Here is a 57,671-nt window from a genome sequence, read left to right as displayed (position 1 = left end):
TTGCTCGACCAGATCATTGCCCGGATCGCTGAAATTCAGCTGACAATTCCCGGTCTGGTTTTGGCGCTTCTTGCACTGGCATTATTTGGTTCAAGGCTTGAGAACCTGATCCTTATTCTGGCGCTTGAAAGCTGGCCTCTGCATTTCCGCGTCGCGCGTTCCTATACGCTAAATGCGCGCAATCAGGGCTATATGGAAGCCGCATGGCTTGCAGGTGTTCCGCTGTGGAAGTCCGTTCTGCGCCATATCGTGCCAGGCCTGTTGCCGCTGCTGATTGCAACGTCCACGATAAGTGCCGCCTTCATCATCATGACAGAAGCCGGTCTCAGCTTCATTGGTTTGGGTATTCAGCCGCCAACTGCCGATTGGGGTCTGATGATCGCCCAGGGAAAATCGCAGCTAGGCGCCGCCTGGTGGCTGTCGCTTATGCCAGCTCTCGCTCTGCTCAGCCTTCTCTTTGGTGTGCAGCTTTTGGGTGATGCCCTTTCAAGCAGGCTTTCCGCGCGCGAAACAGGAGAGCCAGCATGACAATTATCAACACGCTTCTGTCCGTTGAAGGGCTGGTTGTCAGGTCAAATGAAACGGCACTTGCAGGTCCGGTGTCATTCACGCTGAAACAAGGCGAAACGCTTGGGATTGTTGGTGAATCCGGTTCCGGTAAAACCCTCACGGCAATGGCTATTGCCGGGCTTCTGCCGCAGAGCCTTCATGCCGATGGACAGAGTTATCTCGATGGGGCACCACTCGCGCTTGGCATATCTGATCGTGGTCGTGACTTTAGAACGTCACAGATTGGTGTGGTTTTTCAAAACCCGACAACGGCTCTTAATCCGCGGCTGAGCGTTGGCGCTCAGCTGTTTGAAGCCCTGTCGCCTGCCATGCGCGGCGATAAGGCCAAGGCTGCGACTATCTGCCTGCACCTTTTGGAAGAGGTGGGCATCAGCGAGCCGGTGAAGAAGCTCACCGCTTGGCCACATGAACTTTCGGGCGGGCTGGCGCAGCGCGTTGTCATTGCGATGGCTTTGGCGCGGCAGCCGAAACTGCTTATCGCGGATGAGCCGACGACAGCACTTGATGTAACGGTGCAGGCGCAAATTCTTGATCTCATTGCCCGACTGCAAAAACGTCATGGGTTCGGTGTTCTGCTGATTACCCACGACATGGGCGTGATCCGGGATCGAGCGGATAGTGTTGCTGTCATGGATGGCGGGGCGATCGTTGAAAGCGGCGCTACGCTCAATCTTTTTACAAATCCCAAGAGCCGCGCTGCGCGATCACTTCTGAAGGCAAGCGAGCTGGTTTTTGCGACCGCGAGTGGTGTGCTTCATGATGCTGCTTCCCAACCTCCACTTGTTGAAGTGAAGGCTCTTCAAAAGACATTCCGCAATGGCCCGCGCGCGCTTGGTGGTGTCGATATTTTGGTGAAGTCTGGAACGACACTGGGGATTGTCGGCGAGAGTGGTTCGGGTAAAACCACGCTGGCGCGGATTATTGCTGGACTGGAGCGCGCAGATGACGGCCATATCCTGATTGATGGCAATGTTCGACCTCCGCGGACACGCTCAGACCACGTACAATATGTGTTTCAGGACCCGTATTCGTCTCTCGATCCACGCATAAGCATCGTGAACACAGTGGCGGAACCCTTGCTTGCCAAGGGGCTTCGCAAAGCTGAAGCTTTGAGAATTGCGCAAGGCTTGCTTGAAGAAGTCGGTATCCATCCCGCTTTGTGGCATCGCTTGCCGGGACGTTTATCGGGAGGACAGCGCCAGCGCGTAGGTTTCGCGCGGGCGATTGCACCCAGCCCCAAACTTCTCATCGCCGATGAGCCAGTTGCTGCACTCGACTCCACATCGCGGGAGCGCGTGCTTGCCTTGATGGAAGACATGCAGCGTCGGCATGGCACTGCGCAAATGCTCATTTCTCACGATCTATCGGTCATTGCACGGCTTTGTCGCGAGGTCGTGGTGATGCGCGGCGGTGAAATCGTTGAGCGCGGCGAAACCCGCCGGATCTTTGAGGCTCCGGCTCATCCTTACACTCGACAGTTGCTTGCGGCCATTCCCGGCAGAAAGCCGCTTGTCGCTCCCAAGTTCTGAATCTGAACACAAAAACTGGAAAAAGACACATGATTGTAAAACGATCATTGCACGCATTGAGACTGATGGGAGCAAGCCTGCTTCTCATGTCTGCAACGCTATCGGCGACCCACGCGCAGGCACCTGCGGACTATGGCAAGACCCATGAATTGGTGGTGGCGCTGCCTTATGCCTTGCAGACCCTTGATCCAGCCGTTGGGGGCAATTTGCGCGGCGATCTGAGCATCATCGCCTCAATCTATTCGCCACTGACGCGCCTTGATGGTGAAGGCAAACTGGTGGGTGTTCTGGCCAAGGACTGGAAACAGGAGTCGGATACGCGTTGGGTGTTCGATCTGCGCGACGACGTAGTTTTCTCCAACAATGTGCCATTTGATGCTCAAGTCGTTAAGTGGAACATCGAGCGCATCCTGTCGTCAGAAAAGCCAAGCTGGATCGTCTCGTCGATGAAGGCGGTTGATAAGGTTGAAGTCCTTTCACCGCATCAGGTTGCCTTTACGCTGAAAGCGCCCGACATTGAGTTTCCCAAACGGCTGGCAGGCATTTTCTATCTGGAACCTGAATGGGCCAAGTCACACAACCCAGCGATTGAGGCTCTTGGCACCGGCCCCTATAAGCTGGTGAGCTATAATCCAGAGGGCGAAGTTCGCCTTGAAGCCAATGAACATTACTTCGGCAAGGCAGCACCCTTCACCAAGGCGCAGTTCCGAGTTGTGGTCGATGCTGCAGCCAAGATTAACGGCCTGAAATCCGGCGAGATTGATGCCGCAGCGGTTATCGCTCCGCAGGATCTCGCACAGCTCGAAAGCAATGGTAATCTGGTGGCAGGTGCGCGCCCAAGTACGCGCGTACAGATCATCCGTTTCAACACCAATATCAAGCCGCTTGATGATGCGCGTGTGCGGCAGGCTTTGAACTACGCCATTGATAAGGAAGCTATTACAAAGGCGCTGTTCAAGGGATTGGTAAGCCCTGCCAACAGCCAGATCATCACCAGCTTCCATGAGGGCTACAACACAGACCTGAAGCCGTGGCCTTATGATCCCGAGAAGGCCAAAGCGCTGCTTGCGGAAGCGGGGTATCCGGATGGCTTTGATGTCGAGATGGTGTTTGGCAAAGGCACCTATGTCGGTGGAGAGCAGGCAGCGCAGATTATCGCGGCCCAGCTTGCAGCGGTTGGAGTACGTGCGCAGCTCAATATTCTGCCTGCCTCGTCCCATGCCGAGCGCGCGGCGTCTGACAAAGCCGCTGGCCTGACGTGGTTTGGTTACGCCGATACGGCAAGCATTGCTGCTGAAACACTGACCTATCTCGGCAGCACGCATTTTCAGACAATTGGACCCGTCCCAGCCGCCTTTGACGAAGCAGTGAAGCAGGCAAAAGGCGCACTCACCAAGGACGCCGAGCTTGCATCAGTCAAACGCGCGACCGAAGTGGCATCTGACGAAGCGCTTGCCGTCTTCCTTTGGGATCTGCCGCAAACCTATGCCTACAGCAACAAAGTCGTATGGGACATCCGCCGGGATGACTGGACGCTGCCATACGAAATCAAACCTGCTGAGTAAGCCTCTCTTCCAACATACCGAATACAGGAAATACCTATGACCAGTGGTCTGACGAAATATATCCGACACAAGAGAAAGCTGTACGACGCACGAAAGGGACAGCCAGCAGGCACCGGCCAGCTTTCCGCCCGCGTTGTTGCTGAAGGACGCAGCGGTATCCGTCGTCTTTTCATTCGTGATTTTCAGATTATCACCGATGGATCGCCCGCCGGCGGTGGCTTTGATCTTGGTCCGGCCCCGGGTGAATTGCTGATCGGCGCTGTTGCTGGTTGCCTCAATCATGGCTTTCTTATTCAGGCATCCCTGCTCGATATCGAGATCGATGCGCTGGAAGTTGTCGCTGAAGCTGTGAGCAAGCCGGGACAAATCGGAACAGGCTCAAGCGAGCCAGTCGATCTGGAACTTCGCTACACCGCGAAAATCCAGTCTCCCGCATCTGACGCTGAGCTGGAAGACCTGCGCCAGCGTGTTGAGCTTAACAGCTTTGTTTATAACGTCGTTACCCGAGGCGCTTCGATTGCAGGACATCTGGAAAGGATCACCGCATGACCATTCGAGTTATCGAAACAGATAAGGCAACGTCCGGCGGTCTGCGTTTCGCCACACGAGCGACCCCTGAGCCGGGTTATGGGGAAGTGCTTATCGATGTCACACACACCTCGCTGAATTTCGGTGAAACCCGGCGTGGTGCGCGCGGTCTTGAGGCTGATGGTACGGTTCTTGGATGGGATGCGTCCGGTGTGATTGTAGCCGTTGGTCCACAAACCAAAGCGCCTCCCATTGGAACAGTGGTTGTCACACGCGCCCCACTTGGTGCCTGGGCAGAAAAGCGCATTGCACATGTTGAGGATATCGCGGTCATTCCGGAGGGTGTCGATCCGGCAGAAGCTGCAACCCTGCCAACGGCAGCTGTTACGGCGCTGGCGACCTTGCAGCTTGGTGGGCCAATTCTCGGCAAGACAGTTCTCATCACCGGTGCTTCTGGCGGTGTAGGCCGCTTTGCAATTCAGCTTGCACGACTGGGTGGTGCGCGTGTTATCGCTTCTGTGGGATCGGAAGCCAGTGCAGCGGGTCTGACAAAACTTGGTGCAGACCTTGTTGTGACCAGCCTTGATGATGTGAAGGAAGGTATTGATCTGGTGATCGAGAGTGTTGGCGGGGCGCAGCTCGTGCAATCCTTCAAGCTTCTTAACCGGCATGGCAATGTGCAGAGCCTCGGCTGGGCTTCAGGCGAAGACGCCGTTTTTGGTCATCTAGGCACGGTTGGTCCGGTTGGGCGTCACATTCATGGCTTCCTGATTTCCGAGTATCGGGTGGGCTCTTATCTCACGGCACTGCTGCGATGGCTGGCCGAGGGCAAGCTCAAGACAGAAGTGAAATGGCGTGGCGACTGGAACCAATTTGACCAGGCTGTCGCGGCCCTTCTTGACCGGCGTTTGCATGGTAAGGCCGTTCTGGATGTGAAACCATGAATGCACATGCCCAATCCTCCCGGCATACGCAATGGTTTGATCCGCCAATCGAGGCGGACATCCGGGCGCGTGTCGAGCAGGTGAAAACTGAGCTTGCGCCGCATGTGGTAGGGCGGGACCGTAAAGGTTCCGCCCCCGTTGAGGAAGCATCGCTTCTTCGGCAGTCCGGTCTGGCTGCACTAACGATTGATAATGGTCTGGCGCTGTTTCGTAAAGCTGACGACCGCCGGGCAGCGATAGGCGCACGCTGGCAACATGCCCTTTTTGCGATCCGGGAAATTTCACGCATCGATTTATCGAGTGCAGCACTTCTCGGTTATAATTACATGCATTTGCTGCGTATTGAGATTGCCGGGCGTGGGCCGGTGTTCTCAAAAGCCGTGGCAGATTCGTTGCAGACGCCGACGCTTTGGGGTGGTGCCAACAATCCAGGTGGTCCTGCCGCAGACCTCAAGCGGGTTGATGGTGGATATATTGCCAATGGCAGGAAAAGCTTCGCAACCGCTGCACAAACAGCTGACCGTTTGGTCGTCGGCGAAAGCTATCGCGCGCCCGATGGCCATGAGAAACGTTTGACGTTCGTTCTTGATGCGTCAACACCGGGCATTGTCCATGCTAATGACTGGGATGGCATTGGTGCGCGTCGCTCCGCTTCAGGCAGTCTGGTATTTGAAAATGTATTTATACCGGATGATGCGATTTTCAGCACATCGGCAGCCGATCCAACAAAGCGTCCCCTCAATGAATCGATAGGCTCGCTGGCCTTTCAGATCATGTTCGTCAATTTTCTCAATGGAACGGCGTTAGGGGCAATTGATACTGCATTGTCGCAATTGCACTTGCGCAAAAACGGCCAGAACACATCAGTGCCGGACTATATCGCCGATACAATTGGCAATTCTATCACCACAGCCAATGCATCTTTTGCGCTTTCAACTGTCGCCAACAAGGCGTTTGGCGAACTGGTTGCAGACATTGATGAGAACCGTCTGACACCGGAACGCCGTGGCGAGATTGCTGATCTCATATCACAGGCCAAGGTTGCTTCGGACGCAGCAGCGCTCTCAGTAACATCGCGCATTTTTGAAGCCGTTGGCGCGCGTTCCGCGACTTTGAAACAAGGGCTGGATCGCTATTGGCGTGATGCTCGCATCTACACGCTGCATGATCCTGTGGCTGTAAAAATACAGGAAATTGGCAGATATGCCGTTGATCTTGAGTTGGCGACGCCTTCGGCGAACAGTTGATTTTGTCAGCACTTATCTCATAAGTATCGTCCAGCTTTCAAAGCTGGACGGGCCTGTCAAGCAAAGAGCGAACTGATGGACATAACTGACGCAAAATCCACGCATCCGAAAGAACGCCGGAAAAAGGGAAGCTGGCGCTTCCTGTTCCGCTCGGACAGTGTTGCGCTCAATCTTGTTGCGACCGTCGCTGCTTCAAAAGACAGGGCCAAGGGGATTGACCGCTTTTCAGAGCCTTCACTGCTGGACAGATGGCTTTGTGAAGCGGAGTTACCACCGCTTGCCGGTTCTGTGACGGACGAGGAACTTGCAAAGACAAAGTCTTTGCGAGAGGCAATATTCAGGCTGGCGGATAATCGCATCAATCAAGGTGAGATATCGGTATCGGATATTGCTTTGATCAACGCTCATGCCCGTTCAGGTATGCCGGTTTTGCGTATCGCCTGTGATGGCTGCAGTACCGAGCCGCCTGATGCAGCCGAAATGAACGAAATTCTTGGCTTGATCGCGCGTGATGCGATCGACGTTTTCACCGGGCCATATCGCACGCGTATCAAGCAATGCGCGTCGCCACGTTGTCATGTCATGTTCGTTGATAAATCACGGGCAGGTAATCGGGTTTGGTGTGCCATGTCTCCCTGTGGAGATCAGGCAAGTGCGCGCGCTTATCGAAAGCGAAAAGCGAAAGAGAGTGCATAGAGGCTGGGTCGAGATGAGCGATAAGCATGTTATCGCTGAGAAGCGGACGATTGTGGCTGCACCCAATTGTCTCGAAACGTTTAACCCTTAGTGTTTCTGTTTTCGCATTCTCATGCCGCGCGGACAAAACATGCGAGATGCCGGTTGGTGTTTCGCTCGACAAGCGATGGCGGGGCTTCACGACATTCTGCGACAGCGAGAGGACATCTTGTCGAGAAGCCGCAGCCCTTCGGCGGGTTGGCCGGACTTGGCAGATCACCGCGCAATACAATTCGCTTGCGTTGCCGTTGGGCGATTGGGTCAGGCAATGGAATGGCTGATATCAGTGCTTCAGTATAGGGATGTTCTGGACGATCAAAAACATCGGAGGTTTCGCCGGTTTCAACGATGCGCCCCAGATACATGACAGCTACGCGATCCGCGAAATGCCTTACAACTGAAAGATCGTGACTGATGAACAGATAGGACAGTCCAAATTGGCGCTGAAGATCGAGAAGCAGGTTGAGTATTTGCGAGCGGATGGAAACATCAAGCGCTGAAACAGGCTCATCCAAAATCATTAGTTTTGGGTTGAGCGCAAGCGCTCTGGCAATCACGATGCGCTGCCTTTGTCCGCCCGAAAAAGCGCCGGGTTTTCTCATTGCATGTTCCGGATGCAGCCCGACCAGCTTGAGCAGCTCGGCGACACGAGCGCGTTGCTCCGCCGCTGTCCCGATATTATGGATTGCAAGCGGTTCGGCAATGCTTTCGCCTATTGTGAGCTTTGGGTTCAGTGCCGATGCCGGATCCTGAAAGACGATCTGAATGTCGCGTGAAAGTCCGCGGATTGTTTCTGACAAGCCATGAGCAACCGGCTTTCCATCAAAACTGATATTGCCCGATGTCGCTTTCGTCATGCCGAGGATTGCAGTGCCGAGCGTGGACTTGCCACAGCCTGACTCACCAACAAGTGCAACGCTTTCCCCGCGTGCGATATTGAGACTGACCCCATCGACAGCTTTGACGAAGTTGACGGTGCGCCCTAGCAAGCCACCACGAATAGGATAATGAACTTTAAGATTGTCGACCGAAAGCAGTGTCTCGCTCATAGCAGCGCTCCCACTTGTTGCGAACGCCAGCAGGCAGCAGCACCAACATCAATTCGTGTTGAAAGCTTTGGAGCGACCTCATGACATTGATCTTCTGCAATGGGGCAACGCGGTGCAAAGCGACAGCCTTCAGGCCATGAACCGATTTTGGGTACGATACCTTCAATCGTTCGCAAATGCGTTTTAGGTTCACCATCGAGACGCGGAATGGTCGAAAGCAAAAGCTTCGTATAAGGATGCTCTTGTCGTGCGAAGATCGCTTCGACCGGAGCTTGTTCGATGATGCGCCCCGCATACATCACTGCCACACGGTCTGCCATGTCCGCAACAACGCCCATATCGTGGGTGATGAGCAGTATCGCCGTTCCGGTCTCATCGCGGAGTTTTTTCATAAGGTCAAGGATCTGCGCCTGAATGGTAACGTCAAGCGCTGTCGTCGGCTCGTCGGCGATTAGAAGACGGGGGCGGCAGATCAAAGCCATAGCAATCATGGCACGCTGGCACATGCCGCCGGACAGCTCGAACGGATATTGCCCGAAACGAATTTCCGGCTCCGGAATGCCCACTTCTTCGAGCATGGCAATAGCAGCATGGCGGGCTGCTTTGCCGCTCAAGTTGCGATGCACGACGAGGCTTTCCTCTATCTGCCTGCCAATTTTCATCAGCGGGTTAAGTGAAGCAACGGGTTCCTGAAAAATGATCGCAAGATCATTGCCACGCAGGCCTCGCCGCGCTTTATCGGAGATGCTGACCAGATCACTTTCGCCGAACCAAATGCTGCCGGATGCAATTTTAGCCACTTTGGGGAGCAAGCCCATCACGGAAAACGCAGTCAGGGATTTTCCGCAACCGGACTCGCCTACAACGGACAGGATCTCTCCTTCGTTGACTTGAAAACTGACGCCATCCACGACCGGCTGATCCGCAATGTGAACGACAAGTTCATCAACTTTGAGCACAGGTTTTGTCATTCCGCCTCCGTACCCACGGCTGCCCAAGGACTGTAAGGATGCGCCATACCAATATTGTGGCCGTCTTCACGCATGACAACAGAAGGGATGGAGAAGTTCACCGGATAGAGTGTGTCTTCGATGATCTCGACAGGAAATTCCTCGCTCAGCCGCGTGGCAACATCCGCCCGTGCGCGCTCGCTGACGCGAAGCTTTACGCCGCTGGCATCTATCCGTGGCGCGTGCAGCGCTGCCTCCGGCGAAATGCCGAATACATCGATATATGACAATATCTGTGCCACAGCGGGCATAATCTGCCGCCCACCTGCACCGCCGAGCGCCAAATGAGGTATGCCATCTTTACTGGCAATAATGGGGCACATATTGGCAAGGGGCTTCACGCCAGCTGCAATTGAGTTTGGCTGGCCGGGACGAGGGTCGAACCACATCATGCCATTGTTCATGAGAAGATCGAGCGACGGCGCGACGGCCTTCGAACCAAAGCGCGATAATAACGTGTTGGTGAGTGAAACCATGGTGCCATCACGATCAACAACACTGATATGTGTCGTGCAGCTTTCCCCACTGCTGCCATGACCGAGAGTGCGAAGCCGGTCTTCGGATGCGCGCCGAATGGCTCTTGCAAAGGCGAGCGCAGTTTTTCCCGAAAATGCATTTTCCTGCGGCAATGTCCTGTCGAGTTCTTCAAGAACGCGTGCCAGTGTCGGTCCGCCGGAAAGCCCAGGCATGGCGTGGACGGAGGAGTTGCGATAATCAATCGTCAGCGGCTTCTTCCACTCCGGCTGGAAGTCGCGCAGATCGTCGCTTTCAATGCGACTGCCACCAGCACGTAAATCGGTAATGAGAGTTTCGGCGATTTGACCTTCGTAGAAATCGCGTGCGCCTGCTTGTGCCAGCCGTTCCAGCATTGCAGCCTTTCTCGGCATGGGAATACTGCGCGGCGAGCCTGTTTCCGGCACACGAGGCGCACGGCCATTATCGAGAAAGAGCGCACTTGATGCAGGAAAACGGTTTAAGCCTTCGCTATCGATAGCCAGACAAAGCGTGGTGAACCAGTCGATTTGCAATCCCCGTCGGGCATGGTCGATTGCTGGCTGCAGCGCATCGGCGAAGCTGATGGAACCAAAGCGTTCCAGCGCAGATGCGAGGCCCGCGATGGCGCCCGGCACACATATGGAGCTGTAACCTATAAGGTTCCGGTCTTCGACAACTTTGGGCCAGTTAAACCAATCGCCGTCACTGCCGGCTGCTACCGGATAATCGTTGGGGTCAAGACGGCTCGCGGACACCACGTTGAAATCAAGCGCGTCAACACTTCCGTCTTTGCCATCCGCACGCAGCAAAAAGCCGCCTCCACCAACACCGGAAAGCCATGGCTCAACAACACTCAAGGTAAGTGCTGTGGTTACTGCGGCATCCATGGCATTGCCGCCACGGCGTAAAACGGCGGCACCTGCTTCGGCGGCGAGCCAGTTCTGGCAGGCGACCATGCCGCCTTCGCTGCGGATTTGCTTTTTCTGGATTTCCCAGTTCTCAGCCATGCGTCTGTCCAAATCTGCGGTTTCCGATAGCGTCGGGTATTTTCGCCCCGACAGCAAAGCGCCCTGCATTGGCGGACGAAGCATGGTGCGCTGCGATCTCTTTCGCCGTGGCAACCCACGCGTCTGACTGGCCGGCGATATTATCCAGCAGTTCTTCCAGAAGAGCGATGCGTTGCGCCCGACCCGAAATCCAGTCATGCACGGTCAGCGTAAACAATCCGCCAAAGCGGTGCAGTGTGCGCCATTCGGAAATCCAGTCTTGCAATATTGCCTGTCCGGATTGAAACGGCCACTTGTCGCGTCCGCCACCTTCAAACTTGAAGAAAATGGCGTCATCGGTTGCCCACTGCACCGGAATTTCCGTAACACCATCGATCTCATAGGGATGGTCAAAGCCGGAGAGCGAGGAGTCATAAGCCAATCCCATACGCTTGATTTCACGCAGCATATGCGGTGTAATTTCCCATGCGGGCGAACGAAAGCCGACCGGGTTCTTGCCGGTTTGTTTGAAGAATAGTTCTATGCTTGCTTCCAGCGCGCCGGTGAATTCCGCATCTGATGCGTCGGCAACGATTTCATGAAAATAGCCATGCAGACCAACCTCGTGCCCGGCTTCAACGAGGGCTGGCAGGATTTCCGGATTGGTTTCTGCGGTCAGCCCAGGAACGTAGAAGCTCGCTTTGACGTTATAACGAGCAAAAAGGTCAATCAGTCGATAAAGCCCTGTGCGTGGTCCGAAGTTACGGATTTCGAGCGTCGCAAGTCGATCAGGAAGGCCGTCGCGGTGCGCCCACATGAACGGCACCTGCGCATCCACATCAACTGACAGAAGCGTTGCAGATTGCTTTCCGGCTGGCCATTGATAGCTGGGCCAAGGTGATTTGATGTTTAGCCCTTCGGTCATAGCGCATTCTTCTTTTGCTGGAAAACGGCAAGTGAGCCGATGGAGTTGCCGCCATCGACCGTCAATGTAGCGCCGGTGACATAGGCGGCGGCCGACGATGTGACATAAAGAACAGCGGATGCCACATCAGGAGCGGACGATGCGCGTCCAAGCGGGATCGATGCAGTGACGGTCTTCACATGCTCATCGGATAAGGAGCTGACATCACTTCCGGCTGCAAAGCCCGGTTCCACCGCATTGACGCGGATGCCATATTCAGCAAGCTCAAGAGCGAAACCTTTTGTGAGGCGGTCGAGAGCGGTTTTAGAGGTGCAATAAGGAACGGCTGTAGTCCGCATTTTGCGAGCGGCACCCGACGAGATGTTAACGATGGAACCGGTGGTTTGTGTAGCAACCATCTGTTTTGCGAAAAGCTGTGACAGCAGAAATGGCGCGCGCAGATTGACGCCCATGATGCGGTCCCAGTCTTCCACCGAAATATCGAGCAGGAAGCCTGACGGATATATGCCTGCGTTGTTGACGAGAATGTCCGGTGCGCCCCAGCGTGCCGCAACTGCGTCTGCAAAGCTGGTGATCGAGGCCGCATCGGTGAGGTCTGAGACAATACCGAAATGGCCTTCGCCGGGAAGTTCCGCGACGCGTGAATCAAGTTTTGACTGATCCTGATCGGTAAGGCAGAGGATTGCGCCTTCCTTTGCAAAAGCTTTGGCAATCCATCCGCCAATTATGCCTCCAGCGCCGGTTACGATAACTTTTTTGCCTTGGAATTCATTCTCAAAATTCACGGATAAAACTCCTATCTGCCGCGCGGATCGAGCCGGTCGCGGACATGATCGCCGATAAGGTTGATGGAAAGGACGAGCAGGAACAGAGCGAGGCCTGGAAATGTCGCTATCCACCACGCAGAGGCGACATAGTTGCGCCCCGTTGAAAGCATCGCGCCCCAGCTTGCGGTTGGTGGCTGTACGCCTAATCCAAGAAAGGATAGTCCGGCTTCAAACAGCACCATCAGCCCGAACTCGAGTGTAGCAACGACAATAAGCGCGCCTGCAATATTGGGCAGAATGTGCCGCCACAAGAGACGAAACCAGCCCGCGCCCATGAAACGAGACAGGCGGACATAAGGCATGTTTGCAATTGAAAGCGTCTGCCCATAGGCAACACGCGCATAACGCGGCCAGCGTGTGAGCGCGAGTACGATAACGACATTGGCAAGGCTCGGCCCTAGAATGGCCACGGTGATGATTGCCAGAAGAATGGCGGGAACTGACAGAACCATGTCCACCAGCCGCATAATGATGGTTTCAGTCCAGCCACGATAAAATGCAGCCAGCATACCCAGAATACTTCCCAGAATGCCCGAAAGCACGACTGAGGAAACAGCAACCAGTAGCGAAATACGCGCGCCATAAATCAGGCGGCTTAAAACATCGCGGCCCAGTTCATCGGAGCCAAGATAATAAACGATACCACGGCTTTCAAAACCCGGCGCCTTGAGGCGAGCCAGGAGGTTCTGCTTGTTTGGATCCATGGGAGCAAACAAGGGCGCAAAAATTGCGATCAGGAGCAAGAGAACCAAGATCGCGAGAAAAGGGGAAACCGTGAGCGGTAGCTTTTTCGACCATTTGGCAAATGTACCGGATGATGAAGTGAGGGACGTCATGCCTGACCTCCCATCCGAATGCGCGGGTCGATGATACTGTAAAGCACATCGGCAACAAGATTGAGTGCAATTGCGGTGACCGCGCCCAGCAGAACAACCCCTTGAACAAGCATGAAATCCCGCGCGGCGATTGCCTGTACGGTCAATTGTCCGAGACCCGGCCAGGCGAAAACAGTTTCGACAATCACAGCTCCGGCCAGAAGATTGGCAATTTCGAGTGCTGCGACAGTCACGACTGGAATGGAAGCGTTGCGCAACAAATGACGAATAACGATGCGCGTTATTGGAACGCCCTTGGCATGAGCGGTGCGCACATAATCTTTTTCCAGTTCATCGAGAACTGCTGTACGCGCTACGCGAGCAAATGTTGCCATCGACAAAAGCCCAAGCGCAATGGACGGCATAATCAGGCTTGGCCAGTCACGGGCACCTGAAGGCGGCAACCATCCAAGCCAGACCGCGAAGACCATGATCATCAGGATCGCGCTCCAGAATGTCGGCATGGATTGCCCGGCCAACACAAAGCCCATAATGGCTTTTGATTCAGCCCGTCCCCGACGTACAGCCATGATAACGCCAAGCGGAATACCGAGGCCAATCGCCACGAGAAGAGCGCCTCCGGCAAGCATGAGAGTGTAGGGCAGGCGGCTTGCTATAAGTGTCCAGACCGACACATTTTGCACGTAGGAACGACCAAGATCGAAAGTCAGCAGACCGCGCAAATATTCGAGGTATTGAATGGCGAGCGGGCGATCAAAGCCAAGTGCCGAGCGCATAGCTTCAATATCGGCCTGTGTCGCATTCTGTGGAACAAGCAGCAGAACGGGATCGCCTGCGAGACGTTGTAGAAAGAAAATGAGCGTCATGACGCCGAGAATGGCGATCAAAGCCTGCACAATGCGGGTCACAAAAAAGGCTGGCACGCGTCTATAGTTCCCTTGTTATTTTTATTTAGAGCCGGCGCATGACTGCGCCGGCCTTTGGCTTTTTAGTCCTGCCAGCTCATGCGGTTCAGGAAGAGGCTTTCATTTGCGGTTGGTTTCCACTGAAGCTGCTTTGCCGCGCCATAAATAATCGCAGCCTGATAAAGCGGCACGAGTGGGACTTCCTGGGCAACAAACGTGCTGACGGTCTTGTAGTTTTCAAGGCGGGTCTTTTCGTCCAGAGTGCCGCGTGCGGCTTCCAGTGCCTTGTTGATCTCAGGATTGTTCGTCGACGACCATGAACTTGAAGAATGCAGCAACGGGAAAAGCACGCCGTCTGCATCCTGACAGGCACAGGACCAACGGCCAAAAGCGATAGCGGGCTGGCTTTTAGGTTCACTCTGCGCGCTTTTCAGATAGGTCGCCATATCGGTCATTTCGATGTTAACGGTAAGCCCCGTTTCGCCGACCATCTGTGCCACTGCCTGCACAATGCGCTGGTCGAAAGTGGGGGCTGTGGCGAAGCTTACTGCCTTGCCGGGTGCACCTGCATCCTTGATGAGTTGTTTTGCTTTATCGAGATCGTAGGCATAGCCTTCAATGCCTTCGACATAGCCGAAATGCGATGGCGTCACCATCTGGGCAACAGGTTGATCGACACCACCCAGAAGACCTTCAGTAATTGCTTCCTTATCGATTGCGCGCGCTACGGCCTCGCGGACGCGTTTATCATCGAAAGGCGGAAGATTTGGATTAAGCTTCACATAGCCGACGCGTTCGGTCAAAACAGAGAGCGGTTTGGCGTTTGCGGAGCCTTCGATCTGTGCTGCGAGATCGGCATCAAGACCAACTGCCAAATCGGTAGTGCCGGATTGCAGATTGGCAATTCGGGTTGCAGCATCGGGGACCGCGCGGAATTCGGCGGTTTTGAATGCGCCCTTGTCGCCCCAGTAATCGTCATTGCGTTCCAGTGCAACGGATACGCCACGTTGCCAATTTACAAATTTATATGGGCCGGAGCCAACGGGGGCGGCATTGAAAGCATCGTCGCCTTTGGCTTCCACGATTTTTTCCGGAACGATGGAAAGTTTAACGAGCTGGGCGAGGAGCGCCGGATAAGCACCGTCGGTTTTGACGGTTACCTCATGCTCACCTGTTGCTTCTGCCGATACGATCTTGTTGAACTGGCCGAGCTGCGGGCTGGCAAAAGCCGGGTTGATGATACGATTGATGCTGAAGGCAACATCGTTCGCTGTCAGCGGAGAGCCATCGTGAAACTTCACATCATCGCGTAGCTTGAAGACAATTTCCGTATCGGAATTGTATTTCCATTCGGTAGCAATCTGCGGAGCGATTTCACCCGCATCGCTGCGTGTCACCAGATTGTCGAAAATGTTGCGATAAACGTAGTAGCTGTCCGGATTCCATTGCTTGTGTGGATCAAGTGATGACGGTTCGTTCACAAGGTCAATAACTAGCTGATCCTTGGCAAAAGCCGTGGTCATTGCAAGCGGTGAACAGGCCAGAATGAGGCCTGCAATGGCGGAACGGATCGAACGGCTGACTACTTTCATATTTATAATGCCCCTGGTTTGTCCAAATGCGGTTCTGGACGAGATTGCTTCTCGGTTTTGTTTTTGCTCGCGTTGCGGCGGGCAGGTTTTGCGCCGACCATTGCTTCTGATTCAAGAAAGCGGTCGAGGAGATATGTTTCGAGTGCCGTGTTGGCAGCGCCAAACAGTTCCAGAGCTTCACTTTTTCGCCCTTCGATAATTGCACTGATTAACAGTGATCGATTGGCGGGGATTAGTTTCACTCGGCCTGTCTTTTCAAAGAAATTGACCAGTCGTACCGCACGATCCCAAAGATCGGTCAGCCAGCCGGAAACGATCGGCATGTTGAGACGGGTAGCAAGAAGCTCCAATATTTCACGTTCGTAGCGGCGGATTGTCGGAAGAATGTCGCCGCCAAGTTCATTGCGTTGCGTTAGCGCAAGATGCATTTCACCGAGCGCATTCAGCCGCTGGATGGAGGTCTCATCCAACACTGCCGCGAAAAGGAGTGGCTCCAAATGCCGTCTTGCTGCGCTTAGTTCACGGATTTCACCTGCAGAAATTGGTGTGACGACCCAACCGCTGCGCGCTGAGGACGATACCAATCCACTTGCTTTAAGACGTGCGAGCGCTGCGCGAAGTGCTCCGCGTCCAAGCGCAAATTCGGTTGCAAGTGCAGATTCCGACAGCCGTTCACCCGGTGCCAGAACACAGTTCACAATCGCACTTCGCAGCGCCTTTTCCGCCAAATCTCCCTTGCCTTCAAGCGATACGGGAGACGTATAGGCATCATTATCCAACATTTATAACTGACCTCTCAGTTTCATATTTTGAAATCTCTTTTATCTATTTTAAAGGGCATATTTTCTGTTCCTGATCGCTTAAGTGAAGAAATTATCTCCATATCGCGCTCCGAAAGAAACAGTGTCATGTTGCCTTCACTGTTCCTATAAATCAACCATTTCTCTTTAAGGTGAAAAAATGAAATGACATTTTTCTATTGCGCGCAGTTTTAGAAAATACACCGGTTGCGGCAATTTCTATAAGGTGACAGTATCAATTATTAATATTGCAAATAATAAAACTGAGATGTCAAAATGACTCTTTGATTTGCAATTTGTTTTCCGCAGTCATGATAATCGGGGAAACCTTAGGGGAGATAATTTGATGCGCTTTAGAAACGCACTCTTCGCCGCACTGCTTGCCGCGACAGCTCTGGCGGCTTTGCCGCAAAATGCTGGCGCCAAGGATTTGTTGGCGGTGGATTTCATAGCAGAGCCAAGCTCGCTTGACCCGCATGTGCAGTGGAACACCGATAGCTTTAATGTTTATCGCAATATCTTCGATAACCTTCTCACCCGTGATGACAAGGGGGAAATTGCCCCGCAAATCGCAACGGAGTGGAAATATTTATCCGATTCAGAAATAGAGTTTAAAATCCGCAATGATGTAAAATTTCATGACGGAAAGCCGCTAACTGCTGATGACGTTGCCTTCAGCATCAAGCGCATTATTGATCCGGCCTTCGCAAGTCCGCAGATTGGTCAGTTCAACCAGATCAATGACGCTGTAGCTAAAGATGGTACGACCGTTGTCGTCACCACAAAGGGTCCTTATCCGGTACTGCTTGCACAATTGACCAAGCTTTCCATCGTGCCAAAGCATGTGGTTGAAACAGTCAGCAAGGATGAGTTTAACATCAAGCCCGTGGGCTCCGGTCCTTATAAGCTTGCAAACTGGAATCGCGGTGTCGAAGTACTGCTTGCGCGCAATGATGATTATTGGGGCAAGAAGGGTGAATTTCCTAAAGTTGCATTTCGTGCCGTGCCGGATGGTTCAACCCGTATCGCAAACTTGCAGGCCGGAACGACCGATCTTGTCAGTAATCTCGATAATGATCTAGCGGCACAGCTCGAAGCCTCTGGCCAGGGGAACGTTCTGCCAGTTCGCGGTGAACGCATTGCCTTTTTCTCGCTCAACATCAATAAAGCGCCGCTTAATGATCCGCGTATTCGCCTGGCTATCGCTCATGCGATTGATAAACAGGGCATCGTTGAAGGTATTCTCGGTGGCTATGACGCACCACTTGATGAGTTGACCTCTCCGGTTTCATTCGGCTTTGTCGAAGGCATCAAAGCGCCGGACTACAATCCAGAAAAGGCCAAAGAGCTTGTGGCTGAAGTGGGTGATGAGGCAAAAACTGAGATCACACTACTCACGACACCAACATACGATCAGCGTGTGGTGCAGGCAATTCAGCAGATGCTTAACGAGGTCGGTTTGAATGTAAAAATCGTTACCACCGATATGGGCAACTGGATGCAACAGATGCAATCAGGCGCCGATACAATTCCATCCGCCGCGTTTGGTCGGTGGAGCTGTGGTTGTCAGGATGCTGATGGTACGCTTTATCCGCTCTTGCACTCGTCCAGCAGCTGGTCGACCATCAAAGATGACCGTTTGGACAAGGCACTTGATGAAGCAAGAAACGTCATCAATCCTGAACGGCGCCTTGAACTTTATAAGTCTGTGCATGAGATTGTCGCTGCAGAAAACTATATTATTCCGCTCTATCAGGCATCAGTGATTTATGGTGCAGCCAAGAGTGTGGAGTTTACCCCGCTACCAAATGAGAACCTCTTCCTCAACCGCGTTGGCTGGTCGGAAAAATAAGTCGGATTAAGAAACCAGAAAGCCGGGCACATATGTAGTCCGGCTTTTACCGTTTCCAAGTTTCACCTCAGGAACACAATGCAGTGATTACAATTCTCGAAAATGCTAATGTCGTTGACGTTGAAAACGGTATTATTCTCGCCGACCAGAACCTCGTTCTGGAAAACGGTTTTATTCGCGAACTTAGCGAAGCCAAACCTTCGCATTCAGATGCCAACCGGATCGATCTCAAAGGCTCTTACGTTATTCCGGGTCTCATTGATGCCCATGTTCATGTTACAGCCTACACTGCCAATCTGGGTGAACTGCCTCGTCAGTCTCCAATGTATGTGGCTGCGCGTGCAGCGAAGGTGCTTGATGGAATGCTTTCGCGTGGTTTTACGACTGTACGGGATGTCGGGGGGGCAGAATTTGGTCTTGCGCAATCTGTTGAAGAAAGACTGATTTCAGGGCCAAGGCTTCTTTATGGTGGTAAGGCGCTTTCCGCGAGTGGTGGTCATGGCGACCATCGATCCGTGGGTGTAGATCGGTCCGATGAAACCTATGCTCAAGTGAGCCTTGGTCGACGTTGCGATGGAGTTGATGACGTTCGCCGAGCCGCGCGAGATGAAATTAGACGCGGCGCCCACCATATCAAAATCATGGCAAATGGAGGCATATCTTCGCCAACTGACCGCATCACATCAGATCAGTTTTCAGAAGAAGAGATTGCGGCCATTGTCGATGAGGCCAACATGGCCAATCTCTACGTGGTGTCGCATACCTATACCGCTCGTTCTGTTGCGCGTGCTGTGCGCAATGGCGTCCGCTCAATTGAGCATGGCAATCTTTTGGACGAAGAGACGGTCGCACTTATGAAAGGAGCCGGAAGTTATCTGACACCGACGCTTTCCTGCTTTCGTGCGCTTGCCGAAGTGGGTGCGGAGAGTGGCTTTCCAAAAGACCGAATGGACAAGATCAAGCTGGTGCTCGATTCTGGGCTTCATGCAGTCGAACTTGCTTACCGCGCGGGCGTGCCCATGGCTTATGGTACAGATCTCATCGGCCCGATGCATTCTCGACAGCTGCACGAGTTTGAATTGCGTGCTGACGTAGTCCCGCCGCTCGATCTGTTGCGGGCTGCAACAAGCACTGCAGCAGAACTCGTGCGCCTCGAACATGAAATCGGACACGTTAAGGAAAATTACCGCGCCGACCTCAATATTCTCTCAGCCAATCCGCTTGATAAGGGGGTTCTGGAGAGTTTTGCCGATCATCTGCAGCTCGTCATCCAAGGTGGCGCAGTCGTCAAAAGCTACCTTTCATAGCTTTCGAAATGCTATCTCGCATTCTTCTGTAACCTGACTATCCCATTCGTTTTTATCGAGTGGGGTGAGTGGAAGAATGCGGGTCGCCCGTTTGGTGAAAGGAAACTTGGTGGCATCTGTCGAAGCAAAGCCGCCACTATCGACCACAAATACACCTTGCTCAGCCAGTGGAGTAAAGGATGTGCGGAAATGGTTGCTCGATTTGACGTGAATAATCGCCTTGCTTTCGAGATTGATGCTCATACTACGGAAAGCCTGGGTATCATATGCCTGAATGCGTTCTGTAACGATTACGATATGGCCGCCATCGCGAATACGAAGGACTGCTCCTAAACCGCCTTCCAGCAGTTCACCATGCAGATTTGCGCCTTCATTGCGGTAGCGAACCTCGGTAACGCGCTCCACAAATGCATCCACGATAAATGGTTCGCCGTTCTGCAAACGCCCCATGGCAACCCTGCCGCGATTGCCTTCGCCAATCATCTGAGCATCCAGAACCGCCTTGCCATCAACCATGAAACCTGCAGCAAAGGGCAGATCCTGCGCTGCTAGACTGGCGAAAACATCGGCGACATTAGCTACCCCACCCGACCCAGGATTATCGCCTGCGTCGCCAATGACGACGCGGCCTTTGACTGCACACGCATAGATCTCTGCTGCTGCTTCTTCAAATGAAGGTGCCGGGCGAGTGATTGCTTCTCGCTGTTGCCATATGACTTCGGCCATGTCGCGATAGGCCTTTTTCATAGCTTCTTCGTTGTTGCCTGTGACGAGAACCGAGCTTCCAACATCATCGGAATCCACATAAGGGAAACCTCCCATCACGACGACATCGGCCAGCCCGTCTCGAAGCTCGATTTCGTTGGAAAGCGCAACGAGGCTTTTGAAGGGCTCCGCGTCGCTGGTTTGAGCGCTCATGGGGGCCGCTACTGGTAAACGGAAGCGTCGCGTGCGCCAGGCGGTGGGATCAAGTGTCAACTGCATCAATTTTTTTCCGCGCGCATGTGTGTCGGCGTGCGGATAGAGCTTGCCGCCGATAACGACGTCAACAACCTGTGGCAACATTGGCTCGACATTGGCATGAAAATCGAGCGGAACCGCTATGCGGACATCAGGCCCGACGATTTTACGTACTTTGCGTGCAAGATCAGTTTCAGGTGTGGCTAGACCTTCAACGACCAAAGCCCCATGCAGCAACAGTGCTACAACATCGATCGGACCATTGGCGGCAATATGTTCCAGCGACCGAATGATTTCAGCCACGATCCGATGGTAACTTTCTGCTTCAAGCGTTCCGCCGGGCAGGCACCCTGTACATACGCCATAAGCAATCTCGTAACCGGCTTCATCAAGCGCTTCAGTTACTCCGCCGAGCCAATTGCTGGTCGAGCCGAATTCACGCCTTACATCTTCGCCCTGAAAATATTGCGCTGATAGGAAGCCGTCATAGTTTGCTTTGACAGGTGTGAATGCATTGGCTTCGTGAAAGAGTTGTATAACGGCAGCACGGGGCATCGACTTTCCTTTAGTTACGATCAGACTTCACGACTGTCCTGCCATCGCAGATAGGGCAGAATGAAGCGCGCCGTTCGGCTAACAATTGGGTGAAATGCTACTTGTGGGATTGGTGTCGGGCGTAGGGCAAGTTGATTGTCAGCGACACCACACACCGCGTCTGCGATTACATCCGCCATGGCACAAGCAAGTGCCAGTCCGCGACCGTTACAGCCAATCCAGCTGTAAAGACCGTCTTCGCGTCTGTGTAGATGCGGTAAACGATCAACCGTCATGGCGATACGGCCACCCCAGAAGGCTTTCACTGTGTTGCGCGGCAGGCAAGGGAAAAGTTCGTGCAAACGACGGTCGACCATCTTGGGCAGCCGATATGCTGCACCGGCCTGAATGGCAAGCGCGCCGCCAGAAACCAGTCGTCCCTCACGATCCTTACGGAAGTAACGGAGGTCAAAGCGGGTGTCCGACGATGCTTCATTGCCCGGCAGGATTGTATGAGCCAAGTCACCTAGAGGCTCAGTAGCTACTTGGTAAGAGGTAACGGGGACAATGGAACGCTGAAGCTCTGGCCAGAGATTACCAGTGTGTGCTGCGGTTGCGAGCACGACTTTTTCAGCGTGAATTTCGCCGTTTGGAGTCTTGATCTGCCAGCCTGTATGCGTTCGCTTCAGATTAAGTGCTGGGCTTTGCTCGTATATTGCAACACCTTCTGAAGCTGCACCACGCGCAAGCCCAACTGTAAATGCATATGGGTTGATGTGACCGCCGCCACGATGTTCCCAACCCCCATCATAGGCTTTGGTGCCTAGCCGTTCAGTCATCTCATCATGAGAAATAGTTCCAGTTGGTGCGCCTACTTCTGCCCATTGTGCTGCGAGCGCTGAAACGCGTTTGAAACGGCCAGGACTGTGCGCTGGTTGCAGCCATCCAGCACGGCTTAAATCGCAATCAATGCTGTAACGGTCGGCCAAGGCATAAAGTTTGTCGGCCGCACCTTTTACGAGCTCGATAAATTTTTCGGCTTGTTCTCCCGGCCAAATATTCCGCAACGCGTTTGGACCGTGGCGTGTTAGCGCTGAGATAACCTGTCCATTGGCGCGACCAGAAGCACCATGACCCACTTTGGCAGCTTCGAGCACCGTGACCTTTCGACCGCGTCTCGCAAGCTCGATAGCTGCGGCCAGACCAGCAATTCCGCCGCCGATGATAGCGATCTCGGTGTGAGCCGCCCCTTCAAGTGGGTTGCTCTCAAATGTCTCGCGTGAAAGTGTCATCCATAGTGGTGACGGCTTATCTGATGGCCAGGATTTCATGCGCGTACCATCGCTATTTCCAATCCACAACTCGCGCGCAAATCAAAAAGAGCATCACTGTTTCCCGTAAGGGTCAGGCGATCCTGCCCTGTTGAGACAATTGTGTCCGAAGAGTTGGTACTCGATAGCGCACCAAGTTCGGATGCGTTTGGTGTGGAAACCGATAGCAGACGTCGCGCTCCATTTGAGTGTTTTAAAGCGTCGGATAACCAAAGCAGCTCGGGGGTGTGATGCTGACAGAGTAAGCATTGATAGGAGGGCGTGACACTATCTTTGAAGCGACTTATCGAAAACCGTAACTCTCCAATATCTGTTTGCCGCGAAAAGTGCCGAACTGTTTCCATTCCGATCGAATTCTGTTCAAAGGTTTGAGCGTCGTTATCAATGTCTTTGCTCCGCAGAGCAACGCCGCCCAAACCTGATCCCTTATCGAGAAGCCTGCGCCACCTGGCATTGGCTTCTGTTGGCTCCACTATTGCGAGGATTTCAATATAGGAACCATCCAGCATAACACAGCGATTTGCGGTGCCCATGACAGCACTATGCTTTGCGATTGGCGTTACGGAGAACCCGATATTCTCGAAAGCTTTTCCAGCTTGAGCGAGATCACTTGCCAGAATGATAACGTGGTCGATGGGGAGATTGAAGCTCATGCTGCCACCGTCATTTTGCGAATGCCATAAATGCGGTCGACAATGACTAGCGTGATGATTGCCATAAGCAGTTGCAACGAACTTAATGCCGCGATTGTCGGGTCAAATTGATGTTCGAGATAGCTCAGCATAACGACAGGTAATGTGTTGGTTTTGGCGCTGGCGAAGAAATAGCTGACCGGCAGATTGTCGAAAGATGTGAGGAAGGAAAATAGCGATCCAGCCATAACGCCTGGACGGATTAGTGGCAGCGTGACGTGCCAGAAAACCTGTAAGGGATTGGCACCGAGGATGGCTGCAGCTTCTTCATAACGACGCGGTAAGTTGCCATAAACACCCGCAACCGTTCGCACAACGTAAGGCAGACAGACCACGGTGTGGGTAATGAGCAGCGCGGTGAAAGAAATGCCGAGCCCAAGCCAACTCATGAAGAAAAGCGATGCAAAACCGATCACGATCATGGGCATAGACAACGGCGATAGCAGAAAGGTCATGATCGCGCTCGCCCATCCAGCACGAGAACGCGCAAGATACAGGCAAGCTGGAATCCCGATGAGACTGGAGAGAATGGTTGCACCCAGACCGATCTTTAGGCTCACGATCATCGCATCGACAAAAGGCTGATAAGCGAAAATGTTCGCAAACCATTTTAGGGACCAACCGGGGATTGGAAAAGCGACATAACCGGCTGAGGTGAAGGAGACCACGACGACCACCAGAATTGGTGCCAGCATAAAAATGAAGAAGACCACAACGAAAATGGTTAGCGCTAAACCGGTCCAGTCTTTGTCAAATGGCTTCATCATTTCACGCTCCCCGCTGTCGCACGAGGCGAAGTTGCAGGAAGAGACACGCGACTGCGATTATCAGAAGGATTGTGCTCATCGCACTTGCCATGCCGAAATCGCGCGTGGTGTTGAATTGCTGATAGATCATCAATGGTAAGGTCTGCAAACCACCACCCAGCATTACGAGTGTCACGAAGCTACCATTAGCGATCATGAATACCAGAATTGCTCCGGTACCGATGCCGTCGAGTGAAAGTGGTAGTGTCACTTCCCAGAATGTTCGGAGGCGGCTTGCGCCCAGAATTTTTGCAGATTCTTCAAGGCGACGATCAATCCCTTGCAGAACCGTGCTGATAGACAGCACCATGAATGGAACCAAAACATGCACTAGCGCAGCGATGGTAATTTCAGGTGAATTGGTAAAACGCAAAGGCACTGAAAGAATACCAAGCTGGTCCACCAGCAGATTGTTGATGAGGCCGCGTCTCGCAAACAGAACCTGCCAACCGAAGGTACGCATAATGATGGATGTCAGGAGTGGTGCGATTAGCAAAAAAACGATCAGGCTTGCCCACCGGCCAGCCTTGCGCACCAGAAAATAAGCGACAGGATATCCAATCACCACGCATATCAGTGTCACGCCACCGGAAAGCAGAAGCGTTTCACCAATAATGCGCAAGTAGAACGGGTCGCTGAGCAGCGTGAGGTAGCGAGTGACCGTCAGATCACCTTCAGCATCGACAAAACTGCGGATGCTGTTGTCAAAAAGTGGAAGTACGAAGAATGCCAGCAGAAAGGCCAAAGCGGGCAGGGCAAGTAGCCAACCCGGCAGGGCCAGCCCCTTTGCTGAAATTGTGTCTGATGTTTCCGTCTGGCTCATATTTCCACTCCAAGAAGTGCCAAAGCACTGTCTTACTGGCCGATTTCCCGGTTCCAGCGATCAACCCATTCATTGCGAACCTGTGCAATCTGTTCATAGGGTGGGAAAGCGGTTTTCTGCCATGGTGTAATGCGCGGCTTCAGCTTCTCACTGTAGACCACGTCCACATTGGTAACGCCGTAATTCATGATATCAGCAAACTTAGTCTGGTTGGCTGCATCAAGCACTTCGTTAATGTAGTCCCAAGCGAGCGGATTGGCATTTTTTGGCTTTTGCACAGCAAGTCCGTTGAGCGAACCGCCTTCTTCAGGGTTGATGAAGTCGATCCAGGTTGCACCCGCATCATAATGGTTCCAGGTGCGACCATCGAAATAGATACCGATATCAGCTTCACCCGAGGACAGATGATTGAAAAAGTCGTTGGGGCTAGCCCAGTAGATGAGATTATCCTTCATCTTCTCAACAGCCTTGAAAAATGGGTCAACATTGTCAGCGCCGCCGCCGAGCGCTTTCGCCATCGCCCAGATGAGCATGATAGGGGTCACCGCGTAGCTAATCGATGGGATCGAGGCGACGAACTCTCCACTGGCAACACGGTCTACAAATTCGGCAAATGATTTTGGTGGGTTTTTCACCCGATCCTTATTGTAGGTAATGCCGGCTACACCATAATCGAACAGTGTGCCTTTGCCTTCGACGGAATCCGTTAATTCTTGTGGGGTTTTTGCAAGGTTCGGTAGTTTTTCGTGTGTAAATTCATCAACGAGCCCGGCTTTCGCGGCAGTTAAGGCGAGATCCGGTGTCATGATGAGCACGTCAAGTGGTGGCTTCTGAGGGGCTGCTTCTATCTGTGCCAGCCATTGTGGTGGGCCGCCGAGGGCAACGCTCGCTTTGGCTCCTGACTTGGCTTCAAATGGTGTGACGAAGCAGGTGCGAACCGCTTCTTCCCACACACCTCCAAATGCAGTGACGGTAATTTCTTTTGCACTCTGTGCTTGAGCAAAGCGGGGCAGATTACCAGCCGCGAACCCCAGTCCAAGCAGGGCACCGGAGCCGAGGAAGTTGCGTCTTGTCAAAATAGGCATTTCGGTTCTCCGATCAAAAGGGTCAGGTGTTTTCGAGCAGGTTTTCTACAGCCGATGCGAGAGCCGCATGTGCTGTTGATGTGGCGACTGCTGTTGCATCAATACGGGGAAATTCATCCGGCAATTTACTTAGAACGAAATCGAAGATGTCTTTGCGACGCCGCTGCCGTACGGTTGCAGGTAATGCAACCAATGCTTGGTTAAGTTGGTCCATCAGAGCTGGTTCAAAGACTTCATCCCACCGTCGACGCTCAGGTCCTTGGCTATCTGTTGACTTGCCTTTGGATGGGTTTAAACGGCACTGCCTGGTGGTTGTCGGATCGAGTTCTCCGTCTTTGATTGCTACGCCATAGTCGGCGAGGGCTGCGTCGACAGAGACGAAGCCGTCTTGAACATCCCGCATCACAGCTGCCGGGTCACGGTCATACGGATTGCCCCAGCCACCAGCACCCGGCGTTAGAAATGTAACTGTGTCGCCTGCATTGACGATTAAAACGTCTATCTTACCCAATCTGCGCTCATCGGGTTTACCGCGATTAACGATCAGCTCACCGGGTAATCCCGCTTTGCCGCCGTGGGCGCCCCATGGGCGAAACAGCAGACGCTCCATGCCACGTCCAAGCACATTGCTATCATCCGTCAGCACGCGGAAAGTCAGTTCCATGCCGCAACCGCCACGCCATTGACCTGCGCCACCTGAATTCGGGCGCAAAGCATAGCGCATAATCTCAATGCCGAGTTCTGCTTCAACCGTCTCGACGGGATTGTTTGCGAGGTTTGAGATGCCGCTGTCGCGACCATCAACACCATCTTGCCCTGAACGCGCACCGGTGCCACCGATCATTGGTTCAATCACCTGCACGCGGCGGCCACCCTTGCCATCGGGTTCAGCCATCACCACCGGAATAACGGTTCCGGATGAAGCTGCAGGCATGATCGCTGGCAGAGCTTGACCAAAAGCACCATTGAGTACGTCATTGACGCGAATGGCCGCTGCATGACGAACGCCCGTTGCAGCAGGTTCCTGCGGATTGACCAAAGTTCCTTCGGGCGCGGTGATGCGAACCGGATCAAGCAAACCAACATTGAGTGGGACTGTTGAATCAAGTGTGTTGACCAATGCAAGGACACGAAGCGTCAGCCATGCGTGCGGCCGTCCGCGCGATGGAATGTTCATCGCTGTCGCCACTTGTGGGTCGGTGCCAGTGAAATCGAGATGTACTCTGCCGTCGTCGAACGTCACCTTCAAGGCTATGCGGACGGGCAGTTTTCCTGCTGCATCGTCATCAAGATAATCCGAGAACTTATAGGTCCCGGCTGGGACTTTACTCAGTACCGAGCGGGCTTTTTCAGCAGCATAGGAAACAAGATCGATACTTGCGGTGGAAACTGCGTCGACACCGTGCTGCGTGATTGCCTGCTCGAAGCGACGGCGACCGGCAGCAAGAGCTGCGAGCATGGCGCGAATGTCGCCCATATTGGCTTCCGGTGTGCGGCTGTTTGCATCGAGAAACAGCTTCACTTCCGGCGACATTTCCCCTCGCTTCATCAGCTTGACGGGTGGAATGCGCAGGCCTTCCTGAAAGATTTCTGTATTGACCGGTGAGATGCTTGAAGGCACACGTCCGCCGACATCCGAGCAATGTACGAAGCACCATCCGTAAGCGACGATGCGGCCCTCATGGAAATAGGGTTCGATCATATGCAGGTCAGGCAAATGGGTCGCAAGACCCTCAGAACGGTACGGGTCGTTGGTTAGAATAACATCGCCGGGCTCAAGTTTACCGACTGCTTCAATAGTCGGACCGCATTCAAGCCCGACAAATCCTGAAACGCCAATAGAGCGAGGATAGGCGAAGAAACGACCATCGAGCCCTGCCAGCGCGCAAGCAAAATCGGCTGTTTCTTTGACGTAGAGCGTGCGTCCTGTACGCTGGAGCGTAAGACACATCTCTTCGCTGATGGCTGCAAGCTTGTTGCCTAGAATGGCAAGTGTGACCGGATCGAGTTTCATTTGGCCAGCCTTTCAAGATGCAAATTTCCGGATTTGTCGCAACGCGCAGTCCAGTTGGGCAGGACAACTGTGGTGGTGTCATCCTGTTCAATGATTGCAGGGCCAGTGATTAGATCACCATTCCCAAAAGAGCTGCGATTGAGCACTGCCGCATCAAGCCACGCGCCCTTATGGAATAGCGGGCGCATGCCTTTGGTTGCAGGAACACCGGTGCCCGCAGCAAAGTCAGGCGGGGCAATATTGGGGGTGACGCCGATCACTGCGAGACGGGCTGTGCCAAGCTCCACCTCGGCCTGTGTGTCACGAAAACCATAAATGCGTTCGTGTTCGCGATGAAAAGCCTCTGCAAGTGAAACAGGATCAGTTGCAACGTCGTTGAGGGTGACGCGGAGCTCATAGGCCTGGCCGACATAGCGCATGTCGGCGGCTTTTTCGAACAGGCGCCCTGTGCTCTGTTCTCCTTCCTTATCCAGCCATTCAATGCCTTCCGATTGAAGCAGCTTGAATGTTTCGTTCAGCAAGGCAGCACTTGCTTTGTCGAGTGGACGACGCAGGCTGCGAACGAAGTCGCGGCGTAGGTCCGCCGCAGCTGCACCCAGCGCACAGAACGTGCCTGCTGCAGGTGGAATGATAATATGGGCGATCCCAACTTCTTCAGCCAGAAGATTGGCGTGGGTTGGGCCTGCGCCACCGAAAGGCACGAGGGCAAAGGTCGCCGGATCAAGACCACGCGATGCGAGTGTCTTATATAGTTCAGTGGCCATGCCAGCTGTCGTTACAGCAAGCGCGCCTTCTGCGGCTTTTGCAGCTGCATTATCATCATCAAAACCAATACGATTACCGATGATCGTCAGCGCGTCTTTGGCGGCCCGACTGTCAAGCTGCATACGCCCACCGAGGAAGCCCATTGGGTCAATATAACCCAGTGCGAGGTAGCAGTCGGTGACGGCAGGCTCCACGCCTCCACGTCCATATGAAACGGGGCCTGGTGAGGCACCTGCGCTGCGAGGTCCGACTTTCAAAACACCATGATCGTCAACCCAGATGATTGAACCGCCGCCTGCGCCAATTGCGGAAACATCCACGACCGGCAGAACTAGCGGCAAGCCACCAATGTCGGTCTTGGTCGCCAATTGTGCGGCACCATCTTGGGCTACCGCTATATCTGAGGAGGTCCCCCCCATGTCGAATGTAATGATCGATCGCGCGCCGGATATTTCGGCAAGGCGGGCTGCTGCCATGACGCCGGAGGCAGGTCCGGAAAGAATGGTTTCAACCGGACGCTCTTGCGCAGATGAGAGGCTGAGTGAACCGCCATTGGATGCAGTGACAAGGATGGGGGCAGTCACCCCATCGCGGGCAAGTCCGGCTTTCAGTCCGTCGAAATAGCGTCCCATCAGTGGTTGGATATAGGCGTTGAGGCAGGCAACAAGTGTGCGCTCATATTCACGAATTTCAGGCCAAATGACAGCGGCGGAAGTAACTGAAAGACCATTTGATTTGGCAGAAATCTTCGCTGCAAGCTCTTGCTCGATAGCGGGGTTGGTATAGCCATTGATAAGCACAAGAGCTGCGGCCTCAACATCAAGCGCTTTCAGTTTTTCAGCAACATCTTCTAGAGCTACATCGTCCGGAAACTGTGAGGTTGCACCATGCGCGGAAAGCCTGGCGCCAATTTCGATGATACGATGGCGCGGGACGAGGGGCTCTTCCTTGCTGGCATGAAAATCGAAGGAGGAGGGCATGCGGCTGCGCGCGATTTCAAGAATATCGCGATAGCCTTCGCTGACGATCAAGGCGATTTTTGCGCCTCGACGCTGAATGATCGCGTTGAGGCCAATCGTTGTGCCATGCATCAGCGTATCGATTTGATCCGCCTTGCGATCGGCTTTTTTCAAAAGCGCCTGCAGCCCGACGATCAAAGCACGCGATGGCTCGTCAGGTGTCGACGGTTCTTTATAGTGGATCAGGCTTTTTTGGTCAGGATCGAACAGAACAAAATCTGTAAATGTTCCACCTACATCGATGCCAATACGGGCGCCATTCTTCTGCATATGCCAAGCTTTCAGTTTATTCCGGTGTTACGACGACGGCATCTTCTGATTTCCAACCGAGCGTAATTTCTTGATTAAGGTGATAGGCAAGCTCACCGAGGCTGCTTTCGGCTTGCCGATAGATGAAAACCTCACGACCCAGCGCGGGAATTTCGATCTGATATGCGGCGTAATTGCCACGGAAAACAGCGCCAACGACACGCCCGTCCAAGAATCCTTCGCCCTTCGCGACAGGCACGATGCGTTCTGGACGAATGGATAGCGTCAGTGGTTTCTCTGTTGGCTGCAGGGTTGCGAGCGGGATAGCTATTGAGCTCTGGGGGCCGGGTATGTGAAGTGCTGTGCCATCGCCAGATGTCGTGCCTTCAAAAATGTTTGAGGCGCCGAGAAATTCGGCAACAAAACGGCTTTGCGGTCTGTCGTAAATATCGCTCGGCGTGCCGAGCTGGAGGATGCGTCCGCTTTTCATCACAGCCACCTGATCGGCCATGGAAAGCGCTTCCTCCTGATCGTGCGTGACAAGCAAAGTCGTAATGCCAAGACGCGCCTGCACGGCCCGAATTTCGAACTGCATGCTTTCACGTAATGATTTGTCGAGTGCGCTCAGGGGCTCATCCAGCAACAGAATCTTTGGGTTGACCACAAGCGAGCGGGCAAGGGCAACGCGCTGTTGTTGACCACCAGAAAGCTTAGCGGGGTAGGTGTCTCCGCGACCGGACAATTGAATAAGATCGAGCATGGATTTGACACGCTCATCACGAGCACCGCGGCCAAGACCTTGCATCTTCAGGCCAAAGCCAATGTTCTCGGCCACTGTGCGATGTGGAAACAGGCTGTAATTTTGAAAGACCATGCCGAGTTGGCGCTGGTGCGGGGGAAGGGCGGTTACGTTGGTTGCACCGATTTGAATTATTCCGGCATCAGGACGCTCAAAGCCTGCAACCATGCGCAAGGTGGTCGTCTTACCACACCCCGAAGGCCCAAGTAGCGAGACAAGCTTGCCTGCTTCGATGGTCAGATCAAGATTGTCGACAGCAAGGCTTGAGCCGTAACGTTTCGTCAGAGTGCGCAGCACTAGCGTACTGGCTGTATCGCCTGGAAAAGAATTCATGAGGGCATCTCGCAATCTGCCCCTTTATTAACGCTAAAGACCATGTGCATTTCCAAAACTTACAATATATTGTAGCGCTACAATCGGTCTTTAGGCTGTTTTCGTCAAGGATAGGTTTTTTGCGATATAGCTTTTTATGAGTACAAAAAACCTTGAGAAGAGTGTCTCGTGAGAATAATTTGTGCAATAAGCCATGAATAACTTAGTCCGCAGCAAAAACGTTATAACGATGCAGTCAGTAGCGAAAGCCGCTGGCGTGTCGCCCATGACTGTATCAAACGCCTTTCGCTACCCTGAGCGGGTGCTGGAAGAAACGCGGCTTCGTGTGTTTCAAATCGCCGCTGAACTTGGCTATGTGCCTAATCACTCTGCGGGCATTTTGTCCTCGGGACAAAGCCGGGTTATCGGTGCTGTTATTCCCTCAATGAAGAATTCAAGCTTTTATAAATATGTGCGCGGAATGCAGGATCGCGCCGGTGAAAGCGGCTATGAACTGATCTTGAAACTTGCCGAAACTAGACAGGACGAGACGGCCGCTATTCAGACCTTTATCGGTTTGCGTGTTGCGGGAATTTCGTTGGTTGGTAATCAGCATTCCGAAGAGGCAATAGACCTTATCCGCAAGACGGAAACGCCGGTTGTAGAAGGTTGGGTCACGGACAATGTGCTTGATATGGCCGTCGGCTATTCAATGACCGATGCCACGCGTGCCATGGCGCTGTTACTTATTGAACGGGGTTGTCAACGTATCGGGTTTGTCGGTTATGGCGGCATCTCTGCCCGACGATATAGCGACCGTTTGCCAGCATTCCAAGCGACGATGGCAGAAGCTGGGCTAGAACATCATCGTGTCTGTTTTATAGATGAGGCAGATGGGTTTGGAGCGGGTCCGAAGGCGCTCGACGCATTGCGTCTTATTGATCCTGAGGTCGATGGAGTCATCTGCCCCACCGACATTGTTGCTGCTGGCGTAATTTTTGAATGCACCCGCTTGGGTTGGCGTGTGCCTGAACGGTTGGCGGTGACTGGCTGGGGTGATTATGAAATCGCATCCGAAATAACACCTGGTCTTTCGACCATACAGCCAAATGCCTATGAGATGGGTGCGAAGAGCATGGAGATGATCCTCGACCGTGTATCAGAAATTAAGGCATACGAACCCGTGCTTGATATTGGTTATGATGTCGTAAAGCGTGAGAGTGCCTAAAGCGCGTCTTTCTTTCTGAAAGATGATGCATCGATACCGAGCTTTTGCAAGCGCGCATAAAGGCTGCGTCGTGGGAGCTGCAGAATTTTCGCAGCCTCACCGACATCGCCGTTCAAGCGCTCCAGTGTTTCGCGCAAGACTTTCGCCTCAAACTGATCCATTTGTTCGGCAAGCGGCAACTGGTTTGCCTCTTTTGCCGGACTGCTCCCAAGCCCAAGAACAACCTGTTTGGCAAAATTGCGTAATTCACGCACATTTCCCGGCCAGTCATCCGAGTTCAGACGTGTTTCAACTGCTGCATCTATTGTTGGGCGCGGCTGGCCAAATTGGGCAGCAGCTTCATCAAGGAAATAGGAGAAAAGCAGTCCGATGTCCTTGCGACGTTCTCGCAAAGGGGGAACACGCAGCCTGACTGTTTCCAGCCGATACAGGAGGTCCGAACGGAAGCGGCCAGCTTTTACCGCATCTTCCAGATCGCCCTTCGCAGCAGCAATGATCCGCAGGTTCACTGCTCTCGGCTCACCAGTTGTGCTGGGCAATTCGCGCTCTTCAACAACACGCAGAAGCTTGCCCTGTAAAGAAGAGGACATGCTGTCGATTTCATCGAGAAAAAGCGTGCCGCGATCAGCATCGGCGATCCTCCCGCGCTGAATGCGATTGCCGAACAGCACATCATCCGCAATGGCATCGGGCAATGCCGCGCAGTCAATTGCAACGAAGCCGCGTGCATGACGTGAACTCCAGCGGTGAAGCAGCCGCGCCACGAGTTCTTTGCCGGTTCCCGTCTCGCCCTCAATCAAGACATCAACGTCGACACTCGCAAGCTGTCGGATTGTTTCACGCAGCCTTACCATGACCGGGGTTTCGCCAAAGAGCGGGAAGTCCTGCTCGGCTTCTGCTGCAGCCTTTCGCAGTCTCCGGTTTTCCAGCACGAGCCGCCGCATTTCTAACGCACGCCGGACGCTTGAGATCATGTGATCGGCCGCAAAAGGCTTTGCGATAAAATCAAACGCGCCTTTTTTGAGAGCCGCCACGGCCATGCCGATGTCTCCGTGCCCGGTCATCAGAATGACCGGCAGTTCAGGATCGCGCGCCAGCAACGCTTCCATCACTGCATGGCCGTCGATTTTCGGCATCCGAATATCGGTAACGACTATGCCCGGAAAGTCAGCGCTCAGATTGGCGAGGGCGGATTGTCCGTCCCCATAGGTTTCGATGTCGAGCCCGGCTATTTCAAAGGAATCCGCCAATGCTGTGCGAAAGGCCATGTCGTCATCGACCAACACTACGCGGAGTGGTTCTATGCCTGTCATGCTTGTTTTGCTCGCTTCACAATGGCTGCGAAGGCGGCACCTCCCAAAGGTGAAGGCACAATACGCAGGGTGCCTTCAAGTTCTGTCATAATATCGCGTGCAATGCCCAGACCGAGACCCAGTCCTTCAGGCTTGCCGGTCACAAAAGGGCTGAACACTTCATCGCCCAATGCGGGATCGATGCCAGGACCGTTATCGGCGACAGTCAGCGTTACGTGCTGGTCTTCTTCTGAGATGAATAAGGCGATGCGCGGTTTTGGTTGGTTTGCTACCGCATCAAGAGCGTTCTGAAACAGATTGACCAGCACCTGTTCGAGACGAACGCGATTTGCAAAGACCTGAAAATCGCACCCGTTCGGCGTTTCGAGCGTCACGCCTGCACTCCGGAAACGATCACCCATGATAAGAAGCGTGCCTTCCAGCAATTCATCCAGCCGGGTAGGGGCAAGTTCGCGATGTCCGCGCCGTGCAAAGCGCCGCATTTCCTGCGTGATGAAACCGATGCGAGCTGTTAGCTCCACGGTCGTTGAAAGATTGGCTGCAACTTTCTCGAGTTTGCCTTTGCCAAGATGATGTTGTGCGTTTTCCGCCAGTGTCTGAATGGTAGCCACTGGCTGGTTGATCTCATGGACGAGGCCGGCGGTAATCGAGCCCAGCGACGCGAGCCTGTTGGCTTGCGCAAGTTCTTCTCGCGCTTCGCGAAAGCGTTTATCCGCGCGTTCGCGCCGCACCATTTCCGCGCTCAGTTCTGCTGTGCGTTCGCTAACAGCTGTTTCCAGTGCCGCACGATCCGCAGCCAGACGTGCCGCACGGGTGATGCGCCAGTAAATCGCGCCAACAAGCGTCATGGCAATCAGAAGCACTGCAACGGTGATGAGGCGGGCCAGATCATGGGCAGCACGCATGGAAGGTGCGACTGCTTCGATATGCATGAGTTTAAGTTCGGTCCCGGCTATTGGCTCATCAACGGCGAGGAACTTGGAGCCAGATGGACCACGCATCATGTTTTCAGGTTCGAATGCGTAGTGGCTTGGCTGAAGGTCTGCGACGCTGAATTGTCCGCTCTGGCTGATTTTCGTACGTTCTTCGGCTGAAATGGGCTGGAATGACCGCAAATCCTCCGCCTTATCGGTCGAGGCGAGAATAATGCCGCGCGGATCGATAACGAATGTCTGGCCGGGATCGTTCGACCAGGTTCGCACCAGTCGGTGAAATTCAAACTTAACGACCACAACACCGACTGGATTAGCCTCATCGCCGATCCGTCTGGAAAGAAACAGACCGAAACGTCCGCTAAGATCACCAATGGCATAATATTCGGCGGCACCCGCCGACATTGCGCCCTGAAAATATGGTCGATAGCCGTAATTACGACCGACAAAACTCTCAGGCGTGTTTGCATTCGAGGAGGCTATCACCATGCCGTCGCGCTTGATCACATAGATGATCGGAGAGCCGATCTGTTCTGCAAGGAATTCGAGCTTTTCGTTCAATCGCGCTGTTGCGTCCCGCGAGCCTCCATCCAGAACATCGTGCAAATCGCTATATTCTTTAAGCACCACCGGTAGCAGGCGAAACTTGGCCAGCTCGCTGTCAATCAGCCTCGTCTGCTGTCGCGCAACAAGGGTCGCGTCCTCGCTCAACCGATCAAGCGCATCCGTCTCTGTCCAAAGTTTTGCGGCTGTCCAGAATATCGTTGCCAAAAGCACTGCCAAAGCAACGAGAAGGATTCTGGTCGCGTTCCACGATATCCTCATTTGTGCAGGATTATGCACTAATATTGAAAAAGTCACGCAGAATTTTACACAAAATCCTTTTCCGATTGTGTCAAAATTGAGATTAATTGAGTTAATTCAACAAACTAAACTTTTTAATCCCCGGCTATAGCGGTCGCAAATCTTGTCCCGCATTTTAGCGCCACTTCGAAAATGGGAGTTTCGTAGGGAGGAGCTAATCCGTGCAACCGCAAGAATATGATCTTTTTGGCGCTCAGTTTTCTGAAATTCAGGCGTGCGTATTTTTCTATGCGCAAACGAGCGAAGACCGAACCGGTCGAGGGGCACGGATTTAGAAACCCCACCATTTAGCAATCGCTTCGGGGAGGGTTCGGTTTCAAAGCATCTGAAAGATGCGCAGCGGACCACCCTGAAAGCAGTCAAAACACCCGGAACAAGCGCGGCTTCGCGCTCATACAACGGGTGAACCTCAAAGATCGAGAGATTTGAAGGAGCAACCGCATGGTCTCAATAACATCCGAACGGAGTGATGCGCAAAGCACCAATAGCCGGCTCAAATCCATCATCGGCGGATCGACCGGTAATCTTGTCGAATGGTTCGACTGGTATGTTTATGCAGCTTTTACTCTTTATTTTGCGCCGCATTTCTTTCCGTCGGAAAGTCAGACTGCGCAGCTTCTGAGTGCTGCCGCAGTTTTTGCCGTTGGCTTCATCATGCGCCCGATTGGTGCGTGGATCATGGGTATTTATGCCGATCGCAAGGGTCGTAAAGCGGGTCTGGCTCTATCCGTTACGCTGATGTGCGCGGGTTCGCTCATTATTGCAGTGACCCCCGGTTACGAAACCATCGGTCTTGTCGCTCCGGCTCTTCTGGTACTTGCACGTTTGATGCAGGGCCTGTCGGTTGGCGGTGAATATGGTGCGAGCGCGACTTATCTGTCCGAAATGGCTGGCAAGAGCCGCCGTGGTTTCTTCTCGTCTTTCCAGTATGTGACGCTTATTTCCGGTCAGCTTCTGGCAATTCTGTTGTTGATCGTGCTTCAGAGCACGATGGAAACGTCGGCGCTCGAATCCTGGGGCTGGCGTATTCCTTTCTTCATTGGTGCACTGCTTGCAGTTGTCGTTTTCTGGCTGCGTCGCGGCCTTGCTGAAACCGAAAGCTTCAAGAACGCAAAAACCAAGGATGCACCAAAGTCGGGCTTCTGGACGCTGATCAAGTATCACCCGAAGGAAACCGCGCTGGTCATGCTTCTGACCGCCGGTGGCACGCTCGCTTTCTATGCGTACTCGATCTACATGCAGAAGTTTCTCGTCAACACGTCCGGTTTCAGCCGTGAAATCGCCAGCCAGATCAACGCAATCACACTGTTCATCTTCATGTGCCTGCAACCGATCGCGGGTGCTCTTTCCGACAAGATTGGCCGTAAGCCGCTGATGGTTGCTTTTGGTGCAGCGGGTGTGTTGTTCACATATCCGATCTTCTCGACGCTTGAGCAGACGCGTGATCCGATCATCGCTGGTTTGCTGGTCATGGGCGCGTTGATCATTGTTACGGGTTACACCTCGATCAATGCGGTGGTGAAAGCTGAACTCTTCCCGGCTCATATCCGCGCACTTGGCGTGGCGCTGCCTTATGCTCTCGCCAACACATTGTTTGGCGGAACGGCTGAATATGTTGCGCTGAGCTTTAAGAATGGCGGCTGGGAACGCGGCTTTTACTGGTACGTCACTGTCATGATCGGTATTTCGCTGATCGTTTATCTTCGGATGCGCGATACCAGCAAAGACAGCCTGATCAAGGAAGACTAATAGATGAAAATGCCGGGCTAAAAGCCCGGCATTTTTGTTCGGTAAAGCTTTCAATCAGCGTCGATGCGTCACTTACCGGAGGGAGACGATTTCTCCGAAATTGTCTGCGCAGCATTTTGGATCAGTGGCCCAAAACTATCGCTAAAGCCTTCAGCAGTCCATTCTTGAAGGCTTCCCGCCACATGGATTGCACCAACGGGCGTGCCTCTCCAATCCATGATTGGGGCACCGATGACCACTTCATGATTGAGCAATTGTTTACACAACAGTGAGTGTCCGCGTTCACGTGTGGCGCGTACGTATTCCATCACACCTTCCAAATCGCGAACGGTGTGCTGCGTAAATGGGGTAAGATCAGAGCGGCTGACGATATCGGCAATAATTTCGTCCGACAGGCGCGAAAGTATCGCCACGCCACCTGCGGTGCAGTAAGTCGGCACAGCATTCCCAACAATCGTCGCGCTGAACACCTCATGTTTGGAGGGCATACGCAGTGCGTAGATCACGCGCACATCATCGAAAAGCGATAGATCAACACGCTCACTGACACGTCGCCGTAGTTCCAACATAACAGGATTTGCACGCTGCAACATGGGGTTGAGTCGCAAAAGATCGTGGGTCATATCGAGAGTGCGCAAGCCCGGCAGATAACCGCGATCGTCCGGGTCTCGCGCCAGCATATTCAGCTTGAGCAGCGTATGGACAATTCTTTGTGCAGCACTTCGATCAATGCCAGCAGCACCGGCTACCTGGCTCAGCGACAGGGGATGTCGTGCAGTTTGAAATGCTGACATCACCGCTACCGTTCGCGCGACTGACCGCAAGAATAGCGGATCATCCGCGAAGGCGTCTGCTTCATCCGGGTCGAAAGTGGATATGCCGCGCAGGTCTCGAAATGTGTTCATGAGAAAAAGCTTTAATCCAGATTCAATGATTGACAAGCGTCAAAGTTGGTCCCTATCATAAAAAATCAATATAGATGTATCGCTGACAGATACACGTAATAGCCCGAGGGGGCAAATCAGGAAAATGGGAGTACGCTCGTGTCAAAACGCGTGGCTGTAGCTGGCTTTTTGCATGAAACGAACACTTTTGCTGCAACTCCAGCAACATTGGCAGCGTTCGTTCAGGGTGGCGGATATATCCCGCTTTCGCGCGGTGACGCGATTTTCAAAAATGCGCAGAACGTCAATCTTGGTATCGCCGGGGCGCTGAAATTTGCGCATGAAGCGGGCTGGGAAATTGTGCCAATCCTATGGGCTGGCGCCATTCCTTCCGCTCCTGTCACAAAGGACGCTTATGAAACAATCGTCTCTGAGATTGTCGAAGGCTTAAAGGGATGCGGTCCGCTTGATGGTATCTTCATCGACCTTCATGGCGCCATGGTTGCCGAGCACATCGATGATGGAGAAGGCGAACTTCTGGAACGTGTGCGTGCGGTGCGCCCAAGTGAGCCGCTATCAGTAGCGCTGGATCTGCATGGCAATATCACAAAGCGCATGTTCGACCATGCAGATGTCATGGTTGGCTTCCGCACCTATCCGCATATCGATATGGCCGAAACCGGTTATCGTGCGGCGGATGCGTTGCAGGCGCTGATGGACAAGCCTCATGGCTGGCATAAGGCAATGCGACAAGGTGATTATCTCATTCCGATTGCGTGGCAGTGCACAGATGAACAGCCTGCCAAAGGCCTTTACGGCATGACCATTGATCTGCCGGAAAATGTACTGACGGCTTCGCTGTTCATGGGCTTTCCTGCGGCTGATTTTGCCGAATGCGGCCCCTCAGTCTTTGCCTATGGCTGGAACGGCCAGGCGGTTGAAGCCTGTGCCGATGAGATCATGGCAGCCCTGTCTGCGGCAGAGCCTGCCTTTGCGGGCACAGCCTATCAGCCTGAAGAAGGCGTTGCGAAAGCCATTGAGCTTTCCCGCGATGCAAGCCGTCCGATCGTCATTGCTGATACACAGGATAATCCCGGTGCGGGTGGTAGTTCAGATACCACAGGAATGCTACGCGCACTCGTTTCTGGTGGCGCGGAACGCGCTGCCATCGGCTGTATTCACGACGCAGAAGCAGCAAAGATTGCACATCAGGCAGGTGAGGGTGCGGAAGTTGAAATCGCACTCGGCGGCAAGTCGGGTATTGCAGGTGATAAGCCCTATCGAGCAAAGTTCATCGTTGAAAAACTGTCCGACGGCAAGGCACATGCAACTGGTCCCTATTATGGCGGAACATGGCTCGACATGGGACCATCCGCTTGTTTGCGGCTCGGCGGAACGCGGGTTGTCGTGACCACAAATCTGGCGCAGATGGCGGATCGTGCGCTTTATCGCATGGTTGGTATCGAGCCTGAACAGGAAGCCATTCTGGTCAATAAAAGTTCGGTACATTTCAGGGCGGATTTTGCACCAATCGCCGAAAAGCTTCTCGTTTGCACCGCTCCCGGCGCAATGCCTCTCAGCCCTGCACAATTGACGTGGAAGAATTTGCGTTCAGGCATCCGGCTTGAGCCGCTGGGAGACACATTCAAATAAAACAATAATAACAACCTTCAGAGGAACCAAGTATATGACGTTTTTTAAACCACCACACACTGGGCCTATCCTCCGCAAACTTAAATATGGCATTGCCGCTTCGCTGATTGCGCTCAGTGCTGGCCAAGCCGCAGCAGAAACAACACTAACTGCTGTTATGCACTCGGATCTGCGTATGCTCGACCCGGTAATCACTACCGCTCACATTACGCGCGATCATGCCTATATGATTTATGACGTGCTGATTGCCGTTGATGAAAACTTCAAACCTCAGCCGCAAATGGCAGAGTGGACCGTCTCAGATGACGGTAAGACCTATACATTCACCTTACGCGATGGTCTCAAATTTCATGATGGTGCGCCGGTAACGGCTACTGACGTTGTCGCTTCGCTTGAACGCTGGGCCAAGCGCGATACCGGCGGCCAGCTGATCATGGACATCACAGATTCGCTCAAAGCAAACGACGATAAAACAATCGTCTGGACGCTAAAGGAACCTTTTGCACCGTTCCTCGATACGATTGCCAAGCAGTCCGCATTACCTCCATTCATTATGCCAGCGCGTATCGCGGCAACGCCTGCTGATACTGCAATCACCGAACATATTGGTTCGGGACCGTTCAAGTTCGTACCTGCCGAGTTCCAGCCGGGCGTCGGCGTGACTTACATCAAGAATGAAGATTATGTACCGCGCAGCGAGCCAGCGAGCTGGATGGCAGGCGGTAAGGTCGTCAACGTCGATAAGGTGCGTTGGGTCACGATGACCGATGCTCAGACGGCTTCGAATGCGCTGACAAGTGGTGAAATCGACTATATCGAGCAGGTTCCGGTTGATCTTGTGCCGCTTTTTGAAGGCGATGACACAGTCGTTCTGGAGCAGCGCGATCCGCTTGGCTATCAGACCATGGGCCGCCTCAATTTCAAGCATCCGCCTTTTGATAATCCGGATATTCGCCGCGCAGCGTTCCTTGCCATGTCGCAGGAGCCAGTGCTGGCAGCTCTGATGGCTGATCCAAATTACTATAAGGTTTGTGGTGCGATTTTTGGTTGCGGCACCCCGAACGCCACAGATGTCGGCTCTGAAAGCCTTGTAGCAAAGGGCAATATCGAAGAAGCAAAAGAGCTTCTTAAGAAGGCTGGCTATGATGGTAAGCCGGTTGTCCTGATGCAGCCAACTGACGTGTCCAGTCTGTCACCGCAGCCAGTTGTTGCAGCTCAACAACTGCGGGCAGCTGGCTTTACGGTCGATATGCAGCCAATGGACTGGCAAACCCTTGTCGGTCGCCGCGCATCGAAAGATGAGCCTGCAAAGGGCGGCTGGAATATGTTCTTCACCAACTGGCAGATTCCAGAAATTGCAACACCTTTGAATTCGGTCATGCTCAATGGTCGTGGAGATCAGGCCTGGTTTGGCTGGCCGGAAGACGAGAAGATTGAAGCCCTGAAAAAGGAATATATCGCGGCCAAGACGCCTGAGGAGCAGAAAGCTGCGGTAGAGAAGATACAAGCTCAGACACTGGAAAATGTTCTCTACATTCCGCTGGGTGAATATAACCCGCCGCAGGGCCGCAGAACCAATGTCGTCGATATGCTTGGTTCGCCTGTTCCGGTCTTCTGGAATGTGAAAAAGACCGAAGAGTAATCCGCCCGCAGCTATCGCGCTTAGTGCGATAGCTCCCAGTTCAACGTGGGTCCGACGCTCTGTCGGTCCCACCTCAAGCGGGACGCGCATATGGCTGTCTATCTGTTAAAACGCATCTTCGCACTCGTGCCGGTTTTGTTGCTGGTATCGGTGTTTGTATTCCTCCTCCTGAGACTGACGCCGGGTGATCCGGCTGCAATTCTGGCTGGCGATGCCGCCACCACCGAACAGCTTGAACGCATCCGCGAAGCCATGGGCCTTAACGAGCCAATCCTCACCCAGTATTTCACCTGGATGGGTAAGATCATGCAGGGCGATCTCGGAGTGTCGCTGATTTCGGGCGTACCAGTTCTCGATATGGTTTCGCAGCGTATCGGCCCCACAATCTCTATCGCTGTGCTGACCATTATCATTGCAGTGCTTGTCGCTATTCCAATGGGTGTGATTGCTGCATGGCGCCACCGTTCATGGGCAGACTATCTTGTCATGAGCTTTTCAGTTCTTGGCTTTTCCGTCCCGGTCTTTCTTGTTGGCTATGTGCTACTGTTGATTTTCTCGGTCAATCTTGGCTGGCTTCCGGTACAGGGCTTCAAGCCGATTTCATCAGGCTTGGGTGGCTTTCTGGAGCGCGCAATCCTGCCTGCTCTTACACTTGCTTCGATCTACATCGCGCTGATCGCCCGCATGACCCGTGCGGCAATGCTAGATGTACTTGGCGAAGATTATATTCGCACCGCCCGTGCCAAAGGCGTGAGTGATCGCCGCCTGCTCTTCGTTCACGCGCTCAAAAACGCAGCCGTGCCGGTCGTGACCATCGTTGGCACTGGCTTTGCCCTGCTGATTTCCGGTGTGGTCGTAACCGAGAGCATTTTCAATATCCCGGGCATCGGGCGCCTGACGGTGGATGCAGTTCTCGCGCGCGATTATCCGGTCATTCAGGCGATGATCCTACTGACAAGTGCGCTTTATGTGTTCGTCAATCTGCTGATCGACCTTTCCTATACTCTGTTCGACCCAAGGATTCGTTATTGATGCGCTCAGAAAAAACATCAGCGGGTATGCATTGGATGCTCCGCATGTTCTCGCTGCCGCGCGTTGCACGCGTTGGTATCGGGCCAATGATTGCCGCCATTCTTCTCGGTGCAATCCTGCTTCTCACCCTCATTTCTCCGTGGATTGCTCCACACGATCCGCTCGCCATGAACCCCATGATGCGGCTTAAGCCTGCATCGGATGAATATCTGCTTGGAACTGACAATTATGGTCGCGATCTGTTTTCGCGCATGATCCTCGGTGGCCGTATTTCGCTGCTGATCGGACTTCTGGCAGCCGCCGCATCTATTGGTGTTGGCGTGATCATCGGCCTTATTGCCGGTTTCTTCCGTACTGCGGATGCCATCATCATGCGTATGATGGATGCTTTGATGGCGATGCCATCGATCCTGATCGCGATTGCTCTGGTCGCTCTCAACGGTCCATCGATTGGTTCTGTCATCATAGCGATCACCATTCCCGAAATTCCCCGCGTCGTGCGTCTGGTTCGCTCTGTCATTCTGACCGCGCGTGAGGAACCGTATGTTGAAGCAGCTTTAGCACTTGGTTCAAGCGCACCGAAGATTCTGTTCCGGCATCTGCTGCCCAATACGATGGCACCGCTCATCGTGCAGGGCACTTACATCATTGCGTCGGCAATCCTGACCGAAGCAATCCTGTCGTTTCTTGGTGCCGGTATCAGCACGGAAATCCCGACCTGGGGCAACATCATGGCAGAAGGTCGCCAGTTTTTCCGGATCAAGCCATCGATCGTGCTGTGGCCGGGTCTGTTGCTGACACTCTGCGTTTTGTCGATCAATCTATTGGGTGACGCAGCGCGCGATACACTCGACCCACGTCTGAAAAAGCGGGAGGGCTGATATGGAACTGCGCAATCGTGATTTCACACATGAACCCGTCGTTCTGGAAGTCGAAAATCTTGTTGTGGCACTTCCCGGCGGCACACCAGTTCTGCGTAGCGTAAGCTTTGACATTCGCAAGGGCGAGACCGTCTGTCTCGTGGGCGAATCCGGTTCAGGTAAGTCGGTAACGTCGCTTACCGCAATGGGGCTCTTGCCGAAAGATGCACTTCTGGTCAAAGAAGGCGCGATCAGGCTCGACGGCACCGATTTGCTCAAGCTGTCGGCTGCGGACATGAAAAAGATGCGTGCAACACGTATCTCCATGATCTTTCAGGAACCGATGACGGCGCTTAATCCTGTTATGCGGGTGGGTGAGCAGATCACGGAAGTTCTGGATGTTCATACCAGCCTTTCGTCAGAGGCCAAGCGTGCCAAAGTCATCAACATCATGGAGCAGGTACACCTGCCGGATGTAGAGCGGATTTATCAAAGCTATCCGCACCAGCTTTCAGGCGGACAGCGTCAACGTATCATGATCGCTATGGCACTCATTCTGGAGCCGGTGGTTCTGATTGCCGATGAGCCGACCACCGCGCTTGACGTGACAACACAAAAACAAATCCTGTCGCTTATTGCAGAATTGCAGGAGAAGCATGGAACAGCCGTGCTGTTCATCACCCATGATATGGGCGTGGTTGCTGAAATTGCTGATCGTGTCTGTGTCATGCGCAGCGGTGAGATCGTGGAACGAGGGACCATCCGTGAGGTTCTGACATCGCCACAGCAGCAATATACCAAAGACCTGCTTGGCTCAGTGCCAAGCCTCATTCCGCGGCTGGCGCGTGAGCCACAGGGACGTGAAGCGGTGATCCGTGTTCGTGACCTTGGCATGACCTATAAAGCTGGTGGACTGTTCAGCACAAAGCCCGGAGTTAAAGCTTCATATGAAGTGAACTTCGAGCTTCAGCCTGGAAGAACACTTGGAATTGTCGGCGAATCCGGTTCCGGCAAAACCACTGTTGCCCGCTCGATCATGCGTTTGATCGAACCGACTGAGGGTGAAATCGTCGTGGACGGGCGTGATATTGCGCATCTTGGGAAACGTGAAATGAAGCCTTTTCGCAAGAAGCTTCAGGTCGTGTTTCAGGACCCGTTCCGCTCATTGAACCCGCGTTGGACAATTGAGCAAAGCTTGACGGAAGGCCCTGTCAATTATGGTGTTCCTTATGAAGAGGCAGTCGCTGAAGCCAAACGTCTCTTGAAGATCGTTTCGCTTCCGGAGGATTCGCTGAAGCGTTATCCGCATCAGTTTTCCGGTGGCCAGCGACAGCGTATCGCCATTGCGCGTGCGGTAGCCCTTCGACCGGACATTCTGGTGGCCGACGAGGCTGTGTCTGCCCTCGACGTTTCGGTACAGGCGCAGGTTCTCGAACTTCTCGCCGAATTGCAGCGCGATACCGGCATTGCCATCATTTTCATCACCCACGATCTGCGAGTGGCCGCGCAGATTTGCGATGAAGTCTTGGTGATGAAACGCGGACAGGTTGTTGAGCAGGGCAATGCTTCCGACGTGCTTGGCAAGCCTTCGCATGAATATACGCGATCTTTGATAGAGGCGGCGCCCGGTCGCTTCTGGGATTTTGCGGCGGGACGTCCGGCCGCTTGAATTATCTTCAGTATTTCAGACAGGAATGAAATCATGCCCATCATACCGTTTATTGAGGAGAAAGCCGGCGAGATGCGCGCGGTTTTCGAAGATCTGCATCGTCATCCGCAAATTGGCTTTGAGGAACAACATGCTTCAGGCGTTGTAGCGGAACTCTTAGAAAAATGGGGCTTTGACGAGGTGCATACCGGCATCGCCAAAACCGGTGTCGTTGGCATTCTGAAAGGCAGAAATCCAGGCAATCGCCGTGTGGGTCTGCGGGCAGATATGGATGCGCTGCCGATCGACGAGATTTCGGGCGTGTCTTACACGTCGCAAAATCCCGGCCGGATGCATGCCTGTGGGCATGATGGTCATACAACCATGCTGCTTGGTGCGGCTCAATATCTTGCTGAGACGCGCAATTTCGAAGGCACTGCCGTCTTTGTTTTCCAGCCCGCCGAAGAAGGTCTTGGTGGAGCACGCGGCATGATCGCCGAAGGACTGTTTGAGCGTTTCCCTTGCGATGAAATCTACGGAATGCACAACCAGCCGATGGGCACACTAGGCAAAGCGCTTATCCGCAAGGGTGCGGCTATGGCTGGCGCAAGCTTCTTCGACATCAAACTGACCGGCAAGGGAAGCCATGCAGCCCAGCCGCACAATGCCCGCGACGTGCTGGTGATTGGCGCTGACCTGGTTGGCCAGTTGCAGACCATTGTGTCACGCAACATCCCGGCAACGGATGCCTGCGTTGTATCCTGCACGCAGTTTCATACCGGCAGCGCCTACAATATCGTGCCGGAAGTGGCAACCATCACCGGCACCATCCGCTATTTCGAGCAGCGTGTCTGTGAGCTTGCGGAAAGCCGTATCCGTGAAATCTGTGCAGGTGTGGCTGCGGGTTACGGTATCACGGTTGATGTCGATCTTCGCAACGTCTTTGACGTCCTGCGCAACGACCATGAACTCTCCGACGCTTATATGGCGGCAGCGCGCGATGTGCTGGGTGAAGACAATGTGAGCGATGATTGCCCGGCCTTTATGGGCAGTGAGGATTTTGCCGACATGCTCGCGCGTGTACCGGGTGCTTACATCAATGTGATGCATGGCGGTAAAGCTGCGCTGCATAATCCTGCTTTCGTGCTTGAGCCTGAAACACTGCCAATCGGAGCGTCGATCTATGCCCGGATCGTGGAAACCCGCCTGCCAGTAAACAAGGACTTAGCAGCATGAGTACGCATGAATTGCCATTTAACCTCGATGACATGATTGCGCGCCTGCGCCCTTGGATCGAAACGGAAAGCCCGACCTTCGATGCAAGTGCAGTTAATCGCATGGTTGAGGTTGCCGCTTATGATTTTGCTGCGGCTGGTGCCACAATTGAATTCATTCCGGGTCGCATGGGGTTCGGCGGCTCCCTGCGCGCTCGTTTCCCGCATAAGGATCAGGGCAAGCCGGGTATTCTTGTGTCAGGCCATCTTGATACGGTTCATCCGCTCGGTGTGATCAACATCAATCCCTATCGCCGCGAGGACGGTAAACTTTACGGCCCCGGCATTCAGGATATGAAGGGCGGCAACTTCGTGGCGCTTGAAGCCATGCGTGAGATCGCACGGAGCGGTCTTGCAACAAAGCTTCCCGTTACGTTTCTTTTGACACCGGATGAAGAAGTCGGCACACCGTCAACCCGCGATCTGATTGAGCAGGAAGCGCTCAAGAATAAATATGTTCTGGTGCCGGAGCCAGCATTGCGTGATGGCGGAGCGGTTGTCGGTCGTTATGCAATCGCGCGATACAATCTTGAGACTGTAGGCAAGCCAAGCCATGCCGGTTGGCTTCTCAAAGAAGGCCGCTCGGCAATCCGTCGTATGGCCGAAAAAATTATCGAGATCGAAGCGCTCACAACAGACGATTGCACCTTCTCGGTTGGAGTCATTCATGCAGGCCAATGGGTCAATTGCGTCTCATCAAGCTGTAACGCCGAAGCGCTTAGCATGGCCAAAACGCAAAAAGACCTGGAAGACGGCGTTGCGCGGATCATGGCGCTTGGCGGAGACAAAGATGGGGTTGAATTGATCATCACCCGTGGCGTCACGCGTCCTGTGTGGGAGCCGGGTCAGCCGCAGGATATGAAGCTCTTCAACTTTGCCAATGATATCGCAAAGGAGATCGGCTTCACCATGTCCGTTCAAAGTTCGGGCGGCGGCTCGGACGGTAATTTTACCGGCGCGCTTGGTGTCCCGACAATCGATTCAATCGGCGTGCGTGGCGAAGGCCTGCATACGCTGGGCGAACATATTTTCGAAGACAGTCTGGTCGAACGTGCTCGCCTTCATGCGGGCCTGTTTCTCTCACTGGAATAACAGCCAGAGGTGCGGCCATGGCCGATGCTACAAGATCAACGGCAACCCGCATTGCGGGTTTGCTGAGCGAAGTCACGATCAATGTGGATCAATGGGGCGTCGCCCATATCAGGGCAGAGAACCTGCATGATCTGTTTTTCGCGCAAGGTTTTAATGCCGCGCGCGATCGGCTCTGGCAGATCGATATAGCACGCAAGCGCGGGCTTGGTCTGCTGGCGCGTGATTTTGGCCCCGGCTATCTTGAGCAGGACAGGGCTGCACGCCTCCTGCTTTATCGCGGAGACATGGCGCCGGAATGGACGGCCTATGGTCCGGATTCGGAACAGATATGCACGGCTTTTGCTCAAGGCATCAATGCATATATCGATGCCTGTGAAGCAGGCGAGCGGGCACTTCCGCCGGAGTTCTCTCTGCTCGGTCACAAGCCTGATCGTTGGTGTGCTGTAGATGTCATTCGCGTACGCACCCATTCGCTGACACGAAATGCATCATCAGAGCTTCTACGCTCAAAAGTCATGGCAAAAGCGGGTGTGGAGCTGGGTGGTAAGCTCGATCAGTTGCGCAAGGAATTGTCGCATGGCGTGGTGCCAAAGCCGGTCGACGGCTTTGATCCCAACATCATGACTGACAGGGTTTTGCGTGACTTCCAGCTCGCTGTCAGTCCCGCCACCTTCTCCAAAGAACGCTTGGCTGCAACACTTGATGAAGCAGGTCTCTGGACGGTCGTTTCGGCGTCCGGCGACATCGCGCGCGCCTCTTTTGAAGAGGGTTCCAATAATTGGGCAATCGCAGCTGAAAAGACCACGACCGGGCGACCGATACTGGCACTCGATCCCCACCGGGCCCATGGTTTGCCATCGATACGCTACGTCGTTCATCTCACCATGCCGGGCCTTGATGTGATCGGTGCAGGTGAACCTATGGTTCCCGGAATATCCATGGGGCATAACGGTACCGCTGCCTTTGGCCTCACCATCTTTGGAGCCGATCAGGAAGATATCTACGTTTATCAGACTGATGAAAACAACCACGACCAATATGCCTATCAAGGCAATTGGGAGCGGTTCACGACGATTACTGAAGCCATCCCCGTTAAAGGGCATCTGGATCAAACCGTCGAACTCAAATTCACGAGGCATGGTCCTGTGCTCTATGAGGATAAAGCGAACAACCGCGCTTTTGGCCTGCGTACAGTCTGGATGGATGCGGGCATGGCACCTTATATGGCCAGCCTGTCCGTTATGCGGGCTAAAAACTATGCTGATTATGCCAGAGCGCTGGATGGCTGGGGATGCCCGTCGGTTAATCACATCTATGCAGATACCACAAACACCATTGCATGGAAGCCTTCAGGGGCCACGCCTGTTCGCGAGAACTGGGACGGACTTTTACCTGTCCCCGGTGATGGGTGTTATGAGTGGAATGGCTATCTGGCTCCGCAGTCTGGCCCTGTTGAAGTTAATCCAGAACGCGGCTTTATCGCGACCGCCAACGCCATGAACGTGCCTGATGCGTGGACAGCTGCTAATCCGGCGATTGGTTATGAATGGCTGGATAGCAGTCGTCACAACACCTTGCATCAAGCGCTGTCGCGCAAAGCGCCAATATCGCTTGAAGACTGCGCGCGCCTGCAAGCCTCCACTTTTTCACCCATTGCCGCGCGGACACTAAAAAGCCTCAAGGGACTGTTCCAGCATAGTAATGATCCGGCTGTGCTGCTTCTTCGCGATTGGGGTGCGGACCTTTCGGCAAAATCTGCAACGGCAGCGCTTTTTGAAGTCTGGCTGAACAAGTATCTTGGACCGCTTGTTGCAAAGGCCGAGGGTGCGACCCCGGAAGTTGTACCACTGCTCATGCCATTCGATTCACCGAGCATTGTGTCATGGCTGGAAAATGCGGAAACATCCTCCAGGCATATTGCGGCAATTCAACAAAGTCTCACCGATGCCTGGGCTGAATGCGCCTCTTTGATGGGGGCGGATGCTACGCAATGGGCATGGGGTGACATCCATAAGCTTGAGCTGCGCCATCCCTTACAGTCGTTGACAGAGGACGACTGGTCGATTGAGCCGTTAGCTTTGGGTGGTAGCAGTTCGACGCTTAATTATGCCACGTACCGATTGCACGACTTCTCGGTTGTCGCAGGTCCATCTGTCCGGATGGTCATTGATGTGGGGGATTGGGATAACAGTTTGTTTGTCAACAATCCCGGACAATCGGGTTTGCCTTCATCGGAGCACTATAAGGATCTTCTAGCAAATTGGCAGGAAGCAAGCCCAGTTCCACTGCTCTATTCAAGAGAACGTATTGATAAGGTGACCACAACTAAAATAATGCTGAGAGCGCGTTGAAGATGCCTACGCTGAAGGGGGTTATTACTTCATTGTTACAACGACATAGGTCGGATAGACCTCAACGAAAATCACGGGCGTTGCATTGATAATGGTCGCCTGATCAATCGGTGAGATTCGAACGTTCGCAAGCATATTCTCCAGTTTGGCGCGGTTCTCTTTGCTGCTGAAGAATTTATCTTTTTCGTCTTCTGCGTCGACTTTGCCAAACTGGTGCACATTAGCTCGGTCCTGTCGGATGATGCCTGCAACTTTTGTAAGGCGCTGGCCAGATGAACTATAGTGGTCGCGCTCGCTTAAACGGGCGTAATAAGTGTCAATAGGTTTATCAGCTGCATTTGCAATTCCCGTAACCACCAGCATCATAGCTGCCATGATAATCAAGCGCATGATTTCTCCTTATATCCACCTTTAAGCCACTAGCAGTTTCGTGCGTGTTCTTCAGTCTATTCTTATCGTTTTACCCTCTTTTTTTGCAGCGAGCTGATAAAGGCGGAATTTTATAGTTTTGTCTCGCCTGCTGGCTGAGACCCGCCTGTACTGTTTCGAATAATTAGTGGAGACGCGATAACAGATTGGTGGTCGCGCTCGCCAATCTGCCCGGGCTCGCTTTCAGCGAGGATTTCTATCGCGCGCTCAACCATTTTTTCGCCGTCGTGAACCAGTGTGGTAAGGTTGTAAGATGCCCAGCCAGCTTCTGCTATATTGTCATAACCTCCAACGATGATGTCATCAGGGATGCGAACACCGATTTCCTTCCGTAAAGCATCTATAGCGCCAAGCGCCAATAGGTCGTTTGCACAGTAAATCGCATCTGGTAGCTCTTTTGTCGAACTCATCATGTCTTTAAGCTGTTTGATCGCAGCATATCCCGCTTCATAGCGATAGTTGCCCTCTAAAATGAGAGGGGGCTCGAAGCCAGTTTCCTCAAGACGCTTACAAAAACCGAACTGTCGATCAATGTTTGCCTGACTGTCGACTGGGCCGGTAATATAGGCAAACTTGCGTGCGCCACGTTCAATGAAATGCTCGGCCATAACACGCGATGCACCAACACTATCGCAGCTAATCGAATGCACCCATTCGCCGGAAAAGCGGGTGTTAAAAGAGATTACTGGTACGCGCAGTTGCGATAATTGTTCCAGCGCTTCTGGACTAAGAACCGCGAGTGCGCTGACGATGGCATCAACACGATAGCCTGCCAGCATTGGCACAATATCATCGAAAGTGTGTCCGCTTTCGACGTGCACCAGCAAGATGCGCCAGCCTTCTGCCTGGAGCATCTTGGAGAAGGTTTCAAGAACGGATGTATAGAAGGGGTTGTATAGGCCGCCTATTACCACCGCTACTAGTCGAGAGCGATGGCTTAGCATGATGCTCGGGATGAAGCTTGGGCGATAACCCAGTTCTTCCGCTGCAGCCAAGACTTTTTTGCGCGTTTCGGGTGAAACGCTAGCGCCCGGCTTAAAGGTTCGTGAAACAGCGGATTGAGAAACGCCTGCCAGTCTCGCCACATCAGTGGATGATGCGTAGGGCTTATCACGTTTCATTCCATATCCTTTGCGGCTTCATGTCCCGTTTTTGAACAATCATCAGGTTTCGTTTTGCCATTATGTTCAAATGCTTTCAAGGATTTGAACTGACTTTCGCGTTGTCAGATAGCAATCACCAAAAATTTTCTATTGACGACACGCAATCTCTTTGCATAGCTATGCACTACTAGTGACTAGCTAGTCAATGCGGGTTTTGGGAGGAAAAACGCATGAGCCTAATTCGTACGACGCCATTCAGCAGGCGCGCCTTCATGAAGGGTGCTGCAGGTCTTGGTGCACTTTCAGCTTTCAGTGGAATGTCTTCGCTGCGCGCACTTGCCGAGCAGAAGCCAACGCTGGTGAATGCGATCCGTTCGCTTTCAAATCCATATCACGCTGCATGGAACAAGGGCGGCGAAGCTTTCGCAAAGTCGCTTGGTCTGGACTATGTGACGCTCGTTACTGAAGGCGATAGCGAGAAGGGCATTGCCGATATTCGTGCAATTTTGGCACGTACTGGCGGTAATGCGGTTATCAATGTCGATCCAAACGACGCTGCCGATGCGCGTCCTATCGTGGAAGCGTGCGCCGCAGCCAAGGCACATGTGCTGACGCAGTGGAATAAACCTGCCGATCTGCATCCTTGGGATCACGATCCTTATTACGTCGCGCATGTGAGCTTCGATGGTCAGCGCTATGGCGCGGAGACCGCCGAAATCCTCATTAATTCCATTGGTGGCAAGGGCGGAATTCTGGGTCTTGGCGGCACACTGTCGAACACAGTTGCGATTGATCGTCGTCAGGGCCTTGAGAAGGCGCTTGCAGCACATCCTGATGTGCAGCTTCTGGATTTTCAGGTTGCTGATTGGCAGTCAAGCAAAGCGTTCGACGTTGTCAGTGCATGGCTGACCCGTTTTGGCGATGACATCAAAGGCATCTGGTGCGCGAATGATGATATGGGTATCGGCGCGCTGGAAGCATTGCGTGCGGAAGGCCTCGCCGGGCAGATTCCAATCACCGGCGTTGATGGCATCGGAACAGCTGTTGAAGCTGTGAAGAATGGCGAGTTTGCCGCGACCGTGTCGTCTGATCCGTTCTGGCAGGGCGCTATGGGGCTTGCAATTCCTTACAGCGCGCGCGCTGGTGTCTTCGATCCATCGAAGGAGCCGAAAGATCATCGCGAGTTCTACGGCACTGCTTTGGTTGTGACCAAAGACAATGTTGATGATTTTTACGAACACAACATCAAGAACACGCCAAACCTTGATTTCAAGGATATTTGGGGGCGTGCAAGCGGACAGATCCGCGAGGGCTAAGGCCCTCACGATCTGATGCGACACGCCGTATTTGGCGAAATACTGCCTGACAGGAAAAGCATATGAGAGTTGCGAGCCAGGGTCTCAGTCCGGCTGACGCTAAAGGCGCAGCCATATCTAAAAACGGCCCTCAAAGCCGAATGCCGGAGCTGATGCGTCGGCTCGCACCTCTTATCGTGTTAGTCGTTCTATGCATTAGTTTGGGATTGATCAGCCCCAACTTCTTTTCGGTCAATAATTTCGTACGCATTGCATCAGCTTCGTCCATTCCAGTGGTGCTGACGCTTGGCGCAACGTTTGTGATCCTGCTTGGCAGCATCGATCTTTCCGTAGAAGGCGTCATGGCGCTGGCAGGCGTGGTGCTTGCATCTATGGTGGCCGCGGACAGTTCATGGTTGGGCAGTGTGTTGGGCGTAATCGCGGCAATTGCCGTGGGTGCTGCAATGGGTGCTTTTTCCGGCCTGTTGCATGTCGTCCTGCGCATACCGTCTTTCATGGTGACGCTTGGCATGTGGTTTATCGGGCTTGGCATTGCCACTTTGATGGTTGGCGGCGGAACGATTGCTATTCGTGAAGCCGCGGTACGCAGTTTCGCTTTGGAGCGTTTTGCAGGGCTTCCGTTTACCGTCTGGATTGCGCTTGCGGCCTTGTTCGTCGCTTGGGTGGTACAAAACCATACGCGCCTTGGTCGCCATATCTATGCGCTTGGTGGCGGCGAGGACATTGCGGTTCTTTCCGGTGTATCGGTCCTGCGCACCAAGTTGTTTGTTTTCGCAATGGCTGGTGCATTTTATGGCCTCGGTGCTGTGCTTGCCGCTGCGCAGCTTGGGCAGGGCAATGCCGATATTGGTACCGGTCGCCTGTTCACGACGATCACGGCTGTTGTTGTTGGTGGAACCTCGCTTCTGGGCGGGCAAGGAGGCGTTCTGCAATCGCTCATCGGCGTGCTGATCGTTTCGGTGCTGGCCAACGGAATGGTTTTGCTCGGCATCCCGCCTTATCTGCAACAGGCATTTCTTGGTCTGATGATCATCGGAGCCGTTGCTTATGCCACGCGCCGCACCCGCTTCAAGATTGTGAAATAAGCCATGTTGACGATCAGTGGACTGACAAAATCATTTGGCAGTGTTCATGCTCTCAAGGGCGTGGATCTGGAAATTCGCCCGGGCGAAGTGGTTGGACTTGTGGGCGAAAACGGCGCGGGTAAATCCACGTTGATGCGCATTCTCGCTGGCACCCAGCGCCCTAGCACTGGCACAATCACCCGTAACGGAAAGCCATTTGCCGTCAACTCGCCGCAACAGGCGAATGAGCAGGGCGTCGCCATGGTGTTTCAGGAGCAGTCGCTGCTGCTGAACCTCTCCATCGCGCAGAATATATTTCTAGGACAAGAACAGCGTTTTATCCGTTTTGGTCTTGTTAACTGGCGCAAAATGAATGAAGTAGCCGCCAAGCACTTGACGCAGGTCGGTATTCATGCTGATCCGGCGACGCTTGCAGGTGATCTCTCATTTGCCGAGCGTCAGATGGTCGAGCTTGCGAAAGCGCTGTCATTGGCGGATCGCGTCGAAGGCGATCTGATCATTCTGCTTGATGAGCCGACATCGGTTCTGGAGCAATCAGAAATCGATATTCTGTTTGATCGTGTTCGGGCGCTCAAATCACGTGCAAGCTTTGTCTTTGTTTCGCATCGCCTTGATGAAGTGCTGGAAATCAGCGACCGCATCTATGTGATGAAAGACGGGCAGGGCGTTGCCACGATGGATGCGGCGGGCGTCGATGGTGCTGATCTTCACCGGATCATGGTGGGCCGCGAAATGCACACCGAATATTATCTGGAGTCTGAGCAAACCGAACCGAGCGACAATATTGCGCTCGAAGCGCGCAATCTGTCCTGTACGGGCAAATATCACAATGTCGATCTGTCGCTTCGCGAAGGTGAGATACTTGGAATTGCCGGTGTCATTGGCTCTGGGCGAGAAGAACTTATCCGTAGTTTCTTTGGCTTTGAGACACCAACGTCGGGTGAGATGCTTCTTAATGGCAAGGTGGTTAAACTCGCCAATCCTACCGAGGCTGTGGCGCGCGGCATAGGGTATATTCCTAGCGAACGCAGGCTCGAAGGCCTCGTGATGATGATGCCGATTGCCTCCAACATCACGCTATCGCGTCTTGATGTTGTGGAAGGCCCGATTGGTATTCAGCATAGCCGCGAGACGACACTGGCTGAAGATTGGATCAAGAAACTCTCGATCCGTGCGCCGGGGCCTCATGCTCTGTGTCAGGCATTGAGCGGCGGTAATCAGCAGAAGGTCGTTTTGGCCAAGTGGCTGACGGCAGGCTCCCGCATTCTCATCCTAGATCATCCAACGCGCGGCGTGGATGTGGGTGCGAAGGAAGAAATCTTCCGCCTGATGCGTCAGCTAAGCCGCGAGGGTTATGCGATCATCCTTATCGCCGACACTCTCGAAGAGACTATCGGTCTGTCGCACAACATTCTTGTCATGCGTGATGGAGAAGTCACCGCACGCATTCCCGCTTCGACAGGCGCAAAGCCGTCGCAGGTGCAACTGGTCGAGCACATGGTGTGATTATGAACGAGAAAACCGCTCTCCCCAACGTTTCAGGTGCATCTACATTGTTTACTGCTGCACAATTACGTCAATATGCACCGCTCGGCTTTCTGGTCGTTATGGTGGTGCTCATTTCGGCCTATTCGCCGGGCTTTGCCAGCGTCAATACCGGTTTGATTTTGCTCGCAGATACTATGGCGCTGTTCACGCTTGCCGCTGGTCTGTCCTTTGTCATCGTAATCGGTGGCATTGATCTGAGCCTGCCAGCGGTGGCTTCGCTTGCAAGCGTGGTGACGGCCATGCTCTTGCCTGAAGTCGGGCTGTTGGCCTTTCCAATCGCGCTTCTTTGCGGGGTTGGTGCCGGATTGTTCAGTGGCCTTGTGCATGTGCGTCTGAAAATTCCCTCCTTTATCGCAACGCTTGCGACGGGCGGCGTGGTTTCAGGTATTGCACTTTATCTTTCCAAAGCGCGCAGCATTGGTATCAGCGCAGCTGATCGTCCAATGCTCAACTGGATTGCCGGTACGACGCTTGGTGTTCCAAACATCATTCTGCTTGGCCTGCTGATGTGTCTCATCGGTATTTACATCCAGCGCTATACCCGCTTCGGGCGCTATTGCTACGCCATCGGTGCTGGCGAACCCGCTGCAATTGCTGCCGGTATCCATGTGGATCGTCAAAAAGTCTGTGCGTTCGTTTTGTCTGCTCTCTTTGCTGCGGTTGCAGGCGTCATGCTGGCAGCGCGCATGACCAGCGGTTCGCCAACAGGTGCCAGCCAGTTGCTGCTTCCAGCCATCGCCGCAGTCCTCGTAGGCGGTACGCCAATTACTGGCGGACTTGGTGGTGTTGGGCGCACACTGGTCGGGGCGCTGATCGTGTCGGTCGTGCGCATTGGCATGACATTTGTCGGCATCGACATCTTCGCCCAGCAGATCGTTTTTGGTGCTGTGCTCATTCTAACCGTCGCTGTCACTATGGATCGCGACAATATCCTCATCGCAAAATAGGCAGCCTTGCGGCTGTATCGCAGGAGTTATTATGGATCTGCAATTAAAGGGAAAGACCGCCGTCATCACCGGCGCGTCGGTCGGCATCGGTTTGGCTATCGCTGAAGGATTGGCCGCAGAAGGCACCAATCTTGTGCTCGTGGCACGCGGTAAAGAACGCGTGGAAGCTGAAGCACTGCGCATCGCTGAAAAGTTTGGTATCAATGCTATTGGCGTTTCTGCTGATATGGCGACTGTAGAAGGCACAGACGCCGTTATCGCCGCCGCAGCTTCCGCAGGTGGTGCAGATATTCTCATCAACAATGCAGGTACTGGCTCCAATGAGACCATCATGGAAGCGCCGGATGAAAAGTGGCAATTCTATTGGGACCTGCATGTCATGGCCGCAGTTCGCCTAGCGCGTGGATTGGTGCCGCAGATGAAGGCTAAGGGCGGCGGTGTTGTGCTGCATAATGCTTCGATCTGTGCTGTGCAGCCGCTTTGGTATGAGCCGATTTACAACGTCACCAAGTCAGCCTTGATGATGTTCTCGAAGACGCTTTCTACCGAAGTCATTGGCGACAATATCCGTGTCAACTGCGTTAATCCTGGCCTCATCCTGACGCCTGATTGGGTGAAGACAGCCAAGCAGCTCACTGCCGATAAGGGCGGAGACTGGGAAGGCTATCTGCAGGATGTAGCCAATGAACACGCTGCCTCCAAGCGTTTCGGCACGCCGGAAGAGCTGGCGCACTTCTTTGTCTTCCTGTGCTCGCCGCGCGCAAGCTACAGCGTTGGTTCGACTTATTTTGTTGATGGCGGGATGCTCAAGACTCTTTAACGGGGTGCTCAAGAATTCTCTACCTGGAGAACAACTCGCCGGAATTGCTCCTACAATTCCGGCACTTTTTTATCTCGAATTCAGATGGGTTGCATCTTGCGCATATCGCTGAGCAAACGCTTCATGCGGTGAATGCGGTCTTGCTCGCCCGTCGGGCGGCGCATGGCAACGCTGGTCGAGAGAATATCGATCACCACCAAAGCGGCAATGCGCGAAATGGTCGGCGTGTACATATTGGTATTTTCGAGTGTTTCGACAATGAGCGAAACATCGCAATAATTGGTAAGCGGCGTGTCCGAGCCAGTCAGACAGATTACCGCTGCACCGTTTTCGCGTGCGATACGGGCAATCTCAATAATGGAGCGGGTGGTGCCAGTATTGGATATGACAAAGGCTACCGCGCCCGGTTTCATCATCGACGCAACCATCAATTGCTGGTGCGAGTCGAGTTCAGCGCCGCAAGGGACTCCAAAAAGCGGGAATTTCTGCTGTGCATCGCGGGCGACAATACCTGACGCGCCGAAGCCAAAAAACATGATTGCATTGCAGTTCGACAGGATATCGATTGCTTTATGCAGCGCATCTTTATCTAGGCGCGACCGTGCCCAGTCGAGACTGGTCATCGTATAGTCGAAGATTTTTTCTGCAACTATTTCCGGTTCGTCGGTTTCGACCAGAACCGAGTGCGTTGCCGGTGTGCCAAGTGCGAGGCTCTGCGCCAGTTTGATTTTTAAATCCTGAAAACCTGTGCAGCCAACTGCGGTTGCAAAACGCAGGACTGTCGGTTGGCTGACGTCTGCAAGCGTTGCG

The 57,671-nt window shown here is 53.5% G+C and carries 48 protein-coding genes (2 of these 48 only partly in view); 24 read left to right on the top strand and 24 right to left on the bottom strand.

Going from position 1 to position 57,671, the window contains the following annotated elements:
* The 7 genes from CEV34_RS25275 to CEV34_RS25245 all read left to right on the top strand — a co-directional run.
* On the top strand, positions 1–528 hold the 3' portion of the coding sequence (locus CEV34_RS25275) for an ABC transporter permease (protein WP_007880185.1). Its footprint begins 351 nt before the window's first position; only the last 528 of its 879 coding nucleotides appear in the window; its start codon lies off the left edge, out of view; its stop codon occupies positions 526–528.
* A complete protein-coding gene (locus CEV34_RS25270) occupies positions 525–2,099 on the top strand; it encodes an ATP-binding cassette domain-containing protein (RefSeq protein WP_007880183.1) in 1,575 nt (524 codons plus the stop codon). The genes CEV34_RS25275 and CEV34_RS25270 overlap by 4 nt, the downstream gene beginning before the upstream one ends.
* Before the next feature lie 29 nt (positions 2,100–2,128).
* Positions 2,129–3,664, top strand: a complete 1,536-nt coding sequence (locus CEV34_RS25265; RefSeq protein ID WP_007880178.1) for an ABC transporter substrate-binding protein — start codon at positions 2,129–2,131, stop codon at positions 3,662–3,664.
* Positions 3,665–3,700: 36 nt separating this feature from the next.
* Positions 3,701–4,213, top strand: coding sequence for an OsmC family protein (locus tag CEV34_RS25260; RefSeq protein WP_007880177.1), 513 nt, complete (start codon positions 3,701–3,703; stop codon positions 4,211–4,213).
* Entirely contained in the window at positions 4,210–5,136 is a 927-nt protein-coding gene (locus CEV34_RS25255; protein ID WP_007880176.1) for a zinc-binding dehydrogenase, read from the top strand. Before CEV34_RS25260 ends, CEV34_RS25255 begins: the two co-directional genes overlap by 4 nt.
* Positions 5,133–6,383 (top strand): acyl-CoA dehydrogenase family protein, encoded by a 1,251-nt coding sequence (locus CEV34_RS25250; protein ID WP_007880170.1) that lies wholly within the window; start codon positions 5,133–5,135, stop codon positions 6,381–6,383. The genes CEV34_RS25255 and CEV34_RS25250 overlap by 4 nt, the downstream gene beginning before the upstream one ends.
* Before the next feature lie 75 nt (positions 6,384–6,458).
* A complete protein-coding gene (locus tag CEV34_RS25245) occupies positions 6,459–7,079 on the top strand; it encodes a CGNR zinc finger domain-containing protein (protein WP_007880168.1) in 621 nt (206 codons plus the stop codon).
* 110 nt (positions 7,080–7,189) lie between these two features.
* Here the strand turns inward: CEV34_RS25245 and CEV34_RS25240 are convergent, their stop codons facing one another.
* From CEV34_RS25240 to CEV34_RS25200, 9 genes are all read right to left on the bottom strand, one after another.
* On the bottom strand, positions 7,190–8,167 hold the full coding sequence (locus tag CEV34_RS25240; protein WP_007880166.1) for an ABC transporter ATP-binding protein: 978 nt from the start codon (positions 8,165–8,167) through the stop codon (positions 7,190–7,192).
* Positions 8,164–9,138, bottom strand: coding sequence for an ABC transporter ATP-binding protein (locus CEV34_RS25235; RefSeq protein WP_007880164.1), 975 nt, complete (start codon positions 9,136–9,138; stop codon positions 8,164–8,166). The genes CEV34_RS25240 and CEV34_RS25235 overlap by 4 nt, the downstream gene beginning before the upstream one ends.
* Positions 9,135–10,679 carry a gamma-glutamyltransferase family protein gene (locus tag CEV34_RS25230; protein WP_007880162.1) on the bottom strand — a complete coding sequence of 515 codons (1,545 nt, stop codon included), beginning with the start codon at positions 10,677–10,679 and terminating at the stop codon, positions 9,135–9,137. Before CEV34_RS25230 ends, CEV34_RS25235 begins: the two co-directional genes overlap by 4 nt.
* The gene (locus CEV34_RS25225) at positions 10,672–11,583 is read right to left on the bottom strand and encodes a polysaccharide deacetylase family protein (RefSeq protein ID WP_007880160.1); all 912 of its coding nucleotides are present in this window, start codon (positions 11,581–11,583) and stop codon (positions 10,672–10,674) included. Before CEV34_RS25225 ends, CEV34_RS25230 begins: the two co-directional genes overlap by 8 nt.
* Entirely contained in the window at positions 11,580–12,368 is a 789-nt protein-coding gene (locus tag CEV34_RS25220) for an SDR family NAD(P)-dependent oxidoreductase (RefSeq protein ID WP_007880158.1), read from the bottom strand. The genes CEV34_RS25225 and CEV34_RS25220 overlap by 4 nt, the downstream gene beginning before the upstream one ends.
* A gap of 11 nt (positions 12,369–12,379) precedes the next feature.
* Positions 12,380–13,246: an ABC transporter permease gene (locus tag CEV34_RS25215; protein WP_007880156.1), complete on the bottom strand. Its 867-nt coding sequence runs from the start codon at positions 13,244–13,246 to the stop codon at positions 12,380–12,382.
* The gene (locus tag CEV34_RS25210; protein ID WP_007880154.1) at positions 13,243–14,169 is read right to left on the bottom strand and encodes an ABC transporter permease; all 927 of its coding nucleotides are present in this window, start codon (positions 14,167–14,169) and stop codon (positions 13,243–13,245) included. The genes CEV34_RS25215 and CEV34_RS25210 overlap by 4 nt, the downstream gene beginning before the upstream one ends.
* A 65-nt stretch (positions 14,170–14,234) precedes the next feature.
* A complete protein-coding gene (locus tag CEV34_RS25205; protein WP_007880153.1) occupies positions 14,235–15,743 on the bottom strand; it encodes an ABC transporter substrate-binding protein in 1,509 nt (502 codons plus the stop codon).
* 2 nt (positions 15,744–15,745) lie between these two features.
* Complete coding sequence (locus CEV34_RS25200) at positions 15,746–16,525, bottom strand: GntR family transcriptional regulator (RefSeq protein WP_007880147.1); 780 nt, start codon at positions 16,523–16,525, stop codon at positions 15,746–15,748.
* 364 nt (positions 16,526–16,889) lie between these two features.
* Here CEV34_RS25200 and CEV34_RS25195 point away from each other — a divergent pair, with 364 nt between their 5' ends.
* Together CEV34_RS25195 and CEV34_RS25190 are read left to right on the top strand one after the other, a co-directional pair.
* Positions 16,890–18,395 (top strand): ABC transporter substrate-binding protein, encoded by a 1,506-nt coding sequence (locus CEV34_RS25195; protein ID WP_007880145.1) that lies wholly within the window; start codon positions 16,890–16,892, stop codon positions 18,393–18,395.
* Between the two features lie 83 nt (positions 18,396–18,478).
* Positions 18,479–19,702: a metal-dependent hydrolase family protein gene (locus CEV34_RS25190; protein WP_007880144.1), complete on the top strand. Its 1,224-nt coding sequence runs from the start codon at positions 18,479–18,481 to the stop codon at positions 19,700–19,702.
* On the opposite strand, the gene CEV34_RS25185 is transcribed toward CEV34_RS25190, so the two are convergent.
* From CEV34_RS25185 to CEV34_RS25145, 9 genes are read right to left on the bottom strand one after another with little or no spacing between them, the layout of a single operon-like run.
* On the bottom strand, positions 19,697–21,217 hold the full coding sequence (locus CEV34_RS25185; protein ID WP_007880143.1) for a M81 family metallopeptidase: 1,521 nt from the start codon (positions 21,215–21,217) through the stop codon (positions 19,697–19,699). The genes CEV34_RS25190 and CEV34_RS25185 overlap by 6 nt on opposite strands.
* A gap of 20 nt (positions 21,218–21,237) precedes the next feature.
* Positions 21,238–22,527, bottom strand: coding sequence for an NAD(P)/FAD-dependent oxidoreductase (locus tag CEV34_RS25180; RefSeq protein WP_094544748.1), 1,290 nt, complete (start codon positions 22,525–22,527; stop codon positions 21,238–21,240).
* Entirely contained in the window at positions 22,524–23,180 is a 657-nt protein-coding gene (locus CEV34_RS25175) for a VOC family protein (protein ID WP_007880139.1), read from the bottom strand. The genes CEV34_RS25180 and CEV34_RS25175 overlap by 4 nt, the downstream gene beginning before the upstream one ends.
* The gene (locus CEV34_RS25170; RefSeq protein WP_007880138.1) at positions 23,177–23,986 is read right to left on the bottom strand and encodes an ABC transporter permease; all 810 of its coding nucleotides are present in this window, start codon (positions 23,984–23,986) and stop codon (positions 23,177–23,179) included. Before CEV34_RS25170 ends, CEV34_RS25175 begins: the two co-directional genes overlap by 4 nt.
* Position 23,987: 1 nt before the next feature.
* Positions 23,988–24,848, bottom strand: a complete 861-nt coding sequence (locus tag CEV34_RS25165; RefSeq protein ID WP_007880137.1) for an ABC transporter permease — start codon at positions 24,846–24,848, stop codon at positions 23,988–23,990.
* 32 nt (positions 24,849–24,880) lie between these two features.
* Entirely contained in the window at positions 24,881–25,933 is a 1,053-nt protein-coding gene (locus CEV34_RS25160; protein WP_007880136.1) for an extracellular solute-binding protein, read from the bottom strand.
* 22 nt (positions 25,934–25,955) lie between these two features.
* Complete coding sequence (locus CEV34_RS25155) at positions 25,956–27,947, bottom strand: hydantoinase B/oxoprolinase family protein (RefSeq protein ID WP_007880135.1); 1,992 nt, start codon at positions 27,945–27,947, stop codon at positions 25,956–25,958.
* Complete coding sequence (locus CEV34_RS25150; RefSeq protein WP_007880134.1) at positions 27,944–30,001, bottom strand: hydantoinase/oxoprolinase family protein; 2,058 nt, start codon at positions 29,999–30,001, stop codon at positions 27,944–27,946. The genes CEV34_RS25155 and CEV34_RS25150 overlap by 4 nt, the downstream gene beginning before the upstream one ends.
* 16 nt (positions 30,002–30,017) lie before the next feature.
* Positions 30,018–31,112 (bottom strand): ABC transporter ATP-binding protein, encoded by a 1,095-nt coding sequence (locus tag CEV34_RS25145; RefSeq protein WP_007880130.1) that lies wholly within the window; start codon positions 31,110–31,112, stop codon positions 30,018–30,020.
* Positions 31,113–31,305: 193 nt separating this feature from the next.
* Here CEV34_RS25145 and CEV34_RS25140 point away from each other — a divergent pair, with 193 nt between their 5' ends.
* The gene (locus CEV34_RS25140; protein WP_321179518.1) at positions 31,306–32,319 is read left to right on the top strand and encodes a LacI family DNA-binding transcriptional regulator; all 1,014 of its coding nucleotides are present in this window, start codon (positions 31,306–31,308) and stop codon (positions 32,317–32,319) included.
* On the opposite strand, the gene CEV34_RS25135 is transcribed toward CEV34_RS25140, so the two are convergent.
* Both CEV34_RS25135 and CEV34_RS25130 read right to left on the bottom strand, forming a co-directional pair.
* On the bottom strand, positions 32,316–33,632 hold the full coding sequence (locus tag CEV34_RS25135; protein WP_007880126.1) for a sigma-54-dependent transcriptional regulator: 1,317 nt from the start codon (positions 33,630–33,632) through the stop codon (positions 32,316–32,318). The two genes, CEV34_RS25140 and CEV34_RS25135, sit on opposite strands and share 4 nt — an antisense overlap.
* On the bottom strand, positions 33,629–35,389 hold the full coding sequence (locus tag CEV34_RS25130) for a sensor histidine kinase (RefSeq protein ID WP_007880124.1): 1,761 nt from the start codon (positions 35,387–35,389) through the stop codon (positions 33,629–33,631). Before CEV34_RS25130 ends, CEV34_RS25135 begins: the two co-directional genes overlap by 4 nt.
* Before the next feature lie 480 nt (positions 35,390–35,869).
* Here CEV34_RS25130 and CEV34_RS25125 point away from each other — a divergent pair, with 480 nt between their 5' ends.
* The gene (locus tag CEV34_RS25125; RefSeq protein WP_007880123.1) at positions 35,870–37,177 is read left to right on the top strand and encodes an MFS transporter; all 1,308 of its coding nucleotides are present in this window, start codon (positions 35,870–35,872) and stop codon (positions 37,175–37,177) included.
* A gap of 68 nt (positions 37,178–37,245) precedes the next feature.
* Here CEV34_RS25125 and CEV34_RS25120 read toward each other — a convergent pair whose 3' ends face one another.
* Entirely contained in the window at positions 37,246–38,082 is an 837-nt protein-coding gene (locus CEV34_RS25120; RefSeq protein ID WP_007880122.1) for an IclR family transcriptional regulator, read from the bottom strand.
* Between the two features lie 138 nt (positions 38,083–38,220).
* Between CEV34_RS25120 and CEV34_RS25115 the strand changes: the two genes are divergently transcribed.
* The 8 genes from CEV34_RS25115 to CEV34_RS25080 all read left to right on the top strand — a co-directional run bounded on the left by CEV34_RS25115 (position 38,221) and on the right by CEV34_RS25080 (position 49,613).
* On the top strand, positions 38,221–39,714 hold the full coding sequence (locus CEV34_RS25115; protein ID WP_007880121.1) for a M81 family metallopeptidase: 1,494 nt from the start codon (positions 38,221–38,223) through the stop codon (positions 39,712–39,714).
* A gap of 34 nt (positions 39,715–39,748) precedes the next feature.
* Entirely contained in the window at positions 39,749–41,356 is a 1,608-nt protein-coding gene (locus tag CEV34_RS25110) for an ABC transporter substrate-binding protein (protein WP_094544747.1), read from the top strand.
* 90 nt (positions 41,357–41,446) lie between these two features.
* Positions 41,447–42,388, top strand: coding sequence for an ABC transporter permease (locus CEV34_RS25105; protein WP_007880117.1), 942 nt, complete (start codon positions 41,447–41,449; stop codon positions 42,386–42,388).
* Complete coding sequence (locus CEV34_RS25100; protein WP_007880116.1) at positions 42,388–43,269, top strand: ABC transporter permease; 882 nt, start codon at positions 42,388–42,390, stop codon at positions 43,267–43,269. The genes CEV34_RS25105 and CEV34_RS25100 overlap by 1 nt, the downstream gene beginning before the upstream one ends.
* Before the next feature lies 1 nt (position 43,270).
* Positions 43,271–44,917, top strand: a complete 1,647-nt coding sequence (locus CEV34_RS25095) for an ABC transporter ATP-binding protein (protein ID WP_007880115.1) — start codon at positions 43,271–43,273, stop codon at positions 44,915–44,917.
* A 33-nt stretch (positions 44,918–44,950) separates the two neighbouring features.
* Positions 44,951–46,132 (top strand): M20 aminoacylase family protein, encoded by a 1,182-nt coding sequence (locus tag CEV34_RS25090; protein WP_007880114.1) that lies wholly within the window; start codon positions 44,951–44,953, stop codon positions 46,130–46,132.
* The gene (locus CEV34_RS25085) at positions 46,129–47,262 is read left to right on the top strand and encodes a M20/M25/M40 family metallo-hydrolase (protein ID WP_094544746.1); all 1,134 of its coding nucleotides are present in this window, start codon (positions 46,129–46,131) and stop codon (positions 47,260–47,262) included. Before CEV34_RS25090 ends, CEV34_RS25085 begins: the two co-directional genes overlap by 4 nt.
* Positions 47,263–47,279: 17 nt before the next feature.
* A complete protein-coding gene (locus CEV34_RS25080; RefSeq protein WP_094544745.1) occupies positions 47,280–49,613 on the top strand; it encodes a penicillin acylase family protein in 2,334 nt (777 codons plus the stop codon).
* A 24-nt stretch (positions 49,614–49,637) separates the two neighbouring features.
* Here CEV34_RS25080 and CEV34_RS25075 read toward each other — a convergent pair whose 3' ends face one another.
* Together CEV34_RS25075 and CEV34_RS25070 are read right to left on the bottom strand one after the other, a co-directional pair.
* Positions 49,638–50,003 carry a hypothetical protein gene (locus tag CEV34_RS25075; RefSeq protein WP_007880096.1) on the bottom strand — a complete coding sequence of 122 codons (366 nt, stop codon included), beginning with the start codon at positions 50,001–50,003 and terminating at the stop codon, positions 49,638–49,640.
* A 110-nt stretch (positions 50,004–50,113) separates the two neighbouring features.
* Positions 50,114–51,163 (bottom strand): LacI family DNA-binding transcriptional regulator, encoded by a 1,050-nt coding sequence (locus CEV34_RS25070; RefSeq protein WP_007880095.1) that lies wholly within the window; start codon positions 51,161–51,163, stop codon positions 50,114–50,116.
* Positions 51,164–51,375: 212 nt separating this feature from the next.
* On the opposite strand from CEV34_RS25070, the gene CEV34_RS25065 reads away from it, so the two are divergent.
* From CEV34_RS25065 to CEV34_RS25045, 5 genes are all read left to right on the top strand, one after another.
* Positions 51,376–52,461 (top strand): sugar ABC transporter substrate-binding protein, encoded by a 1,086-nt coding sequence (locus CEV34_RS25065; protein ID WP_094544744.1) that lies wholly within the window; start codon positions 51,376–51,378, stop codon positions 52,459–52,461.
* Between the two features lie 62 nt (positions 52,462–52,523).
* Positions 52,524–53,546 carry an ABC transporter permease gene (locus tag CEV34_RS25060; RefSeq protein ID WP_083898672.1) on the top strand — a complete coding sequence of 341 codons (1,023 nt, stop codon included), beginning with the start codon at positions 52,524–52,526 and terminating at the stop codon, positions 53,544–53,546.
* A gap of 3 nt (positions 53,547–53,549) precedes the next feature.
* A complete protein-coding gene (locus tag CEV34_RS25055; RefSeq protein WP_007880089.1) occupies positions 53,550–55,052 on the top strand; it encodes a sugar ABC transporter ATP-binding protein in 1,503 nt (500 codons plus the stop codon).
* Between the two features lie 2 nt (positions 55,053–55,054).
* On the top strand, positions 55,055–56,041 hold the full coding sequence (locus tag CEV34_RS25050) for an ABC transporter permease (protein ID WP_051064007.1): 987 nt from the start codon (positions 55,055–55,057) through the stop codon (positions 56,039–56,041).
* Positions 56,042–56,072: 31 nt separating this feature from the next.
* On the top strand, positions 56,073–56,861 hold the full coding sequence (locus CEV34_RS25045) for an SDR family NAD(P)-dependent oxidoreductase (protein ID WP_007880085.1): 789 nt from the start codon (positions 56,073–56,075) through the stop codon (positions 56,859–56,861).
* Between the two features lie 80 nt (positions 56,862–56,941).
* Here CEV34_RS25045 and CEV34_RS25040 read toward each other — a convergent pair whose 3' ends face one another.
* A protein-coding gene (locus tag CEV34_RS25040; RefSeq protein ID WP_007880084.1) for an SIS domain-containing protein crosses the window boundary here: on the bottom strand, positions 56,942–57,671 show its 3' portion. 161 nt of this gene lie beyond the right edge of the window; the window shows 730 of its 891 coding nt (coding positions 162–891); its start codon lies beyond the right edge, outside the window — the gene reads right to left on this strand; the stop codon is at positions 56,942–56,944.

The sequence above is a fragment of the Brucella pseudogrignonensis genome (assembly GCF_002252525.1).
GTDB lineage: Bacteria > Pseudomonadota > Alphaproteobacteria > Rhizobiales > Rhizobiaceae > Brucella > Brucella pseudogrignonensis.
This window is presented reverse-complemented; position numbering and strand designations above follow the sequence as displayed.

Coding starts and splice junctions, on each gene's coding strand:
- CEV34_RS25080 (WP_094544745.1), top strand. CDS start 47,280: ATGGCCGATGCTACAAGATCAACGGCAACCCGCATTGCGGGTTTGCTG.
- CEV34_RS25150 (WP_007880134.1), bottom strand. CDS start 30,001: ATGCAGAAGAATGGCGCCCGTATTGGCATCGATGTAGGTGGAACATTT.
- CEV34_RS25140 (WP_321179518.1), top strand. CDS start 31,306: ATGAATAACTTAGTCCGCAGCAAAAACGTTATAACGATGCAGTCAGTA.
- CEV34_RS25270 (WP_007880183.1), top strand. CDS start 525: ATGACAATTATCAACACGCTTCTGTCCGTTGAAGGGCTGGTTGTCAGG.
- CEV34_RS25085 (WP_094544746.1), top strand. CDS start 46,129: ATGAGTACGCATGAATTGCCATTTAACCTCGATGACATGATTGCGCGC.
- CEV34_RS25130 (WP_007880124.1), bottom strand. CDS start 35,389: ATGAGGATATCGTGGAACGCGACCAGAATCCTTCTCGTTGCTTTGGCA.
- CEV34_RS25175 (WP_007880139.1), bottom strand. CDS start 23,180: ATGAGCTTCAATCTCCCCATCGACCACGTTATCATTCTGGCAAGTGAT.
- CEV34_RS25045 (WP_007880085.1), top strand. CDS start 56,073: ATGGATCTGCAATTAAAGGGAAAGACCGCCGTCATCACCGGCGCGTCG.
- CEV34_RS25105 (WP_007880117.1), top strand. CDS start 41,447: ATGGCTGTCTATCTGTTAAAACGCATCTTCGCACTCGTGCCGGTTTTG.
- CEV34_RS25215 (WP_007880156.1), bottom strand. CDS start 13,246: ATGACGTCCCTCACTTCATCATCCGGTACATTTGCCAAATGGTCGAAA.
- CEV34_RS25110 (WP_094544747.1), top strand. CDS start 39,749: ATGACGTTTTTTAAACCACCACACACTGGGCCTATCCTCCGCAAACTT.
- CEV34_RS25260 (WP_007880177.1), top strand. CDS start 3,701: ATGACCAGTGGTCTGACGAAATATATCCGACACAAGAGAAAGCTGTAC.
- CEV34_RS25165 (WP_007880137.1), bottom strand. CDS start 24,848: ATGAGCCAGACGGAAACATCAGACACAATTTCAGCAAAGGGGCTGGCC.
- CEV34_RS25195 (WP_007880145.1), top strand. CDS start 16,890: ATGCGCTTTAGAAACGCACTCTTCGCCGCACTGCTTGCCGCGACAGCT.
- CEV34_RS25200 (WP_007880147.1), bottom strand. CDS start 16,525: ATGTTGGATAATGATGCCTATACGTCTCCCGTATCGCTTGAAGGCAAG.
- CEV34_RS25265 (WP_007880178.1), top strand. CDS start 2,129: ATGATTGTAAAACGATCATTGCACGCATTGAGACTGATGGGAGCAAGC.
- CEV34_RS25230 (WP_007880162.1), bottom strand. CDS start 10,679: ATGGCTGAGAACTGGGAAATCCAGAAAAAGCAAATCCGCAGCGAAGGC.
- CEV34_RS25060 (WP_083898672.1), top strand. CDS start 52,524: ATGAGAGTTGCGAGCCAGGGTCTCAGTCCGGCTGACGCTAAAGGCGCA.
- CEV34_RS25100 (WP_007880116.1), top strand. CDS start 42,388: ATGCGCTCAGAAAAAACATCAGCGGGTATGCATTGGATGCTCCGCATG.
- CEV34_RS25185 (WP_007880143.1), bottom strand. CDS start 21,217: ATGCCCCGTGCTGCCGTTATACAACTCTTTCACGAAGCCAATGCATTC.
- CEV34_RS25075 (WP_007880096.1), bottom strand. CDS start 50,003: ATGCGCTTGATTATCATGGCAGCTATGATGCTGGTGGTTACGGGAATT.
- CEV34_RS25125 (WP_007880123.1), top strand. CDS start 35,870: ATGGTCTCAATAACATCCGAACGGAGTGATGCGCAAAGCACCAATAGC.
- CEV34_RS25160 (WP_007880136.1), bottom strand. CDS start 25,933: ATGCCTATTTTGACAAGACGCAACTTCCTCGGCTCCGGTGCCCTGCTT.
- CEV34_RS25235 (WP_007880164.1), bottom strand. CDS start 9,138: ATGACAAAACCTGTGCTCAAAGTTGATGAACTTGTCGTTCACATTGCG.
- CEV34_RS25135 (WP_007880126.1), bottom strand. CDS start 33,632: ATGACAGGCATAGAACCACTCCGCGTAGTGTTGGTCGATGACGACATG.
- CEV34_RS25170 (WP_007880138.1), bottom strand. CDS start 23,986: ATGATGAAGCCATTTGACAAAGACTGGACCGGTTTAGCGCTAACCATT.
- CEV34_RS25145 (WP_007880130.1), bottom strand. CDS start 31,112: ATGAATTCTTTTCCAGGCGATACAGCCAGTACGCTAGTGCTGCGCACT.
- CEV34_RS25245 (WP_007880168.1), top strand. CDS start 6,459: ATGGACATAACTGACGCAAAATCCACGCATCCGAAAGAACGCCGGAAA.
- CEV34_RS25205 (WP_007880153.1), bottom strand. CDS start 15,743: ATGAAAGTAGTCAGCCGTTCGATCCGTTCCGCCATTGCAGGCCTCATT.
- CEV34_RS25250 (WP_007880170.1), top strand. CDS start 5,133: ATGAATGCACATGCCCAATCCTCCCGGCATACGCAATGGTTTGATCCG.
- CEV34_RS25240 (WP_007880166.1), bottom strand. CDS start 8,167: ATGAGCGAGACACTGCTTTCGGTCGACAATCTTAAAGTTCATTATCCT.
- CEV34_RS25055 (WP_007880089.1), top strand. CDS start 53,550: ATGTTGACGATCAGTGGACTGACAAAATCATTTGGCAGTGTTCATGCT.
- CEV34_RS25180 (WP_094544748.1), bottom strand. CDS start 22,527: ATGAAATCCTGGCCATCAGATAAGCCGTCACCACTATGGATGACACTT.
- CEV34_RS25255 (WP_007880176.1), top strand. CDS start 4,210: ATGACCATTCGAGTTATCGAAACAGATAAGGCAACGTCCGGCGGTCTG.
- CEV34_RS25050 (WP_051064007.1), top strand. CDS start 55,055: ATGAACGAGAAAACCGCTCTCCCCAACGTTTCAGGTGCATCTACATTG.
- CEV34_RS25095 (WP_007880115.1), top strand. CDS start 43,271: ATGGAACTGCGCAATCGTGATTTCACACATGAACCCGTCGTTCTGGAA.
- CEV34_RS25225 (WP_007880160.1), bottom strand. CDS start 11,583: ATGACCGAAGGGCTAAACATCAAATCACCTTGGCCCAGCTATCAATGG.
- CEV34_RS25120 (WP_007880122.1), bottom strand. CDS start 38,082: ATGAACACATTTCGAGACCTGCGCGGCATATCCACTTTCGACCCGGAT.
- CEV34_RS25155 (WP_007880135.1), bottom strand. CDS start 27,947: ATGAAACTCGATCCGGTCACACTTGCCATTCTAGGCAACAAGCTTGCA.
- CEV34_RS25065 (WP_094544744.1), top strand. CDS start 51,376: ATGAGCCTAATTCGTACGACGCCATTCAGCAGGCGCGCCTTCATGAAG.
- CEV34_RS25090 (WP_007880114.1), top strand. CDS start 44,951: ATGCCCATCATACCGTTTATTGAGGAGAAAGCCGGCGAGATGCGCGCG.
- CEV34_RS25070 (WP_007880095.1), bottom strand. CDS start 51,163: ATGAAACGTGATAAGCCCTACGCATCATCCACTGATGTGGCGAGACTG.